This is a genomic window from Agromyces sp. NDB4Y10 (assembly GCF_001620055.1).
GTDB classification, from domain to species: domain Bacteria; phylum Actinomycetota; class Actinomycetes; order Actinomycetales; family Microbacteriaceae; genus Agromyces; species Agromyces indicus.
Genome location: NZ_LQGY01000025.1, coordinates 113,893 through 154,586 on the forward strand (window position 1 = coordinate 113,893; position 40,694 = coordinate 154,586).

Consider the following 40,694-nt stretch of genomic DNA (forward strand, 5'->3'; position numbering starts at 1 on the left):
GGTCGCATCCGCGGCCAGCGCTCGTGGACCGTCGACACCGAGCTCGACATGTCCCTCGGCGACCTCGTCGACTCGGTCGTGCAGCACGCCTACGGCGACGACATCCGGCCGCCGTCCGAGGTCGTCGTGCCGGCTCTGCCGGAGGACGCCGAGGCGCTCGCCACGTGGCTGAGCAGCCTCGGGGGCCGCAAGGTGCGCCTGCGCGCCGCGCAGCGGGGCGACAAGGCGGCCCTGCTCGAGACCGCGACGCAGAACGCCCGGCAGACGCTCATGCTCTACAAGACGCGGCGCAGCGCCGACTTCACCGCGCGTTCGCGCGCCCTCGAGGACATCCAGGAGGCGCTCGGCATGGCCGACGCGCCCCTGCGCATCGAGTGCTTCGACGTGTCGCACCTCAGCGGCACGAACATCGTGGCCTCGATGGTGGTCTTCGAGGACGGCCTGCCCCGCAAGGACGAGTACCGCCGCTTCACCATCCCGAACTCGAGCGACGACACCGACTCCATCCACCAGGTGCTGACCCGGCGCCTCGCGTACCTCGCCGGCCGCGACGGCGACGGGGGAGCAGGCGACGGCGCGACCGGGCCGGGCGACGGTGAGGGCGACGCGGGCGACGCGACGACGGATGCCGCGGCATCCGGTCGCCGCAAGAAGTTCGCCTATCGCCCCAACCTGCTCGTCGTCGACGGCGGTCAGCCGCAGGTCGCCGCCGCCGAGCGGGCCCTGCGCGAATCGGGCGTGGAGGGGATCGCCCTCTGCGGCATCGCGAAGCGCCTCGAGGAGATCTGGACCCCGGACTCGGACTTCCCGGTCATCCTGCCGCGGAACAGCGACGCCCTGTTCCTGTTCCAGCGGATCCGGGACGAAGCGCACCGGTTCGCGATCAGCCACCAGCGGCAGCGGCGCAAGCGCGACATCTCCACCGTCCTGTCGGAGGTGCCGGGGCTCGGGCCCGCCCGCGTCAAGGCACTCCTCACGCACTTCGGTTCCGTCGCCCGCCTGCGCGGCGCCGACGAGGCCGCGATCGCCGAGGTCCCCGGCATCGGACCGGCCCTCGCGGCGAACGTGCGCGCGCGGCTCCGGGGCGACGGCCCCGATCCGGCCGACTAGGCTGGTGGTTCGGGGGAACGACGCACGGAAGGGAACGCGACGCGCATGACCGACGGCGAACGGCAGGAGATGCTCATCGTCACCGGGATGTCCGGAGCCGGACGTTCCACCGTCGCCGACGCGTTGGAGGACCTGGGCTGGTACGTCGTCGACAACCTCCCGCCCCAGATGCTCCGCCCGCTCGTCGATCTCGCCGAGCGCGCCGGAACGTCGCTGCCGCGGATCGCCGCGGTCGTCGACATCCGCGGCGGGGGATTCTTCTCCGAGCTGCGCGACATCGTGCACGCGCTGCGTTCGCACACCAACGTGCGCGTGATGTTCCTCGACGCCAACGACGCGGTGCTCGTGCGCCGCTTCGAGTCGGTCCGCCGCCCGCACCCGCTGCAGGGCGACGGCACGCTGCTCGACGGCATCACCGCGGAGCGGGCGCGCCTCGCGGAGGTGCGCGAGTCCAGCGACATCCTCGTCGACACCTCCGAGTTGAACATCCACCAGCTCGCGAACCTCGTCACCGACACGTTCGCCGAGGCGGGTCGCGCCGGTCTCCGGGTCACCGTGCAGAGCTTCGGCTTCAAGTACGGGCTGCCCGCCGACGCCGACCTCGTGGCCGATGCCCGCTTCCTCCCGAACCCGTTCTGGGACGAGCGCCTCCGCCACCTGACCGGCGAGGACGGCGCGGTGAGCGACTACGTGCTCGAGCAGGACGGTGCTCGCGAGTTCCTCGACTCGTACGTCGCCGCGCTCGAACCGGTGCTCGCCGGCTACCAGCGCGAGAACAAGCCGCACGCCACGATCGCGATCGGATGCACCGGCGGGAAGCACCGGTCGGTCGCGATGGCGCGGGAACTCGCAGCGCGCCTCCGAGCCATCCCCGGCCTCGCGGTCAGCGTCAAGCACCGCGACCTCGGGCGAGAATGACCCGGCGCCCCGCGCGCCCACGAACCACAGAGAGGACGACCACGTGGCCCTGACCGCAGAGGTGAAAGAGGAGCTGGCCAGGACCGAGGTGACCAAGACCCCGGTCCGCGCCGCGGAACTCGCCTCGGTGCTCCGCTTCGCCGGAGGCCTGCACATCATCTCCGGGCGCATCGCGATCGAGGCCGAGCTGGACTCGCCCGCGATCGCCCGACGCGTGACCCGTGACCTGGGGGAGCTCTACGGCGTGCGGCCCGACGTCTCCGTGATCAACGCGGCCGGGCTCCGTCGCACGAACCAGTACCTCGTGCGCGTCCTCGACGGTGGCGAGACGCTCGCGCGGCAGACGGGCCTCCTCGACGCGCGGCGCCGACCGGTCCGCGGGCTCCCGAACAAGCTCACGACCGGGTCGCGCGACGACGTCGCGGCCGTCTGGCGCGGGGCCTTCCTGGCCCGCGGCAGCCTCACCGACCCGGGTCGCTCTGCAGCGCTCGAGGTCACCTGCCCCGGCAGCGAGACCGCCATGGCGCTGGTCGGCGCGGCCGGTCGCCTCGGCATCTCGGCGAAGGCCCGGGAGGTCCGCGGCGTGCACCGCGTGGTCATCCGCGACGGCGAGGCCATCAGCAGCATGCTCGCCCTCATGGGGGCGACCGAGACCGTCCGCAACTGGGAGGAGCTCCGCCAGCGGCGCGAGGTGCGCGCGACCGCGAACCGGCTCGTGAACTTCGATGACGCCAACCTCCGGCGCTCCGCCCAGGCCGCCGTGGCCGCGTGCGCCCGGGTCGAACGCGCGATGGAGATCCTCGGCGACGAGATCCCCGAGCACCTGCGCTACGCGGGCGAGCTGCGGCTGGCACATCGCGACGCGAGCCTGGACGAGCTCGGCCACCACGCCGACCCGCCGCTGACGAAGGACGCCGTCGCCGGCCGCATCCGCCGTCTGCTCGCGATGGCCGACAAGCGCGCCATCGAGCTCGGCGTTCCGGGTACCGAGGCGAACCTGCCGGCCGACCTCGACGTCGACTGAGCGACCGTATCGCGCAGGGCGAACGGACGGCCGGTGTCGCACACCGTCAACCCCATCGCCCGCGCCGGTCGCGGGCATAGGATCGAGGAAGCCGCGGTCCGCCGGGCAGAGGTCCGGTTCACCCGGCTGCTGACAAGGAGAAGCAATGGCTGACTACACCCTCCCCGAACTCGCCTACGACTACGGCGCGCTCGAGCCGTCGATCAGCGGCACCATCATGGAGCTGCACCACTCGAAGCACCACCAGACGTACGTGACCGGGGCGAACACCGCGCTGCAGCAGCTCGCGGAGGCGCGCGACACCGACAACCTCGCGAACGTCAACAAGCTCGAGAAGGACCTGGCCTTCAACCTCGGCGGCCACGTCAACCACTCGATCTTCTGGACCAACATGTCGCCGGACGGGGGCGACAAGCCGACCGGCGAGCTCGCCTCGGCCATCGACGACCACTTCGGCTCCTTCGACAAGTTCCGCGCGCACTTCACGGCCACCGCCCTCGGCGTGCAGGGCTCGGGATGGGCCGTCGTCGCGTGGGACTCCATCGGCCAGCGCCTGGTCATCGTGCAGTTCTTCGACCAGCAGGCGAACTTCCCGGCGAGCATCGTCCCGCTGCTCATGCTCGACGTCTGGGAGCACGCGTACTACCTCGACTACAAGAACGTCCGCGCCGATTACGTCAAGGCGTTCTGGAACATCGTGGACTGGGAGAACGTCCAGCAGCGCCTCCAGACGGCGACTGAGAAGACCTCAGGGCTGCTGCTACTGTCGTAACGCGGATGGTGTCCCCGGGCACCGTCCGGGGACACCGCCGTCCGGTCAGATCCATCTCGAAGGCGCGCCGCGCCCATCACAACAGGGGAGATACCTGTGTCCGTCAAGATCGGCATCAACGGCTTCGGCCGCATCGGCCGCAACTACTTCCGCGCCGCCCTCGCCCAGGGCGCCGCCCTCGCCCAGGGCGCCGACCTCGAGATCGTCGCAGTCAACGACCTCACCGACAACAAGACCCTCGCGCACCTCCTGAAGTACGACTCGATCACCGGTCGCCTCGACGCCACCGTCGACTACGACGACGAGCACCTGATCGTGAACGGCACGCCCATCAAGGCGTTCGCGGAGCGCGACCCCGCCAACCTGCCGTGGGGCGAGCTCGGCGTCGACATCGTCATCGAGTCGACGGGCTTCTTCACCAAGGCGGCCGATGCGCGCAAGCACCTCGACGCCGGGGCCAAGAAGGTGCTCATCTCCGCGCCCGCGACCGACGAGGACGCGACGTTCGTGATGGGCGTCAACGAGGACTCGTACGACCCCGCCAGCCACCACATCATCTCGAACGCCTCGTGCACGACGAACTGCCTCGCGCCCCTGGCGAAGGTGTTCAACGACGAGTTCGGCATCGAGCGCGGCCTCATGACCACCGTCCACGCGTACACGGCCGACCAGAACCTGCAGGACGGCCCGCACAAGGACCTCCGTCGCGCCCGCGCGGCCGCCGTCAACATCGTGCCGACCTCCACGGGCGCCGCGAAGGCGATCGGCCTGGTGCTGCCCGAGCTGCGCGGCAAGCTCGACGGGTTCGCGCTGCGCGTCCCGGTCCCGACCGGGTCGATCACCGACCTCACGGTGACCGCCTCGCGTCCCGTCACGGTCGACGAGGTCAAGGCGGCGTACCGGACGGCCGCCGAGGGCCCGCTGAAGGGCATCCTCAAGTACACCGAGGACGACATCGTCTCGAGCGACATCACGACCGACCCGCACTCGGCGATCTTCGACGCCGGGCTCACGCGCGTGCTCGGCGACCAGGTGAAGCTGTCGGCGTGGTACGACAACGAGTGGGGCTACTCGAACCGCCTCGTCGACCTCACCGAGTACGTGGCCGAGCGGCTCTGAGGCGCGACGACGTGACCCTCCGAACCATCGATTCCCTGGGTCCGCTCGCCGGCACGCGCGTCGTCGTCCGCTGCGACCTCAACGTCCCACTGAAGGACGGGGTCATCACGGACGACGGCCGCGTGCGCGCGTCGGTCCCCACCATCACCGCGCTCGTCGACCAGGGCGCGAAGGTGATCGTCATCTCGCACCTCGGTCGTCCCGAGGGCGCGCCGGATCCGAAGTACAGCCTCGCGCGCGTGGCCGCCCGGCTCGACGAGCTCCTCGAGGTCCCCGTGGCGTTCGCCGCCGACACCGTCGGCGAGGACGCGGCGGCCAAGGTCGCCGCCCTCGGCGACGGTGAGGTGCTCGTGCTCGAGAACCTCCGGTTCAACCCGGGCGAGACCAGCAAGAACGAGGCCGAGCGGACCGCCTTCGCGGGGCAGATCGCCGAGTTCGCCGACGCGGTCGTCTCCGACGGCTTCGGCGTCGTGCACCGCAAGCAGGCCAGCGTCTACGAGCTCGAGCAGCTCCGCCCGAGCGCGGCCGGCCTGCTGATCGCGAACGAGCTCGACGTGCTCGACCGCCTGACCGAGAACCCCGAGCGCCCGTACGTCGTCGTGCTCGGCGGGTCGAAGGTGTCCGACAAGCTCGGCGTGATCGAGCACCTGCTCCCGCGGGTCGACGCCCTGCTCATCGGGGGCGGCATGCTGTTCACGTTCCTGGCGGCCCAGGGCCACAAGGTCGGGTCGAGCCTGCTCGAGGCGGACCAGATCGACACCGTGAAGGGCTACCTCGCGGATGCCGCGGAAGGCGGCGTCGACATCGTCCTGCCGACCGACGTCGTGGTCGCCGAATCCTTCTCGGCCGATGCGGCCCACGAGGTGACGGCGGCCGACGGGATCGAGGAGACCGCGTTCGGCGCGTCCGGCCTGGGACTCGACATCGGACCGGACACCGCAGCGGCCTTCGCCGAGCGGATCCGCGGCGCCAAGACGGTGTTCTGGAACGGGCCGATGGGCGTGTTCGAACTCGCGCCCTTCGCCGCCGGCACGCGCGCGGTGGCGTCCGCCCTCACCGAGGTCGACGGCCTCAGCGTCGTCGGCGGCGGCGACTCGGCCGCCGCGGTTCGCCAGCTCGGCTTCGACGACGATGCATTCGGACACATCTCGACGGGCGGAGGCGCGAGCCTCGAGTTCCTCGAGGGAAAGAAGCTCCCCGGACTGGAGGTCCTCGGATGGCAGTGAGCCGCACCCCGTTCATCGCGGGCAACTGGAAGATGAACCTCGACCACCTGCAGGCGATCGCCTTCGTGCAGAAGCTCGCGTGGTCGCTGGCCGACGCGAAGCACGACTTCGCCGATGCCGAGGTGGCCGTGTTCCCGCCCTTCACCGACATCCGCTCGGTGCAGACCCTCGTGTCGGCCGACGACCTCCCGATCGCCTACGGCGGCCAGGACCTGTCGCAGCACGATTCGGGCGCGTACACCGGCGAGGTGTCGGGCGCGTTCCTGGCCAAGCTCGACTGCCGGTACGTCATCATCGGCCACTCCGAGCGGCGGACGCTGCACGGCGAGTCCGACGCCGACGTGAACGCGAAGGTCAAGGCTGCGCACCGTCACGGGCTGATCCCCGTGCTCTGCGTGGGCGAGACGGCCGACGACCTCGAGCAGCACGGCGCGAGCGCGGTGCCCGTCGCCCAGCTGCGTGCCGCCCTCGACGGCGTCGATGCGGGCAAGGGCCTCGTGGTCGCCTACGAGCCGGTCTGGGCCATCGGATCGGGCAAGGCCGCGACCCCGGAGCAGGCCCAGCAGGTGGCCGCGGCGCTCCGCGCCGTCCTCGGCGAGATCGCCGGCGACGAGGTCGCGGCGTCCACGCGCATCCTCTACGGCGGTTCGGTCAAGGCCGCGAACATCGCGTCGTTCCTGCGCGAGCCGGATGTCGACGGTGCCCTCGTGGGTGGCGCGAGCCTCGACCTCGACGAGTTCTCGAGCATCGTCCGCTTCAAGAAGCACGTCGGGGCCTGACCGGCCGACATCCGCGCCGCTCCGCGTCGCCCGGCCCGCCTCACGGCGCGGGCCGGGCGACGCGGACGGCTATACTCGACTGGCGGCATTCGACACTTGGTCATGCCCCGGAAAGGTTTCACCGTGGAGATTCTCCAGGTCGTCCTGCAGGTGCTGCTCGGCCTCACGAGCATCCTGCTCACGCTCCTGATCCTGCTGCACAAGGGCCGTGGTGGCGGGCTGTCCGACATGTTCGGCGGCGGCGTCACCTCGAACCTCGGTGCCTCCGGGGTCGCGGAGCGCAACCTGAACCGCATCACGATCATCCTCGGCCTCGTGTGGGTCACGTGCATCGTGGTGCTCGGACTCATCACGAAGTTCGACGCCGGTATCTGACGGAGGTCACCGTGGCATCAGGAAACAGCGCGATCCGAGGTTCGCGAGTCGGCTCCGGCCCCATGGGCGAGCAGGACCGCGGCTTCCACGCCGACCGCATCGCGGTCAGCTACTGGGACGCCCAGGGCAACGAGACGGTGCGGTACTTCGCCGCGAACCTGCCCGAGGAGGAGATCCCCGACGTCATCGACAGCCCGTCCACCGGCCTTCCGGCCGGGCGAGACAAGGACAACCCGCCCGCGGTGGCGAAGCTCGAGCCGTACAAGACCCACCTGGCGTACGTGAAGGAGCGGCGCACCGAGGAAGAGGCGGAGGCGCTCCTCGAGGAGGCGCTCCAGCAGCTGCGACAGCGTCGCGGCACCCAGTCCAAGGACTGACCGCCCGCGCGCTGCGCCCGCCGCGAGACGAACACGAAGGCCGCCCCGGAATCCGGGGCGGCCTTCGTCGTGCGGTCGGGTCGCGGCTCAGTACTCCCGAGCGATGAGCGAGTCGGGGACCTCCGCCGCGGCATCCTGGTCGATGAAGAAGACCGTGCGGCGCCGCCCCTTGATGCCGGCCACCGGCACCTCGTCGCGGCTGGCGCCCGCGAGTGCCAGCCCGAGCGCCGACGCCTTGTCGGCCCCGGCGAGCACGAGCCAGACGCGCTGGGCGGCGTTGATCACCGGGCGCGTGAGGCTGAGCCGCTCGGGCGGCGGCTTCGGCGACTCGCGGACCGCGATCACCGGTCGGTCGACCACCTGGATGCCGGAGCGGTGCGGGAATAGCGACGCGACGTGGCCGTCCGGACCGACGCCGAGGAACACGATGTCGAACACGGGGTGCGGATACCCGGCGGCGCCGAACCGACCGAGCTCGGCAGCGTACGCCTCGGCGGCCTCGTCGAGCGACATCCCGGAATCCGAGGCGGGGAAGGGGTGCAGGTTGCCTTCCGGCAGGTCGAGGGAGTCGAGCAGCGCCTCGCGCGACTGGCGGTCGTTGCGATCCTCGTGGCCCGTGGGGACCCATCGCTCGTCACCCCACCAGAAGTGGACGCGCGCCCAGTCCACCGACTTGTGGGCGGAGGAGTCGCGGACCGCTTCGAGCATCGCGGCGCCCATGCTGCCGCCCGTGAGCACCACGTGCACCACGTCCTGGTCGTCGAGCAGGTCCAGCACCTTCGTGATGAACCGGGCGGCGACCGCACCCGCCAGGGTGTCCTTGTCGGGGTGGACGAGCACGCGGCGCTCGTTCGTCATGCGGTGACTCCTTCGTCGTCGGTGTCCCGGCCCGTGGCGATGAGCGACAGGCCGCTCGTGATCACCTCACCGTACAACTCATCGGGGTCGAGACGGCGCAGCTCGTCGGCAAGGCAGTCGCGGAGGCTCCGGCGGGGGAGCGCCACGTCGTGCACGGGCTGACCGGGCTGGCGCAGCGTCGCCACCCCGGGCTGGTCGCGCACGAGTTCGATGGTCCCCGTCGAGCGGACGAGGTGCACGCCGCGGATGCCGTGCGAGCCGTGCTCGAGCCCGACCAGCGAGCAGTCGGTGCTCGCGCCGAGCTGCATGGACAGCCAGGCCGCGAGCAGGGTCGTGGACGGGCTGTCGATCGATCCGCGCACGTGGACCGCCGTGACCGGCTCGTAGGGCGGCTGGTCGAGCACCGCCGCGAGCTGGGCACGCCACAGCGTCAGGCGCGTCCACGCGAAGTCGGCGTCGCCGGGCTGGTAGCTGTCGGCGAGCGCGTGCAGCGCCGCCTGCGGGTCGGGCTGGGTCGACGCGTCCGTGATCCGACGCTGCGCGATGCGGCCGAGCGGAGAGTCGCCCGGCACGGCGGGCGCGGCGCCGGGCCACCAGGTGACCACTGGGGCGTCGGGCAGGAGCAGGCCCATCACGAGGCTCTGCTCGTCCTGCGCCGCGTCGCCCCGGGCACGGAGGATGATGACCTCGCTCGCGCCCGCATCCCCGCCGACGCGGATCTCCGCGTCGAGGCGGCTGTCATCCGTGGCGGGATCGCCGTCGTCGGGCTCGCGGGATACCACGATGACGCGCATCGGGTGCTCGCGCGACGCGTCGTTGGCGGCCTCGATGGCCTCCTCCTCGCCCTCCTGGGTCGTCGCGATGACCAGGGTGAGCACGCGGCCGAGGGCGACGACGCCGCCCTCCTCGCGGATCTTGACGAGGGTCTTCGAGACCTGGCTGGTGGTGGTCTCGGGCAGTTCGACGATCATGGGCGCCTCCAGGTGCGTCCGTCACGGGCGAGGAGCTCGTCCGCGGAGTCCGGGCCCCACGACCCGGGCTTGTACTGCTCGGGCCGACCCTGCGTGGCCCAGAACTCCTCGATCGGGTCGAGGATCTTCCACGAGAGCTCGACCTCCTCCTGTCGGGGGAAGAGGGGCGGGTCGCCGAGCAGCACGTCGAGGATGAGCCGCTCGTAGGCCTCGGGGCTCGCCTCGGTGAAGGCGTGCCCGTAGCCGAAGTCCATCGTGACGTCGCGGACCTGCATCCCGGCGCCCGGGACCTTCGATCCGAACCGGATGGTGACGCCCTCGTCGGGCTGCACGCGGATCACGAGCGCGTTCTGCCCGAGTTGGGAGGTCTGGCTGTCGGCGAAGACCTGCTGCGGCGCGCGCTTGAACACGACGGCGATCTCGGTCACGCGGCGCCCGAGCCGCTTGCCGGCCCGCAGGTAGAAGGGCACGCCGGCCCACCGTCGCGTGCCGATGAGCAGCTTCATGGCCGCGTAGGTCTCGGTCGTCGAGTCGGGGTTCATCCCGTCCTCGTCGAGGAACCCGACGACCTTCTCGCCGCCCTGCCATCCGCCCGAGTACTGGCCGCGCGCGGTGGCGGTCGCGAGGTCGGCCGGCAGGCGCACCGCGCGGAGGATCTTCTCCTTCTCGGCGCGCAGGTCGGCGGCGTCGAACGAGATCGGCTCCTCCATGGCGGTCAGCGCGAGCAGTTGGAGCAGGTGGTTCTGGATCACGTCGCGCGCCGCGCCGATGCCGTCGTAGTAGCCGGCCCGGCCGCCCACGCCGATGTCCTCGGCCATGGTGATCTGCACGTGGTCGACGAAGTTGGCGTTCCAGATCGGCTCGTACAGCTGGTTCGCGAACCGGAGCGCGAGGATGTTCTGGACCGTCTCCTTGCCGAGGTAGTGGTCGATGCGGAACACCGAGTCGGGCGGGAAGACCGACGCGACGACGTCATTCAGCTCGATCGCCGACTTGAGGTCCGAGCCGAACGGCTTCTCGATGACGACCCGCCGCCACTGGCCGTCCTTCTGCTCCGTGAGCCCCGACCGCTTGAGCTGCTCGGTGACCACCGGGAACGACTTCGGCGGGATCGAGAGGTAGAACGCGTGGTTGCCCATGGTGCCGCGTTCACGGTCCAGTTCGTCCACCGTCCGACGCAGGCGCTCGAACGCCTCGTCGTCGTCGAATGCGCCCGGCACGAAGCGGATGCCGCGGGCGAGCTGCTGCCACACGTCCTCACGGAACTCGGTGCGTGCGTACTGCTGCACCGAGTCGTGCACGACCTGCTCGAAGTCCTGGTCCTCCCAGTCCCGGCGGGCGAACCCGACGAGCGCGAAGCCGGGCGGCAGGAGTCCGCGGTTGGCGAGGTCGTACACCGCGGGCATGAGCTTCTTGCGGGAGAGGTCGCCCGTGACGCCGAAGATGATGAGGCTCGACGGTCCGGCGATCCGGTTCAGGCGGTAGTCCTTGGGCGAACGCAGCGGGTTGTGCGTCGCCGTGATCTCGACCGGCTGCATGCGCGTGCCCGACTCAGCCGATCGCGGCGCGCAACGCCTGGACGTCGCGGCTCGGATCGGTGAGCGTCAGCGTCAGGACCGGGCGGCCGTGCTCGGCGAGCACCGACGCGTCGCCCGAGGCCTGCGCGGCGATGAGCTCGCCGAACGTGAAGGGACGTTCCGGGATCGCGAGGTCCTCCACCGGGCGCTGCACGAGCTGGAGGAAGACCCCGTGAGCCGGGCCGCCCTTGTGGTACTGGCCGGTGGAGTGCAGGAAGCGCGGCCCCCAACCGAACGTGACGGGTCGGCCGGTGCGCGCGGCGAGCACGTCGCGGAGCTCCTCGACCTCGGGGTGCGCGACCCGGTCGACGTACGCCTGGACCGAGAGGTAGCCGTCGGCGGGCAGCTCCTCGAGGAGCACCTCGATCGCCGAGGACAGGTCGCTCGCGGCGCCGATCACGTCGGGAGTGCCGCGGACCTCGATGCCGTCGGTGACGAAGGCGGCCGGAGCGGGCTCCGGCCGGGCGTCGAGCAGCCCGCGGGCGGCGATCTTCGCCGACTCGACGTCGGGCTGGTCGAACGGGTTGATGCCGAGGATGCGCCCGGCGACCGCCGTCGCGTACTCCCAGACGAGCAGCTGCGCGCCGAGCGTACCGGACACGCGGATCTCGCCGTCGGTGTCGTCGACGAACACCTCCGTGCCCGCGTCGTCGACGAGGCGCACGACCTGGACGTCGGCGGCGACGGAGGCGAGTTCCGGCGCGTCGGCACCGAGCACGACGGGCAGGATGCCGGTGCCCTGCTTGCCCGTGGACTCGGCGATGAGCTGCTCGGCCCAGTCGGCGAATCCGACGATGTGCGTGCCGTCGGCGACGATGGCGAGCTTGTCCCGGCGCGGTTCGGTCGCGGCGATGGCGGCACCGAGGATGAGGCCGGGGTTCTCCTCGGCGTCGACCGCGAGCGCGAGCTCGATGGCCTGCGTCTCGGCGAGCAGTTCGTCGAGGTCGACGCCGGCGAGGCCGGAGGGCACGAGGCCGAAGGCGGTGAGCGCCGAGTACCGCCCGCCCACGGTCGCATCCGCGGTGAACACCCGGTAGCCCGCGGCGCGCGCGGACTCCTCGAGCGGGGAACCGGGGTCGGTTACGACGATGATGCGCGAGGCGGGGTCGACGCCGGCGTCGCGGAAGGCCTGCTCGTAGGCGCGTCGCTGGGAGTCGGTCTCGACGGTCGAACCCGACTTCGAGGACACCACGAGCGCCGTGCGGCCGATCCGGTCGGCGAGGGCGGCGCGCACCTGGCCGGGCTCGGTGGAGTCGAGGACGGTGAGCTTCGCGCCCGCGGTGCGCGTGATGACCTCGGGTGCGAGCGACGACCCGCCCATGCCCGCCAGCACGATGTGCTCGACGCCCTGGGCGCGCAGTTCGTCCCGGAGGGCGGCGATGTCGCCGAGGAGCGGACGGGAGACGGCGACGGCCTCGGTCCAGCCGAGGCGCTTCGACGCCTCGTCCTCGGCCTCGGGTCCCCAGAGCGTGGCGTCGAGCGCTGTGATGCGGGAGGCGACGCGGTCGGCCACGAGCTCGGGTACGACGCGCCGGACGGCGTCGGCGGCGGCGCCGCTGACGGAGATGCGGAAGCTCATCGCGCGGCCTCCAGGGCGGCGCGCACGGTGTCGAGCAGCTCGTGCCACGACACGATGAACTTGTCGACGCCCTCGCGCTCGAGCAGCTCGGTGACGTCGTCGTAGTCGACGCCGACGCCCGCGAGGGCGTCGAGCACCCGGCCGGCCTCGGCGTAGGCGCCGGTCACCGTGTCGCCCTCGACGACGCCGTGGTCGTAGGTGGCCTCGAGGGTCTTCTCGGGCATCGTGTTGACGACGCCCCGGGCGACGAGCTCGGTCACGTACAGGGTGTCGGGCAGCGCCGGGTCCTTGACGCCGGTCGAGGCCCACAGCGGGCGCTGGCGGTTGGCACCCGACTCGAGCAGCGCGGTCGCCCGCTCGGTCGCGAACTGCTGCTGGTACAGCTCGTACGCGAGGCGGGCGTTGGCGACACCCGCGCGCCCCTTGAGCGCGAGCGCCTCCGGGGTGCCGATGGCGTCGAGCCGCTTGTCGATCTCGGTGTCGACGCGCGAGACGAAGAAGGACGCGACCGAGTGGATGGTCGACAGGTCGATGCCCGCCGCCTTGGCCTGCTCGAGCCCCGCGAGGTAGGCGTCGATGACGTCGCGGTACCGGTCGAGGCTGAAGATGAGCGTGACGTTGACGCTGATGCCGGCGCCGATCGCGGCGGTGATCGCCGGCAGGCCCGCCTTGGTGGCGGGGATCTTGATCATCACGTTCGGCCGGTCGACCTTCTCCCACAGGCGGTGGGCCTCGGCGATTGTCGCGTCGGTGTCGTTGGCGAGGTCGGGGGAGACCTCGATCGAGACGCGACCGTCGTAGCCGTCGGTGCGGTCGTACACGGGCCGGAACGCGTCGGCGGCGTCACGGACGTCGTCGGTCGTCGTCTCGAAGACCGCCCGGTCGACGTCGGCGCCGTCGGCGGCGAGCGCGCGCAGCTGCTGGTCGTACGCCTCGCCCTTGGCGAGCGCCGCGGCGAAGATCGTCGGGTTGGTGGTGACGCCGACGACGTCGCGCTCGGCGATGAGCCGCTCGAGGCCGCCGGAGGTGATGCGCTCGCGCGAGAGGTCGTCGAGCCAGATGCTGACGCCGGCCTCCGAGAGGGCGGCGGTGGGGGTGTTGGTGCTCATGCGGATGGTCTCCTTCATGCTCGTCCTCACGCGGAGGCGAGCGATTCCTTCGCGGCGGCGACGACGGCCTCGGCCGTGATCCCGAACTCGCGGAACAGGGTCTTGTAGTCGGCGGAGGCGCCGAAGTGCTCGATGGACACGGCGCGGCCGCGCGAGCCGAGGTAGCGGTGCCAGGTGAGCGCGAGGCCCGCCTCGACCGAGACGCGAGCCGTGACGGATGCCGGGAGCACCGACTCGCGGTACTCGGCGTCCTGCTCCTCGAACCACTCAAGGCTCGGCACCGACACGACGCGGGCCTGGGTGCCCTCGGCCGCGAGCTGGTCGCGCGCGGCGAGGGCGACCTGCACCTCGGAGCCCGTGGCGAGGATGATCACGTCGGGCTCGCCGGACGCGGCCTCGGCCAGGACGTAGGCGCCTCGGGCGACGTTCGCGGCCGAGGCGAGGGTGTCGCCGGATGCCGCGCCCTCGCCACGCTCGAACACGGGGATGTTCTGCCGGGTGAGGGCGATGCCCGCGGGCCCGCCGCGCCGCTTGAGGATCTCGAGCCACGCGTACGCCGTCTCGTTCGCGTCGGCGGGCCGGACCACGGACAGGCCGGGGATGGCTCGCAGGCTCGAGAGCTGCTCGATGGGCTGGTGCGTCGGGCCGTCCTCGCCGAGGGCGACCGAGTCGTGCGTCCAGACGTAGATCGACGGCACGCCCATGAGCGCCGCAAGTCGCACGGCGGGACGCATGTAGTCGCTGAAGATGAGGAAGGTGCCGCCGAACGCGCGCGTCTTGCCGTGCAGCACGATGCCGTTCACGATCGCCGCCATGGCGTGCTCGCGGATGCCGAAGTGCAGGACCCGGCCGAAGGGGTCGCCGCTGAACTCGTGGGTCGAGTGCTCGGTCGGGATGAACGACGGCGCGTCGTTGATCGTGGTGAGGTTCGACTCGGCGAGGTCGGCGGAGCCGCCCCAGAGCTCGGGCAGTCGCGCCGCGAGCGCGTTGATGACCTTGCCCGATGCGGCGCGCGTGGAGACGTCCTTCCCGGGCTCGAACACGGGCAGGACCTCCTCGAGGCCCTCCGGCAGCTCGCCGGCCTCGAGGCGGTCGAGCAGCGCCTTGCGCTCGGGGTTCGCCTCGGCCCACGCGTCGAAGGCCTGCTGCCACCCGCGCTTGGCCTCGGACGCCCGGTCGCGGGCGTTCCCGCGCGTGTGCCCGATGACCTCGTCGGCGACGACGAAGTGCTGCTCGGGGTCGAAGCCGAGCACCTCCTTCGTCGCGGCGAGCTCGTCCGCCCCGAGGGCGGAACCGTGGATCTTGCCGGTGTTCTGCTTGTTCGGCGCCGGCCAGCCGATGATCGTCTTCAGGATGATGATCGACGGCTTGCCGGTCTCGGCCTTCGCGGCCTCGACGGCGTCGTTGAGCTCGGCGACGTCCTCGACGTACTGGCCGGACTTCTTCCAGTCGACCGTCTGGACGTGCCATCCGTACGCCTCGTAGCGCTTGGCGACGTCTTCCGTGAAGGCGATGTCGGTGTCGTCCTCGATGGAGATCTGGTTCGAGTCGTAGATGACGACCAGGTTGCCGAGCTGCTGGTGGCCCGCGAGGGAGGAGGCCTCGGCCGTCACGCCCTCCTGGAGGTCGCCGTCGCTCGCGATGACGTACACGTGGTGGTCGAACGGGCTCTCGCCCGCGGGCGCCTCGGGGTCGAAGAGCCCGCGCTCGTAGCGGGCCGCGTAGGCGAAGCCGACCGCGGACGCGAGGCCCTGGCCGAGCGGGCCGGTGGTGATCTCGACGCCGTCGGTGTGCCCGTACTCGGGGTGCCCCGGGGTCTTCGAGCCCCAGGTCCGCAGCGCCTGCAGGTCCTCGAGCTCGAGGCCGTCGCCCGCGAGGTAGAGCTGCACGTACTGGGTCAGGGAGCTGTGCCCGGCGGACAGGATGAAGCGGTCCCGCCCGAGCCAGCCGTGATCGGCGGGGTCGCGGCGCATGACCTTCTGGTAGAGCAGGTAGGCGACGGGAGCGAGGCTCATCGCCGTGCCGGGGTGGCCGTTGCCGACCTTCTCCACGGCGTCGGCGGCGAGCACGCGCGCCGTGTCGACCGCGCGATCGTCGATGGGGTCCCAGTGCAGAGTTGCCACGGGTTGGGGTTCCTTCCGGTCGTGACGGCGTCGGGGAGCCTCTCCATTCGGCTCCCGGACCCGCCGGGGAAACGCGACGGCGCGGTGGAGCCCGGTGACCGATCCGGTCATGCGTCAGGTGGAGTTGCACGGCGAATCCGCGCCCCGGGCGCGCTGACCTCAGTATATGGAGTCGGCCATGCTCTGTGACGGGGCTTGACGCGTCGCCCGGGACCCCGCGGTACGCCACGCGCCGGGCTCGCCGGGGGCGCCGATGGCCTAGACTCGAACGGAATGCGCGCGCCTCATGCCCAGTCTCGCGCGCCCGGAAGAGGAAGTTCATGCAGGCCGCACCGACCATGCCCGACGCTCGACGGACGACCACGAGCCTGCGACGCAAGGTCGCCGCGTACGTCGCCCTGACGAAGCCGAGGGTGATCGAGCTGCTGCTCGTGGTCACCGCCCCCACGATGATCCTCGCCGCCGGCGGCCTGCCGGACCTGTGGCTGGTGTTCGCCACGCTCATCGGCGGCGCCATGAGCGCGGGCTCCGCCGGGGCGTTCAACTGCTACATCGACCGGGACATCGATCGCGTCATGCGGCGCACCAAGGGCCGGCCCCTCGTCACCGGCGAGCTCACCGATCGCGAGGCGCTCGTCTTCGCGTACGCACTCGGTGCGGCGTCCATCGTCTGGCTCTGGGTGTTCACCAACTGGCTCGCCGCCGCGCTGTCGCTCGGCGCGATCCTGCTCTACGTCGTCTTCTACAGCCTCATCCTGAAGCGCCGCACCGCGCAGAACATCGTCTGGGGCGGGGTCGCCGGGTGCATGCCCGTGCTGATCGGCTGGGCCGCGGTGACCGGCAGCCTCGACTGGGCGCCGTTCATCCTGTTCCTGATCATCTTCCTCTGGACCCCACCGCACTACTGGCCGCTGTCCATGAAGTACAAGGACGACTACGCCGCCGCGGGCGTGCCGATGCTGGCCGTCGTCCGCGGACGCGCCCAGGTCGGCCTGCAGGTGATCCTCTACGCGTGGGCGACGGTCGCCGCGACGCTGCTGCTGGTGCCGATCGCCGGCATGGGCGTCCTCTACACGGCCGTGGCGCTCGCGACCGGCGGCTGGTTCATCTACGAGACCCACCGCCTGTACGGCCTCGCCATCCGCGGCGAGGAGGTGTCGCCGATGCGGGTCTTCCACGGCTCGATCGTCTACCTGTCGCTGCTGTTCCTCGCGGTGGGCATCGACCCGCTGCTGCCCTTCTAGCGGCCGCGAGGCTCGCCGGCGATCAGCGGGCGGATGCCGCGAGCTCGGCGTCCGTCGCCGCGGCGTCCAGGGGCGCCGGCTCCGTCATGCGCAGCAGGAAGGCGGTCATGGTCGCGGCCATGAGCGCCGCGAGCACCATGTGGATGCCGACCAGCAGCGGCGGGAGGCCGTTGCGCGCCTGGTAGAGGCCCACGGCGATCTGGACGAGCTCGACCGCGAGGAGCACCATCGACCACCCGAGCACGGGCAGGCCCCGTCGGCGCGCCGCGATGACGAGCGCGACCGTGAGGACCAGGAGCGCGTAGCCCGGCCAGGCGTGGATGTGCTCGAGGAGCTCGGCGTTGTACCCGGTCCGGCCGGCGTTGACGTCGCCCGAGTGCGGGCCCGACGCCGTGGTCAGCACGCCGAAGACGATGGAGACGGCCAGCACGACAGTGGAGGCGTAGGCGAGCCGCGCGTACCAGAGCGGCACCGCGAGGACGCGAGGACCCGGCACCGTGCGGAGCCGGACGAGGTAGGCCGCGGTCACGCACACGAGCAGGAGCGACGCGACGTAGTGGAAGCCGACGATGAACGGGTTCAGTCCCGTCCAGACCGTGATGCCGCCGACGACGGCCTGCGCGACGATGCCGAGGACCACGACGAGGGCGAGCCGCCACAGGTCGCGCCGCTCGCGTCGGAGGCGCCAGATCGACAGGAGGACGAGCAGCGCGACGATGCCGACGACGCCGGTCATCAACCGGTTGCCGAACTCGATCACGCCGTGGATGCCCATCTCGGGCGTGGAGACGAGCGAGTCCTCGGTGCACAGGGGCCAGGTGGGGCAGCCGAGGCCGGACCCGGTCAGCCGGACGGCGCCGCCGGTCGCGATGATGATGGTCTGCGCCAGGAAGGACAGCCACGCGGCCACGCGCACGCGGCGGTCGATGCGGTCGGGGAGCCACGCGATGAAGCGGTTCACGCTCGTCGTTCCTGATCCGGGCCGCGGTGGGAGGGCGCTGGGAGTCGGACCTCCGGGACCTTCGACCCTATAGACTTGATTGGTTGGCAGGGGCCGTGCGACGCGTGAGCGCGTGGGCGGACCCAACAGCCATTGTAGGTACGCGACGAAGCCACCCGCACATCACCCCATGACGGCAGCGGCACCTCGACCGGGCCGCGGGGGTGGGCCGGACTGATAGCCGGTGCGCGGGAGGAGAAGAGGGAGAGCATGACGGACGTACTCATCGACCGCCCCGAGTTGGAGGGGCTCGGCACGTACGAGTTCGGCTGGTCCGACTCCGACGTGGCCGGGGCATCCGCTCGACGCGGCCTGTCGCCCGAGGTGGTGGCCGACATCTCCCGCCTCAAGGGGGAGCCGGAGTGGATGCTGCAGCGACGCATGCGCGCGCTCCAGCTCTTCGACCGCAAGCCCATGCCGTCGTGGGGTGCGGACCTCTCGGACATCGACTTCGAGAACATCAAGTACTTCGTCCGCTCCACCGAGAAGCAGGCCCAGACCTGGGAGGACCTGCCCGAGGACATCCGCAACACCTACGAGCGCCTCGGCATCCCCGAGGCGGAGCGCCAGCGCCTCGTCGCGGGCGTCGCCGCGCAGTACGAGTCGGAGGTCGTCTACCACCAGATCCGCGAGGACCTGGAGGAGCAGGGCGTCATCTTCCTCGACACCGACACGGCGCTGAAGGAGCACCCCGAGATCTTCGAGGAGTACTTCGGCACGGTGATCCCCGCCGGCGACAACAAGTTCGCGGCGCTGAACACCGCGGTGTGGTCGGGCGGCTCGTTCGTCTACGTGCCGAAGGGCGTCCACGTCGAGATCCCGCTGCAGGCCTACTTCCGGATCAACACCGAGAACATGGGCCAGTTCGAGCGCACGCTGATCATCGCCGACGAGGACAGCTACGTGCACTACATCGAGGGCTGCACCGCCCCGATCTACAAGTCGGACTCGCTGCACTCGGCCGTCGTCGAGATCATCGTGAAGAAGAACGCCCGCGTGCGCTACACGACGATCCAGAACTGGTCGAACAACGTCTACAACCTCGTCACCAAGCGCGCCGTCGCCCACGAGGGCGCCACCATGGAGTGGATCGACGGCAACATCGGCTCCAAGGTGACGATGAAGTACCCGTCGATCTTCCTCATGGGCGAGCACGCCAAGGGCGAGACCCTCTCCGTCGCCTTCGCCGGCCCGGGACAGCACCAGGACGCCGGCGCGAAGATGATCCACATGGCGCCGTACACGCAGTCCTCGATCGTGTCGAAGTCGATCGCACGCGGCGGCGGTCGTGCGGGATACCGCGGCGAGGTGCGGGTCGACGCGAACGCGCACCACTCGGCCAACACGGTGCGCTGCGACGCGCTGCTCGTCGACACGATCTCGCGCTCGGACACCTACCCGGCGATCGACATCCGGGTCGACGACGTGCAGCTCGGCCACGAGGCCACCGTCTCGAAGGTCAGCGAGGAGCAGCTGTTCTACCTGATGTCGCGCGGCATCGAGGAGGACGAGGCCATGGCCATGATCGTGCGCGGCTTCATCGAGCCGATCGCGCGCGAGCTGCCCATGGAGTACGCGATGGAACTCAACAAGCTCATCGAGATGGGCATGGAAGGATCGGTCGGCTAGGGATGACCGTCGCAACGCAGAGCACCGCTATGCCCACCGCCGAGCAGCACGGCTTCCGACCGCATTCCGACGGTCCGATCGTGCCCGTGCAGACCCGCTCGGAGCGCTTCCGCTCCACCGCGGTCGCCGACTTCGCCCCCGTCACCGGCCGCGAGCACGAGTGGAAGTACTCGCCCGTCGCGGCGTTCGCCGACCTGACGTCGGGCGAGCTCGACGGCGCTCGCCTCGAGGTGACGTCGACGGATGCCGCGGGCGTCGCGCTCTCGTGGATCCCGCGCGAGGACGAGCGCATCGGCACGGCCGGCCTCCCCGAGGATCGCGCCGCGGCCAACGCCTGGTCGACCTTCGGCGAGGCGCTCCTCGTCGCGGTCACGGGTGAGGATGCGAAGACCGTCACCGTCACGCGCTCGGGCCTCGGGTCCGCCCCGCGGGCCGCGCACACGGTCATCGAGGCGGCGCCGAACAGCCGCGCGCTCGTCGTGCTGCGCGGCACCGGCGACGCCCGCCTCGCCGAGAACGTCGAGATCGTCGTCGGCGAGGGCGCGAACCTCACCGTCGTCTCGCTCCAGGAGTGGACCGACGAGTCGGTGCACCTGGCCAGCCACTTCGCGCGCATCGCCCGCGACGCCAAGCTCAAGCACATCGTCGTCTCGCTCGGCGGCAAGGTCGTCCGGGTCAACCCGTCGACGCACCTCGCCGAGCAGGGCGGCGACGTCGAGGCGCTCGGGCTGTACTTCTCCGACGCCGGCCAGCACCTCGAGCAGCAGGTGTTCGTGCACCACGACGCGCCGCACACCCGATCGCGCGTGACCTACAAGGGCGCGCTGCAGGGCGAGGGCGCGCGCAGCGTCTGGATCGGCGACGTCCTCATCGGCAACGCCGCGACGGGCACCGACAGCTACGAGCAGAACCGCAACCTCGTCCTCACGGACGGCACGCGTGCCGACTCGGTCCCGAACCTCGAGATCGAGACCGGCGACATCGAGGGCGCGGGTCACGCGTCCGCGACCGGCCGGTTCGACGACGAGCAGCTGTTCTACCTCCAGGCCCGCGGGATCCCGGAGGACGAGGCACGCCGTCTGGTCGTCCGCGGCTTCCTGGCCGAGGTCGTGCAGCAGATCGGCGACGCCGAACTCGAGGAGCGCCTGATGTCGGCGCTCGAGGCCGAACTGCAGGGGAGCTGACGTGGCATCCGTTCGCGTGTGCGGGGTCGACGACCTCGCCGTCAATGAGGCCCAGCGCTTCGTCGTCGAGGGCGTTCCGATCGCGGTCGTGAAGGACGCCGCCGGCGACATCTTCGCCATCGGCGACACCTGCACGCACGGCGACATCTCCCTCTCCGAGGGGTTCGTCGAGGATGACACGCTCGAGTGCTGGGCCCACGGCTCCAAGTTCTCGCTGCTGACCGGCAAGCCGCTCACGCTGCCCGCGTACGAGCCGGTTCCCGTCTTCAAGGTCGAGATCACCGATGGGGGCGTCCACATCGACCCCGAGGTGAAGCTCCCCGTCTGACCGTCCCGACTCCCACCGACTTCCGGCCCCAGGGCCGACACCAACGAAAGAGACCACCGAATCACCATGTCCGTGCTCGAGATCAAGAACCTCCACGTCAACGTCGAGACCGACCAGGGGACCCGCGAGATCCTCCGCGGCGTCGACCTCACCATCAACGAGGGCGAGATCCACGCCGTCATGGGGCCGAACGGCTCCGGCAAGTCGACGCTCGCCTACACGATCGCCGGCCACCCGAAGTACACCGTCGTCGAGGGCGAGATCCTGCTCGACGGCGAGAACGTGCTCGAGATGTCGGTCGACGAGCGTGCGCGCGCCGGCCTGTTCCTCGCGATGCAGTACCCGGTCGAGATCCCCGGCGTGACCGTCACCAACTTCCTCCGCACCGCCAAGACCGCGATCGACGGCCAGGCGCCGTCGATCCGCAGCTGGGTGAAGGACGTGCGCGAGTCCATGGGCAACCTGCGCATGGACACCGCGTTCGCCGAGCGCAACGTCAACGAGGGCTTCTCCGGCGGTGAGAAGAAGCGCAACGAGATCCTCCAGCTCGAGCTGCTGAAGCCGCGCTTCGCCGTCCTGGACGAGACCGACTCGGGGCTCGACGTCGACGCGCTCAAGGTCGTCTCCGAGGGCGTGAACCGGGCCAAGGCGAACACCGGCCTCGGCATCCTGCTGATCACGCACTACACGCGCATCCTCCGCTACATCAAGCCGGACTTCGTGCACGTGTTCGTGGCGGGCCGGATCGCCGAGCAGGGCGGTCCCGAGCTCGCCGACCGCCTCGAGGAAGAGGGCTACGACCGCTACCACGTGGCCGAGCCCGCCGCCCAGTAGGCGCCGGTAGAATCGACCCATGGTCACCTCACTCGCCCCCGAGCGCTACGACCAGATCAGCGAGGCGCTGAAGGATGTCGTCGACCCCGAGCTCGGCGTCAACATCGTCGACCTCGGTCTCATCTACGACCTCAGCTGGGATGACGAGCACGACGCCCTCGTCATCCACATGACCCTGACCAGCGCCGGCTGCCCGCTCACCGACGTCATCGAGGAGCAGACCGCCGAGTCCCTCGACGGCGTCGTCGAGCGCTTCCGCATCAACTGGGTGTGGATGCCGCCGTGGGGTCCCGAGCGGATCACCGACGACGGCCGCGACATGATGCGCGCCCTCGGCTTCGCGATCTGACCCAGTCCGAACATCGCGAACGGCCCGCCCCCTCAGGGGCGGGCCGTTCGTCATGCACGGTGGTTCAGGGCGCGCTCACCAGTCGTCCTCATCGCCGCCGTCGGGCAGGGCGCCGGTCGTCACGATCGTGCCGTCGTCGAGTTCGGCGATCGGACGCCCCTCGAGCCAGGTGAGGGTCCAATGACGGCCCTCGCCCGAGGCGACGCGCGACTCCGCCGTGGCGATGAGCGGCCGCAGTTCCTCGGGCACGGAGGCCGGCGGCTCCGCGCCGAACTCCCACCGCGTGCCGAGGCGCATCAGAGGTCCATCTCGAACGCGATGGCCGGATTGCGCCGGGCCACCTCGTCGGACACGCGGATCCCGTCCTGGTCGGCCGGGTCGGCCGTCCAGCTCACGCGCGTGGCGTGGAGCTCGCCGGCTCGCTCGCGCACCCGCGCGAGCAGCTGCCGGGCCACGCCGTTGCCGCGGTGCGCGTCATCGACGTAGAGGTCGTCGACGACGAGGCCGACGCTCGCGTCGATCGTGCGCGGTTCCGGGTGGTAGTGCACGAGTCCCACCGGCGCGCCCTCGTCGTCGACCGCCACGATGCCGCGGAGGGCGCTCCGCGGATCCTGGATCCAGCTCCACACGATGAGCGCCTTGGTGTCGTCGAGCGCCGCACCGCGGGCCCGGCAGTACGCGTCGAACAACGGCAGCCACCCGAAGAAGTCGCCGTCTCGGACGTCGCGGATCGTCACGCTCATGCGCTGGCCTCCTCTGCCGGGATCTCGAGCACGACCTCGCGCACCTCGAGCGCCTCCGCCGTGTCGAAGCGGAGCTCGGCGATCCGGCCGACGGCGCGCAGGTCGCCCTCGGCGGACGCGAGCAGGGTCGCCGCCGGCTCCGGTGCCGCGATCACGGCCCGGGCGACGGGGGTCTTCTGCGACGCCTTGGCGTCCGTCTTCGCCCGCCGGATGCCCGTGAGCGCGAGGCTCGCGAGTTCGAGCAGCTCGACGCCGGCCTCACCGCGCGCCGCGAGCTCGTCGACGGTCGGCCAGGCGGCGACGTGGACGGACCCCTCGTTCGACCAGCTCCACGCCTCCTCGGCGGCGAACGGGATGACGGGGGCGAACAGGCGCAGGAGCACGCGCAGCGCGGTCTTGAGGGCCGCGACCGCGGAGGCCTGCTCCGGGCTCGGCTCGCCGTAGGCCCGCTCCTTGACCAGCTCGAGGTAGTCGTCGCAGAACGTCCAGAAGAACGTCTCGGTCACCTCGAGGGCGCGGGCGTGGTCGTAGGACTCGAGCGCTCGGGTCGCCTGCTCGACCACGGTCGCGAGGCCCGCGAGCATGCTGCGGTCGACGGGCACCGTCACCGCGGCATCCGCTGCGCCCTCGAAGCCGAGGATGAACTTCGCAGCGTTCAGCACCTTGATCGCGAGGCGTCGGCCGATCTTCACCTGCGTGGGGTTCTGCGGGTCGAACGCCGCGTCGGTGCCCAGGCGCGAGGATGCCGCCCAGTAGCGGACGGCGTCGGAACCGTGCTGCTCGAGCAGTCCCGCAGGGGTGACCACGTTGCCCTTCGACTTCGACATCTTCTTGCGGTCGGGGTCGACGATGAACCCGGAGATCGCGGCGTTCGCCCAGGGGGCGACGCCGTGCTCGAGCTCGGCGCGCAGCGCCGTCGAGAACAGCCACGTGCGGATGATGTCCTGCCCCTGCGGACGCAGCGAGTAGGGGAAGACCAGGTCGAACAGCTCCGGGTCGCGCTCCCAGCCGGCCGCGAGCTGCGGCGTCAGGGACGAGGTGGCCCAGGTGTCCATGATGTCGTGCTCGCCGACGAAGCCGCCGGGCGCGCCGCGCTGCGACTCCTCGAAGCCGGGGGCGGGGGTCGACGACGGGTCGACGGGCAGCATCTCGCGGGTCGCCACGATCGGCTCGTCGTAGACGGGATCGCCGTTGCCGTCGAGCGGGTACCAGACCGGGATCGGCACGCCGAAGAAGCGCTGGCGCGAGATGAGCCAGTCGCCGGCGAGGCCGCCGACCCAATTCTCGTAGCGCACGCGCATGAAGTCGGGGTGCCAGTCGATCTCGCGGCCGCGGTCGGCGAGGCGCTGGCGGAGCGGTTCGTCGCGCGCGCCGTTGACGATGTACCACTGTCGCGTCGACACGATCTCGAGCGGGCGGTCGCCCTTCTCGTAGAACTTCACCGGGTGCGTGATCGCCTTGGGGTCGGCGAGCAGGTCACCCGATTCGCGCAGCATCTCGACGACGGCCTGCTTGGCCGAGAAGGTCGTCTTCCCGGCGAGCTTCGCGTAGGCCTCGCGGCCCGCGTCGGAGGCGATGGCGTCGGGCGCGTCGGCGATCACGCGGCCGTCGAAGCCGATGATGGCGCGGTTGGGCAGGCCGAGCTCGCGCCACCAGACGACGTCGGTGACGTCGCCGAAGGTGCAGATCATGGCGATGCCCGTGCCCTTGTCCTTCTGGGCGAGGTGGTGCGCCACGACGGGCACCTCGACGCCGAACACGGGTGTGGTGACGGTCGTGCCGAAGAGCGGCTGGTATCGCTCGTCGTCGGGGTGGGCGACGAGCGCCACGCACGCGGGGATCAGCTCGGGGCGGCTCGTCTCGATCTCGACGTGACCGCCACCGGGCTTGTGGAAGGCGACGCGGTGGTAGTGACCGGGCTGCTCCCGGTCCTCGAGCTCGGCCTGCGCGACGGCCGTGCGGAACGTGACGTCCCACAGCGTGGGGGCGAGCGCCTGGTACGCCTCGCCGCGCTCGACGTTGCGGATGAAGGCCAGCTGCGAGGTGAACAGCGCCTCGTCGGCGATGGTGCGGTAGGTCTGCGTCCAGTCGACGGAGAGCCCCAGCGTGCGCCACAGCGCCTCGAACTGCTGCTCGTCCTCCGCCGTGAGCCGCTCGCACAGCTCGATGAAGTTGCGGCGGCTGATCGGCACCTGGTCGGCGGGCTTGATCGTCTTGCCCTCGGTGCCCTCGAACGGCGGGGTGAAGTCCGGGTCGTAGGGGAGCGACGGGTCGCAGCGGACGCCGTAGTAGTTCTGGACGCGGCGCTCGGTCGGCAGGCCGTTGTCGTCCCAGCCCATCGGGTAGAAGACGCACTTGCCCCGCATGCGCTGGAAGCGGGCCATGACGTCGGTGTGGGTGTACGAGAAGACGTGGCCGATGTGCAGCGAGCCCGACGCGGTGGGCGGAGGGGTGTCGATCGAGTACATCGCCTCGCGCGTGGCGCCGGAGCGGTCGAACCGGTACGTGCCGTCGGACTCCCAGACACCGCCCCACTTGGCTTCGAGGCCCTCGAGAGCGGGCTTGTCGGGGATGCGCGCGGTGTCGGTCATGATGCTCCGGTTCGGTATGTGCGGCACCGAGTCCGTGGGGGTGCCTGAATGTGCGACGCTCCAGCTTACCGGAGGGGTGCTGCGCGCTCGAAGCCGGGGGTTCCTCAGGCGGCCAGGCGCGGGGCGTCCGCGACGAGCTGCGCCGTGTATGGATGCTGCGGGGAGCCGAACACGTCGTCCGAGCTCCCGGTCTCGACGATGCGCCCCGAACGCATGACGGCGACCCGGTCGCTCATGTGGCGGACCACTCCGAGGTCGTGCGAGATGAACAGGAGCGCGAGTCCGTCCCGGCGCTGCAGGTCCTCGAGCAGGTCGAGGATCTGCGCCTGGATCGTGACGTCCAGTGCCGACACCGGCTCGTCGCAGATCAGCACGTCCGGTGCGGCGGCGAGGGCGCGGGCGATCGCGACGCGCTGCCGCTGGCCGCCCGAGAGGGTGAGCGGTCGGCGTGCGCCGACGGGTGCCGCGAGGCCGACCTGGTCGAGCAGCTGGGTGACCCGCCGGTCCCGCTCGCGGCGTCCGGCTCGGGGCAGGACGGTGCCGAGGGCGTCGTCGAGGATGCCGCGGACGCTCCAACGCGGGTCGAACGAGCTCAGCGCGTCCTGGTAGACGGCGCCGATGCGACGGCGCATCGGCCGGCGCTCGCGCTCGGGGAGGCTCGACCACGGCCGGCCGTCGAGGAGCACCTCGCCCGCATCCGGCGCGGTGAGGGCGAGGGCCAGGCGCGCCACGGTCGTCTTGCCCGATCCGGACTCGCCGACGAGCCCGAGGGTCTCTCCTCGGCGCACGTCGAGGGACACGTCGTCGACCGCGGCGAGGCGCCCGCCGGGCACGGGGAAGGTCTTCGTCACGCCGTCGAGGCGGAGCACGGGTCGCTCTCCGACCGCGGTCCGCGCGGGCGGCGCGGGGCGATCGCCGGTCCGGACCGCGTCGTCGGAGCCGCCATCGCCGGTGACCGGGGCGGACGACACGCTCAGGCGCTCGCCTCGGGCGCGGTCGGTGGGCACGGCGGCGATGAGCGCCCGCGTGTACGCGTGGCGGGGCGTGCGGAGCACCTGCTCGGCGGGACCCTCCTCGACGAGGCGGCCGCCCCGCATGACGAGGATGCGGTCGGCGAGGCCGCCGACGACGGCGAGGTCGTGGCTGATCAGGAGGATCCCCGTGCCGCGCGAGCGGATCTCGCCGAGCAGCGCGAGGATGCGCGCCTGCACGGTGACGTCGAGCGCCGTCGTCGGTTCGTCGGCGATGAGGAGCGGTGGGTCGAGGGCGAGCGCGGCGGCGATGAGCGCGCGCTGCCGCAGCCCGCCGGACAGTTCGCCGGAGCGGCGGCCGGCGGCCGCGGCGGGGTCGGGCATGCCCACCCGGTCGAGCAGGTCGACCACCCGCGTCCGCCGCTCGGCGGGCGGCATCCGTTCGTGGATGCGCAGCGCGTCGTCGATCTCGCGACCGATCGGCCGGAGCGGGTCGAGCGACACGAGCGCGTCCTGCAGGATCAGGCCGATGCTGCGGCCGCGGACGCCGCGCCATTCGCGTTCACCGGCTCGGGCGAGGTCGCGGCCGAGTACCTCGAGCCGTTCGGCCGTGGTGGTCGAGCCCGGACCGGCGAGACCCAGGAGCGATCGCGCCGTGACGCTCTTGCCGGAGCCGGACTCGCCGACGATCGCGACGCACTCGCCGGGCATGATCCGCAGCGACAGGCCGTGCACGACCTCGCGGCCGTCGAACGCGACGCGCAGCCCCTCGACGTCGAGGAGGGGGGCCGCGGCGGCGGCATCCGCTCGGGCGGTCATCGCACCTCCTGGTCGCGTCGGGTGAGCGCCCGGCCGAGGACCGTCGTCGCCACGGTCGTGCCGACGATCATGAGCCCGGGGAACACCGTCATCCACCACGCGGTGCCGAGGTAGGTGCGGCCCGCCGCGAGCATCGCGCCCCACTCGGCGGCCGGGGGCTGCGCTCCGAGGCCGAGGTAGCTGAGCGCCGACGCCCACACGATCGCCTGGCCGATGCCCAGCGTGGCGAGCACGAGGAGCGGCACGAGTGCGTTCGGCAGGATGTGCCGCGCGAGGATGCGTCCGGGCGCGTGTCCGAGGACCCGCGCCGACTCGACGAAGGGCGCGCTGCGGATCGCGACGAGCTGCCCGCGGATGATGCGCGCGTACCCGGGCGCGGTCGAGAGCCCCACGGCGATCGTGGCCGTCACGGGCCCCGGTCCCGCGATGACGATGACGAGCAGCGCGAGGAGCAGCCCGGGGAAGGCGAACAGCACCTCGACGAGCCGGCTGACGCCGAAGTCGACCGCGCGGCCGCCGAAGCTCGCGAGCACGCCGAGCACGGCGCCCAGCAGGAGCCCGATGAACGTCGCCGTGACGCCGATGAGGAGGGAGGTCCCGGTCCCGGCGACGACGCGGCTGTAGACGTCGCGGCCCGATTCATCGGTGCCGAACCAGTGCGCGAACGACGGCGCCTGGAACGCCTCGGCGGCGGAGATAGCGTTCGGCGGATGCGTCTGCACCAGCCCCGGCGCGAACGCGGCGACGGCGAGGAAGGCCACGAAGGCGAACGCGAGCAGCGTCCCGATGCGCGGCATCCGCCGTGCGGGGCGCGGCGCCTCGTGCTCGGCCGCCGACACGACGGTCGTCTGCCGCAGTTCGAGCTCGCTCACCGGGCTCCCTCCTGCCGGAGGCGCGGGTCGGCGACGCGGGCGACGAGGTCCGTGACCACGGTCATGACCACGTAGACGAGGGCGACGAACAGCACCACGCCGACGACGACCGGGATGTCGCGGAGCGTGACCGCCTGCAGGAGCGTGCGGCCGAGCCCGGGCATCGCGAAGATCGTCTCGACGACGACGGCGCCCGAGAGCAGCCAGCCGAGCGCCCACCCCGACAGGCTGATGCCCGGCAGCGCGGCATGGCGGATGGTGTGACGGAGCCGGACCCCGGCGGTGCTCTCACCGCGGGCCCGCGCCGAGACGACGAACGGCTGCTCGAGCGCGTCGAGCAGGCTCTCGCGCATCACCTGGGCGAGGAAGCCCGCGAGCGGGACGGCGAGGGTCACGACCGGTAGCACGAGACCGGCGGGCGTGCCCGTCGCGACCGGCGGGAGCCAGCCCAGGCCCGAGCTGAAGACGGCGATGAGGACGCCGGCCAGCCAGAAGTGGGGGAGCGCTGCGGCGGTGAGCTCGACGCCCTCGCCGACGGCCGCCGCGATGCGACCCCGCCCCGTCGACCAGAGCGCGAGACCGAGCGCGAGCATCCAGGCGAGTGCGAGCGAGAGCACCGCGAGCAGGAGCGTGCCGCCGACCTGCGCGGCGAGGAGGTCGGCGACGGGGACGCGGAGGGCGTAGGACGAGCCGAGGTCGCCGGTGAGCAGCCGGCCGAGCATCGCGAGGTACTGCACGACCAGCGGCTGGTCGAGGCCGTACTCCTCGCGCACGAGGTCGAGCGCCTCCTGGGACGCCTGCGATCCGGGGCCGCCGAGGATCGCCTGGGCGGGATCCCCGGGGATCAGCCGGATGGCGAAGAAGGTGAGCGTGGCGACGGCCCACATGACGAAGACGGCGCCGCCGACGAGCACCGCCGCGTGACGGGCGGTGCTGCGGCGGCGCCGGACCGGCTCAGTCGGCGAGCCAGGCGTCATGGAAGCTCGGCGTGGACACCGTCGGCATGGCGCGCGCGCCGCGCACCGACGGGTCGAGCAGGAAGCTGTTCTGCTGGTCGTACAGCGGAAGGAGGTAGTACCCGCCGAGGATGCGCTGCTGCGCCTGCTCGTACAGGTCGGCGCGGGCGTCGGCGTCGCTCTCGGCGGCGGCCTCGGTCAGCAGCGCGTCGACCTCGGGGTCGTCCAGCTGGGCGAGGTTCGCGAAGTAGCCGCTCGGCGCGGGCGTGATGCTGTCGGAGTGGTACAGGATCCGCAGCACGTCGGGGCCGACCTTGGTGTACGGCGCGCTCACGATCTCGTACTCGTTCGCGAACAGGCGCCCATACCAGCTGGACAGGTCGAGCAGGTCGATGACGACGTCGAAGCCGGCCTCCTTCGCGGTGGCCTGCACCTGCTCGAACAGCGACTGCTCGGCGGGGATCGACTGGTTGGTGCTCACCGGGAAGCGCAGCGTCAGGGGCTGCCCGTCCTTCAGGCGCGTGCCGTCGGCGTCGCGCTCGGTCCACCCGGCCTCGTCGAGCAGCTCGTTCGCGCGCTCGAGATCGGGCTCGAACCGCGCCGCGTCGGAGTACGCGAGCGCCTCGACCGAGGAGAGGGCCGAGTACGACCGCTCGGCGGTGCCGAAGAACAGCGCGTCGATGCCCTCGTCGACCTGGACGGCGCGGATGAACGCCTCGCGCACGCGCTCGTCGTCGAAGGGCGCCTGCCCCGAGTTCAGCTCGATGCGGTTCGAGGCGCCCGGACGCGGCGCGTCGAGCCACGTGAGGTTCCCGGACTCCTCGGCGGCGGCAATGGTGTCGGGCTGCGGGTTGTCGATCACGTCGACCTGGCCGCCCTGCAGCGCGGCGTACCGGGATGCGGCATCCGGCACGAAGCGCCACTCGATCGCCTCGAGGTAGGCGGGACCCTCGTGCCCGGCGTCGGCGGGCGGCGAGGAGTACTCGTCGTTGCGCACCAGCATCACGCGGTCCTGCTTCACCCACTCGTCGACGACGAACGGCCCGGTGCCGATCGGCGCCTCGCAGTTCTCCTCCAGGCCGCGGGCGATGCCGGCGGGGGACTGGATGGCGGTCCACGGCTGGCTCAGCGACTCGAGCAGTGCACTGTCGGGCGTGGTGAGGACGAAACGCGCCGTGAGGTCGTCGACGACCTCGACACGCTCGACCTTGCCCATCGCGAGGTAGCCGGTGGACGACTGCGTCGCCGGATCCCGCAGGTGCTCGACGTTGACCTTCACTGCCTCGGCGTCCAGCGGCGTGCCGTCGGTGAACGTCACCCCGTCCCGCAGCGTGAACTCCCACGCGAGGCCGTCCTCCGACGCCTCCCACGACTCGGCGAGCCAGGGAATGATCTCGCCGGAGTCGTCGCGGGAGACGAGCGACTCGAGGAACTGCCCCGCGATGAGCGCCTGCGGGTAATTGCCGCCGACGTGCGGGTCCAGGCACGTCGGCTCCGCGTCGCCGCTCGCGTAGACGAGCGTGCCGCCCTCCACGGGCTCGTCGGAGGCCTGCGGCTCGTCGGCCTGGCAACCGGCGAGCGCGAGGGCCGACACCAGGCCGGCGGCGATCAGGGCGGAACGGCCGAGGGGCCGTCGGTTCACGGGTGCAGCGCGCATCGAAGTCCTTGCGACAGGGGGAGAGGGTGGGCCGCACGTCGTCGGGGCCGGGATCATCCTGACACCGGCGACGATCGCTCACAAGCGAGTTGTGCGCATAAAGATAGAACAATACGCTTCACGGCGTGCTGATCCGCGTCGACCCCAGCGACCCGCTGCCGCTCCACGAGCAGCTCGCGCGCGGCATCCGCGCCTCGATCATCGACGGCCGGCTCGCCGGCGGCGAGCGCCTGCCGGCGGCCCGCGACCTCGCGGCATCCGTCGGCGTCAACATGCACACCGTCCTGCACGCCTACCGCCGACTCCGCGACGAGGGGCTCATCGAACTCCACCGCGGGCGGGGCGCCGTCGTCCTCGTCCGCCTCGGCGGGCACGGCGCGCTCGCGGGCGCCATCCACGACCTCGTCGACGAGGCCAAGGCGCGCGACATCGGCGAGCCCGCCCTGCTCGCGCTGATCAGCGAGGCGTATCGCTGGGCCCCGGGGGCACCGCCCACCGGCGTGCGCCGTCCCCCGACGACCCGGTAGTCTGGAGGGACCGACATCGATCCGGCCATCACCGGGGAGTCTTCGGAAGAACCGCCCGCAGCACGACCGCGGGCCCAGTAGAACCGAACGGGGCAGGCCCGTCACAGCCGCAGCACGAGAGGTCCGGCGCTCCGCCGCCGGGCAAGCGGGGTGGTACCGCGCAGGCGTCCGAACGGGCGCCGGCGTCCTCGCGGTAGGTGATCCGTCCCGCAAGGAGCGCGCGTGTACCCCCGCAACGACGACCAGCCCGTGGCCCCGTCGCCCGACTTCCCCGCCATCGAGCGCGACGTCCTCGCGCACTGGAAGGCCGACGGCACGTTCCAGGCGTCCATCGACCAGCGCGACGGCGCCGAGGAGTGGGTCTTCTACGACGGCCCGCCCTTCGCCAACGGCCTGCCGCATTACGGGCACCTGCTCACCGGCTACGCCAAGGACCTCTTCCCGCGCTTCCAGACCATGCGCGGCAAGCAGGTGCACCGCCGCTTCGGCTGGGACACCCACGGCCTCCCCGCCGAACTCGAGGCGGAGCGGCAGCTCGGCATCACCGACAAGGCCGAGATCGAGCGCATGGGCATCGCCGCGTTCAACCAGGCCGCGCGCGACGCCGTCCTCCGCTACACGAAGGAGTGGGAGGAGTACGTCACCCGCCAGGCGCGCTGGGTCGACTTCGAGCACGACTACAAGACGCTCGACGTCACCTTCATGGAGTCGGTCATCTGGGCCTTCAAGCAGCTCCACGAGAAGGGCCTCGCGTACGAGGGCCACCGCGTGCTGCCGTACTGCTGGCGCGACCAGACGCCGCTGTCCAACCACGAGCTGCGCATGGACGACGACGTCTACAAGAACGTGCAGGACCAGACCGTCACCGTCACCTTCCCCCTCACGGGCGCGAAGGCGGAGTCGCTCGGCCTCACCGCGGTGCGCGCCCTCGCCTGGACCACCACGCCCTGGACGCTCCCGACCAACTTCGCACTCGCCGTCGGACCCGACATCGAGTACGCGGTCGTGCCCGCGGGGCCGAACGGCACCCCGGATGCCACCGTCCTCCGCGAGCGCGCCGGCGGCGCGGCATCCGACACCGAGGTGCTCGGCGCCGAGTACCTCATCGCGATCGACCTCGTCGGCAACTACGCGAAGGAACTCGGCTACGAGTCGGCCGACGACGCCCGCGCCGCGGTCTCGCGGACGGTCCGCGGGGCTGAGCTCGAGGGCATCACGTACGACCGCCTCTTCGACTACTACGCCGACGTCGAACGCTGGGGCCTCCAGAACGCGTGGACCATCCTCGTCGCCGACTACGTCACGACCGAGGACGGCACGGGCATCGTGCACCAGGCCCCCGCCTACGGCGAGGAGGACCAGAAGGCGTGCGAGGCCGCGGGCATCCCGGTCGTGCTCTCGCTCGACGACGGCGGCAAGTTCCTCCCCGAGGTGACGGATGTCGCGGGGCTCCTCTGGAGCGACGCGAACAAGCCGCTCACGCAGCTGCTGAAGGCTGAGGGGCGCCTGCTCCGCCAGGCCAGCTACGAGCACTCGTACCCGCACTGCTGGCGGTGCCGCAACCCGCTCATCTACCGGGCGGTGTCGAGCTGGTTCGTGCGCGTGCCGGAGTTCCGCGACCGCATGGAGGAGCTCAACCAGGAGGTGAACTGGGTCCCGGCGAACGTCAAGGACGGCCAGTTCGGCAAGTGGCTCTCGGGTGCGCGCGACTGGTCGATCAGCCGCAACCGCTACTGGGGCTCGCCGATCCCGGTCTGGAAGAGCGACGACCCCGCCCACCCGCGCATCGACGTGTACGGCTCGCTCGAAGAGCTCGAGCGCGACTTCGGCCGCCTGCCGGTGAACCAGCACGGCGAACCCGACCTGCACCGCCCGTACATCGACGAGCTGACCCGGCCGAACCCCGACGACCCGACCGGCCGGTCGACCATGCGCCGCATCCCCGACGTGCTCGACGTCTGGTTCGACTCCGGGTCGATGCCCTTCGCGCAGGTGCACTACCCGTTCGAGAACCGCGAGTGGTTCGATACCCACAATCCGGCCGACTTCATCGTCGAGTACATCGGGCAGACGCGCGGCTGGTTCTACACCCTCCACGTGCTCTCGACCGCGCTGTTCGACCGGCCGGCGTTCGAGAACGTCGTGAGCCACGGCATCGTCCTCGGCAACGACGGGCAGAAGATGTCGAAGTCGCTGCGCAACTACCCGGACGTCAACGAGGTGTTCGACCGCGACGGCTCCGACGCGATGCGCTGGTTCCTCATGTCGAGCTCGGTGCTGCGCGGCGGCAACCTGATCGTGACCGAGGAGGGCATCCGCGAGGGCGTCCGCCAGCTCATGCTGCCGCTGTGGAGCACCTGGTACTTCTTCTCGCTCTACGCCAACACCGCGCGCGAGGGCGGATACGAGGCATCCCGCCGCACCGACTCGACCGACGTGCTCGACCGGTACCTGCTCGCCAAGCTCCGCGACCTCGTCGACGCCGTCACCGCCGACCTCGAGGACTTCGACTCGCCGCTCGCGGCGCAGAAGCTGCGCGACTTCGGCGACGTGCTCACGAACTGGTACGTGCGCCGCTCGCGCGACCGGTTCTGGGGCGGCGTCACCGAGGACGGCACCGGCAGCGAGGCCTTCGACACCCTGTACACGGTGCTCGAGACGCTGACGCGCCTGGCCGCACCGCTGCTGCCGCTCGTGACCGAGCAGGTGTGGCGCGGGCTCACCGGCGGACGGAGCGTGCACCTGACGGACTGGCCCGTGGCCGACGAGTTCCCCGCCGACCCCGAGCTCGTCGCCGCCATGGATGGCGTGCGCGAGGTCACGGGCGCCGTGCTCGCACTGCGCAAGCAGGCCGGCCGGCGCGTGCGGCTGCCGCTCGCGGCGCTCACGGTCGTGACGACGGATGCCGCGGCGCTCGCGCCGTTCGAGGGCATCCTCCGCGACGAGCTCAACGTCAAGCGCGTCGACCTCGTCGAGCTCGACGAGACGAGCGCCGCCACGTACGGCGTCACCAAGCGACTGACCGTCAACGCCCGCGCGGCCGGTCCCCGGCTCGGCAAGCAGGTGCAGCAGGCGATCCAGGCAGCCCGGTCGGGCGACTGGACCCTCGACGGCGACACGGTGGTCGCCGGCGGCATCCCGCTGGAGTCGGGGGAGTACGACCTGGTGCTCGAGGCCGGCGCGGCGGGCGACGGCCAGGCGCTGGGCCTCCTCGCCGACGGCGGCTTCGTCATCCTCGACACGGTGACGACGCCCGAGCTCGAGGCGGAGGGCCTCGCGCGCGACGTGGTCCGCGCCGTGCAGGACGCCCGCAAGGCGGCCGGCCTCGAGGTCGGCGACCGGATCCGGCTCTCGCTCACGCTCGACGCAGCGGGCGTCGCCGCCGCCGAGGCGCACCGCGACCTCATCGGCCGCGAGACGCTCGCTCCGGAGGTGGTGATCGCCGAGGGGTCGCCGAACGGCGACGAGGCGCGCTCGGTCGGCGACGGCTCGAAGCTCGCGGTGCGGGTCGAGAAGCTCGCGGAGGTGCCCGCCCGATGAGCACCGTGACGCCCGAGTCCACGCCCGAGGAGCGCGACGCCGCCGACGCCGTATACGCCGCGCTGCTCGCGCGCGTCGGCGAGGCCCAGCCGCAGCCGCGGCTCGATGCCACGCGCCGAGCCGTCGAACTGCTCGGCGACCCGCACCGCGCTGCGCCCGTGATCCACCTGACCGGGACCAACGGCAAGACCTCGACGAGCCGGATGATCGAGAGCATCCTGCGCGCGCAGGGCCTCCGCACGGGGCTCATGACGAGCCCGCACCTCGTGCGGTTCACCGAGCGCATCCGCATCGACGGCGAGCCCATCGCCGATGAGGCGGTCGCCCGCATCTGGGAGGAGATCCTCCCGGTGCTCGGCCTCGTCGACGCGGAGCTCGAAGGGCGCGGGGAGGTGCCGCTGACGTACTTCGAGGCGCTCACCGTGCTCGCCTTCGCCGCCTTCGCCGACGCGCCCGTCGACGTGGTGGTGCTGGAGGTCGGCATGGGCGGCGAGTGGGACTCCACCAACGTCGCCGACGGCCAGGTGGCCGTCATCACGCCCATCGCCATCGACCACGCCGAGCGCCTCGGCCGGACGATCGCGGAGATCGCCCGCACCAAGTCCGGCATCATCAAGCCGGGCGCGGCCGTCGTGACGGCCTTCCAGGCGCCCGAGGCGCTCGAGGTGCTGCACGAGGTCGCCGCGGCGCGCGAGGCGAGCGTCGCGGTCGAGGGCGGCGCGTTTGCGGTGCTCGACTCGCGCGTGGCCGTGGGCGGCCAGCTCGTCTCGGTGCGCGGGCTCGCGGGCGAGTACCGCGATCTCGCGCTCCCGCTCTACGGGCGCTACCAGTCGGAGAACGCGGCCCTGGCCATCGCGGCGGTCGAGGCGTTCCTCGGCGGCAACGTCCGACTGGCCGACGACGTGCTCGAGGCCGGGCTCGGCGCGGCGACCTCGCCGGGCCGCCTGCACCCGGTGTCGGTCGACCCGACCGTCCTCGTCGACGCGGCGCACAACCCGCACGGCGCCGCCGCCCTCGTCGAGGCGCTCGGCGAGTACTTCGACTTCGACGAGCTCGTCGTCGTCCTCGGCGTGCTGGGCGACAAGGATGCCACGGGGATCGTCCGGGCGCTGGAGCCGACCGGGGCGCGCTTCCTCGCCACGCAGTCCGAGTCCGACCGGGCCATCCCGGCCGGCGAGCTCGCGGCATCCGTGGCAGCGGTGGTCGGCCCCGACCGCGTCGACATGGTCGAGCGCCTCGACGATGCGCTCGACGACGCCCGCGACTGGGCGGCGCGCGGCGAGAAGCGCGGCGTCCTCGTCACCGGGTCGATCACCCTCGTCGGCGACGCCATCGCGATCGCCGACGACCGCGGCTGGAGCGACCGGTGACCACGGCCGAGCCCGCCGCTCCGATCCCGGGCGGCCCGCGGTCGGTGCGCCGCACCCTCGCGAGCATCGTGCTCGCGTTCGAGGTCGTCGTCGTGTTCCTCGCCGCGCTCGTGATCTGGGGGCTGTCGCGCGAGGAGGGCGGCATCCTGGGCCTGCCCGAGTGGGCACCGCTCGCCGGTGGCGGCGTGGTGATCCTCGGGCTCGTGCTCACCCTCGGCCTGCTCCGCCACGAGTGGGCCTACGGCCTCGGCTGGGCGCTGCAGGCCGTCATCTTCGCGTCGGGTCTGCTCAACCCGGCGATGTTCGTCGTGGGTGCCCTGTTCGGCGGCATGTGGGCGTACTGCATGATCGTCGGCGGGCGCATCGACCGTGATCGGGCGGCGTCCGCCGCCCCAGGAAGGGAACCCCAATGACCACCGCCATCGAAGAGACCCTCGTGCTCGTGAAGCCCGACGGGGTCGCGCGCAACCTCACCGGCGAGATCCTCCGCCGCATCGAGGCGAAGGGCTACTCGCTCGTCGACATCCGCATGGTGCAGCCCGACCGCGAGCTGCTCGCGAAGCACTACGCCGAGCACGAGGGCAAGCCCTTCTACGAGCCGCTCGTGGAGTTCATGGAGTCCGGTCCGGTCGTCGCGATGCGCGTCGCCGGCAACCGGGTCATCGAGGGCTTCCGCGTGCTCGCCGGCACCACCGACCCGACGACCGCCGCGCCGGGCACCATCCGCGGCGACTTCGGCCGCGACTGGGGCCTGAAGGTGCAGCAGAACCTCGTGCACGGCTCCGACTCGGTGGAGTCGGCCGAGCGCGAGCTCGCGCTCTGGTTCGACTGAGCCGTCCGCTCGACCGCGCGGCGGCGGTGTCCGGCGACGGATGCCGCCGCCGTTCCGCGTGCGCCGATCAGAACAGGTTCTGCAGGTCGATGATCACGCGCGGGATGGCGTTCATCTGCGCCTGCGCGAGCAGGATGACGACGGCGTAGCAGGCGATCGTGATGACGACCACCCATCCCATGAGCGTGTCCGCGACGCGCCGTACGGCGGGCGAGGCGGGGATCGCCCCCTCGCGGAGGTTCCGGAGCGTGACGACCAGGAAGACGGGGATCGTGACCGCCCACGTGAGCATGCACCACGGGCAGAGCACGTCGAGCACGTAGATGCTCTGCGCGATGAGCCAGATCACGAAGGCCAGCGCACCCGTGACGCCCACGTTCAGCCCGATCCAGTACCAGCGCGCGAAGCGGGCACCGGCGAGCAGGGCCACCCCAGTCGTGATGACCACCGGCCAGGCCATGAGCCCGATCAGCGGATTGGGGAACCCGAACAGCGCGCCCTGGTCCGACCCGAGGTTCACGCTGCACCCGACGAGCACGCCCACGTTGCACGCCGGCACGTAGTCGGGATTCGACAGCGTGAGGATCTTCTCGAGCGTCAGCTCGAACGCCGCGAGCAGGCCCAGCGCCCCCGCGACGACGAGGAACACGGCGAGCGCGACCGGCCGTGCCGGGCGGGGGGAGTCGGGCATGCCCGGTATTCTGGCACGCCGATTCCGCGCAGCGCTGGGAGACCGTGCGATAATCGTTGCAGTCGCCCGAGCCGCGCTCGGTGCGACGCCAACGAGGGCTTTGAGGATGCACCGCATCCGCATCCGCGGACGAACCGCGAGATTTGGCGTCACCGGCACCCGCCGGGCGCAGCAGAGAAGGATTGGCGGTCCGGCGCACGGCGCGGGACCGCTCCGAGGAGTACGGGGTGAGGTGGCGCGGCCACCGCTCCCGGCGTAGGAGTGCACCAGAGATGGTGGAAGACAACGGAACACCGACGAACGCAACGTCAGGCGAGTCGCCCCGGCGCAAGGTGGGGCTCTTCGGGGCCCGCCGCACGGGCCGCCGTGCGACCCAGGTCGTGCCGCGCAGCGAGCACGAGACCGCGGATGCCGCCGCGCCGGCCGCCCTCGAGACCCCCACGGGTCCGAGCGCACCGGTGACGGAGGAGTCCGCCGCGCCGGTCCTCACGCACGGCGACGCGCAGGAGCGCCAGGCCGAAGCGGCCGCGGAGCCGGTCGAGGCGGCCGCGGAGCCGGTGGCGGACGCTCCGGCCGACGCCGCGGCATCCGATGCCGCGCAGGTCGGCGAGGCGGCGGCTGAGGAGACTCCGGCCGATGCCGGGGCCGAGGCCGCCGGATCCGACGCGGGGGCCGAGCCGGCGTCGCCGATCCCCGCGGTGCTGACGACCACCTCGCTGATCTTCCACGCCCCGCCCGTGTTCGAACCGCCGGCCGCCGACCGGTCCGACCGGTCCGACCGCGGCGATCGGGACCGCGACCGCGAGCGCGACGCCCAGGGTGAGGGTTCGAGCGTCCGCCGCCGGTCCCGCCGCCGCAGCGGCGAGGAGTCGCGCAACGCCGGCGACGAGCCCGAGAACACGGTCGTCAAGGTCCGCAAGCCCCGCGAGCCGGAGCTGATCACCGAGCCGCAGAAGGTCAAGGGCTCCACGCGCCTCGAGGCGAAGAAGCAGCGTCGCCGCGACGGTCGTGACGCCGGGCGCCGCCGAGCCGTGATCACCGAGGCGGAGTTCCTCGCGCGCCGCGAGTCGGTCGACCGCCAGATGGTCGTGCGCCAGAAGGGCGGCCGCATCCAGATCGGCGTCATGGAGGACGGCGTGCTCGTCGAGCACTACGTCGCGCGCAACCAGGACGCCTCGCTCATCGGCAACGTGTACCTCGGCCGCGTGCAGAACGTGCTGCCGAGCATGGAGGCCGCGTTCGTCGACATCGGCCGCGGGCGCAACGCCGTGCTGTACTCCGGCGAGGTCGACTGGGATGCCGCCGCCGAGAACGGCGAGAAGAACCAGCCCCGACGCATCGAGCTCGCGCTGAAGCCGGGCGACCGGGTGCTCGTCCAGGTCACGAAGGACCCGGTGGGCCACAAGGGCGCACGCCTGACCAGCCAGATCTCGCTGCCCGGCCGCTACCTCGTGTACGTGCCGAACGGCTCCATGAACGGCATCAGCCGCAAGCTCCCCGACACGGAGCGCGCGCGCCTGAAGAAGATCCTGAAGGAGGTGCTCCCCGAGAACCAGGGCGTCATCGTGCGCACCGCGGCCGAGGGCGCCACCGAGGAGCAGCTCACGCGCGACGTCAACCGGCTCATCAGCCAGTGGGCCGACATCTCGCAGACCATCGAGAAGGTCCAGGCGCCGGCGCTCCTGCACTCCGAGCCCGACCTGCTCATCAAGATCGTCCGCGACGTCTTCAACGAGGACTTCCAGAAGATGATCATCGCCGGCGACGAGGCGCGCCGCACGATCGAGAAGTACCTCGGCCAGGTCGCGCCGGACCTGCTCGAGCGCGTCGAGGCCTACGAGGGCGAGCGCGACGCGTTCGACGAGTTCCGCATCACCGAGCAGATCGAGAAGGCGCTCGAGCGCAAGGTGTGGCTGCCGTCCGGCGGTTCGCTGATCATCGACCGCACCGAGGCGATGACCGTCATCGACGTCAACACGGGCAAGTTCGTCGGCTCCGGCGGCAACCTCGAGGAGACGGTCACCAAGAACAACCTCGAGGCGGCGGAGGAGATCGTCCGCCAGCTGCGACTCCGCGACATCGGCGGCATCATCGTCGTCGACTTCATCGACATGGTGCTCGAGTCCAACCGCGACCTCGTGCTGCGTCGACTCGTCGAGTGCCTCTCGCGCGACCGCACGAAGCACCAGGTCGCCGAGGTCACCTCCCTCGGCCTCGTGCAGATGACCCGCAAGAAGCTCGGGCTCGGCCTGCTCGAGTCGTTCTCCGAGTCGTGCGAGGTCTGCGCCGGACGCGGCATCATCGTCCACCACGAGCCGATCGCGAAGCACCGCGCGCCGCAGCAGCAGGTCGAGCGCCGCCGGAACCGCGGCGGCGCCAACGGGAACAACGGCGGGTCGTCGCAGGCCCCCGCGGCCGACAAGGCGCACCAGGGCACGCACGCGATCACCGAGGACGTGAAGCACGCGCTTGCGCAGATCGCCGCGTCGACCGTCGCGCACGCCGAGCAGAAGGCGCCGACGGATGCCGCATCCGAGCCGTCGTCGGCGGTCGCCGACGCCACGCCGGGCGCCGAGGCGCCGGCCGAGGGCGGCGGGCGCCGGCGTGGTCGTCGTCGCGCGTCGCGGGGCTCGGGCGGCG

Annotated in this window: 36 protein-coding genes (1 of these 36 running past the window's edge); 21 read left to right on the top strand and 15 right to left on the bottom strand. The window is 71.6% G+C overall.

Annotated elements, in window-relative coordinates; genetic code table 11:
• The 9 genes from uvrC to AVP42_RS06710 all read left to right on the top strand — a co-directional run.
• Window positions 1-1,110 carry the 3' portion of an excinuclease ABC subunit UvrC gene (gene uvrC / locus AVP42_RS06670; RefSeq protein WP_067947337.1) on the top strand. 834 nt of this gene lie to the left of the window's left edge, so 1,110 of the gene's 1,944 nt are visible here — the last part of the coding sequence; the start codon falls outside the window, past its left edge; its stop codon occupies window positions 1,108-1,110.
• Window positions 1,111-1,155: 45 nt separating this feature from the next.
• The gene (gene rapZ / locus AVP42_RS06675; protein WP_067947339.1) at window positions 1,156-2,028 is read left to right on the top strand and encodes an RNase adapter RapZ; all 873 of its coding nucleotides are present in this window, start codon (window positions 1,156-1,158) and stop codon (window positions 2,026-2,028) included.
• Window positions 2,029-2,071: 43 nt separating this feature from the next.
• Window positions 2,072-3,052, top strand: coding sequence for a DNA-binding protein WhiA (gene whiA, locus AVP42_RS06680; RefSeq protein ID WP_067947340.1), 981 nt, complete (start codon window positions 2,072-2,074; stop codon window positions 3,050-3,052).
• A 145-nt stretch (window positions 3,053-3,197) separates the two neighbouring features.
• Window positions 3,198-3,824 (top strand): superoxide dismutase, encoded by a 627-nt coding sequence (locus AVP42_RS06685; RefSeq protein ID WP_067947342.1) that lies wholly within the window; start codon window positions 3,198-3,200, stop codon window positions 3,822-3,824.
• Between the two features lie 96 nt (window positions 3,825-3,920).
• On the top strand, window positions 3,921-4,943 hold the full coding sequence (gene gap / locus AVP42_RS06690; RefSeq protein WP_067947344.1) for a type I glyceraldehyde-3-phosphate dehydrogenase: 1,023 nt from the start codon (window positions 3,921-3,923) through the stop codon (window positions 4,941-4,943).
• 11 nt (window positions 4,944-4,954) lie between these two features.
• Entirely contained in the window at window positions 4,955-6,169 is a 1,215-nt protein-coding gene (pgk, locus tag AVP42_RS06695; protein ID WP_067947346.1) for a phosphoglycerate kinase, read from the top strand.
• Window positions 6,160-6,948, top strand: coding sequence for a triose-phosphate isomerase (tpiA, locus tag AVP42_RS06700; protein WP_067947348.1), 789 nt, complete (start codon window positions 6,160-6,162; stop codon window positions 6,946-6,948). The genes pgk and tpiA overlap by 10 nt, the downstream gene beginning before the upstream one ends.
• A gap of 123 nt (window positions 6,949-7,071) precedes the next feature.
• Window positions 7,072-7,323 carry a preprotein translocase subunit SecG gene (gene secG / locus AVP42_RS06705; RefSeq protein ID WP_067947350.1) on the top strand — a complete coding sequence of 84 codons (252 nt, stop codon included), beginning with the start codon at window positions 7,072-7,074 and terminating at the stop codon, window positions 7,321-7,323.
• Window positions 7,324-7,334: 11 nt separating this feature from the next.
• Window positions 7,335-7,700, top strand: coding sequence for an RNA polymerase-binding protein RbpA (locus tag AVP42_RS06710; protein ID WP_067947352.1), 366 nt, complete (start codon window positions 7,335-7,337; stop codon window positions 7,698-7,700).
• Between the two features lie 87 nt (window positions 7,701-7,787).
• Here AVP42_RS06710 and pgl read toward each other — a convergent pair whose 3' ends face one another.
• The 6 genes from pgl to tkt are packed head-to-tail and all read right to left on the bottom strand — an operon-like array spanning window position 7,788 to window position 15,917.
• Complete coding sequence (gene pgl / locus AVP42_RS06715) at window positions 7,788-8,558, bottom strand: 6-phosphogluconolactonase (protein ID WP_067947354.1); 771 nt, start codon at window positions 8,556-8,558, stop codon at window positions 7,788-7,790.
• The gene (locus AVP42_RS06720; protein ID WP_067947356.1) at window positions 8,555-9,529 is read right to left on the bottom strand and encodes a glucose-6-phosphate dehydrogenase assembly protein OpcA; all 975 of its coding nucleotides are present in this window, start codon (window positions 9,527-9,529) and stop codon (window positions 8,555-8,557) included. The genes pgl and AVP42_RS06720 overlap by 4 nt, the downstream gene beginning before the upstream one ends.
• Window positions 9,526-11,067, bottom strand: a complete 1,542-nt coding sequence (gene zwf, locus AVP42_RS06725; protein ID WP_067947357.1) for a glucose-6-phosphate dehydrogenase — start codon at window positions 11,065-11,067, stop codon at window positions 9,526-9,528. The genes AVP42_RS06720 and zwf overlap by 4 nt, the downstream gene beginning before the upstream one ends.
• Window positions 11,068-11,080: 13 nt before the next feature.
• Window positions 11,081-12,685, bottom strand: coding sequence for a glucose-6-phosphate isomerase (locus AVP42_RS06730; protein WP_067947360.1), 1,605 nt, complete (start codon window positions 12,683-12,685; stop codon window positions 11,081-11,083).
• Complete coding sequence (gene tal / locus AVP42_RS06735; protein ID WP_067947428.1) at window positions 12,682-13,794, bottom strand: transaldolase; 1,113 nt, start codon at window positions 13,792-13,794, stop codon at window positions 12,682-12,684. Before tal ends, AVP42_RS06730 begins: the two co-directional genes overlap by 4 nt.
• 26 nt (window positions 13,795-13,820) lie before the next feature.
• Window positions 13,821-15,917 carry a transketolase gene (gene tkt, locus AVP42_RS06740; RefSeq protein WP_067947362.1) on the bottom strand — a complete coding sequence of 699 codons (2,097 nt, stop codon included), beginning with the start codon at window positions 15,915-15,917 and terminating at the stop codon, window positions 13,821-13,823.
• A gap of 338 nt (window positions 15,918-16,255) precedes the next feature.
• Between tkt and AVP42_RS06745 the strand changes: the two genes are divergently transcribed.
• The gene (locus AVP42_RS06745; RefSeq protein WP_157356751.1) at window positions 16,256-17,161 is read left to right on the top strand and encodes a heme o synthase; all 906 of its coding nucleotides are present in this window, start codon (window positions 16,256-16,258) and stop codon (window positions 17,159-17,161) included.
• Between the two features lie 22 nt (window positions 17,162-17,183).
• Here AVP42_RS06745 and AVP42_RS06750 read toward each other — a convergent pair whose 3' ends face one another.
• Window positions 17,184-18,122 carry a heme A synthase gene (locus tag AVP42_RS06750; RefSeq protein ID WP_067947366.1) on the bottom strand — a complete coding sequence of 313 codons (939 nt, stop codon included), beginning with the start codon at window positions 18,120-18,122 and terminating at the stop codon, window positions 17,184-17,186.
• A 249-nt stretch (window positions 18,123-18,371) separates the two neighbouring features.
• On the opposite strand from AVP42_RS06750, the gene sufB reads away from it, so the two are divergent.
• The 5 genes from sufB (at window position 18,372) to AVP42_RS06775 (ending at window position 22,485) form a co-directional block, all read left to right on the top strand.
• The gene (sufB, locus tag AVP42_RS06755) at window positions 18,372-19,790 is read left to right on the top strand and encodes a Fe-S cluster assembly protein SufB (protein ID WP_067947368.1); all 1,419 of its coding nucleotides are present in this window, start codon (window positions 18,372-18,374) and stop codon (window positions 19,788-19,790) included.
• A gap of 2 nt (window positions 19,791-19,792) precedes the next feature.
• Entirely contained in the window at window positions 19,793-20,974 is a 1,182-nt protein-coding gene (sufD, locus tag AVP42_RS06760) for a Fe-S cluster assembly protein SufD (protein ID WP_082847053.1), read from the top strand.
• 1 nt (window position 20,975) lies between these two features.
• Window positions 20,976-21,302: a non-heme iron oxygenase ferredoxin subunit gene (locus tag AVP42_RS06765; protein ID WP_067947370.1), complete on the top strand. Its 327-nt coding sequence runs from the start codon at window positions 20,976-20,978 to the stop codon at window positions 21,300-21,302.
• A gap of 66 nt (window positions 21,303-21,368) precedes the next feature.
• On the top strand, window positions 21,369-22,136 hold the full coding sequence (sufC, locus tag AVP42_RS06770; protein ID WP_067947372.1) for a Fe-S cluster assembly ATPase SufC: 768 nt from the start codon (window positions 21,369-21,371) through the stop codon (window positions 22,134-22,136).
• A gap of 19 nt (window positions 22,137-22,155) precedes the next feature.
• Window positions 22,156-22,485, top strand: a complete 330-nt coding sequence (locus AVP42_RS06775) for a metal-sulfur cluster assembly factor (protein WP_067947374.1) — start codon at window positions 22,156-22,158, stop codon at window positions 22,483-22,485.
• 75 nt (window positions 22,486-22,560) lie between these two features.
• Here the strand turns inward: AVP42_RS06775 and AVP42_RS06780 are convergent, their stop codons facing one another.
• The 7 genes from AVP42_RS06780 to AVP42_RS06810 all read right to left on the bottom strand — a co-directional run bounded on the left by AVP42_RS06780 (window position 22,561) and on the right by AVP42_RS06810 (window position 31,094).
• Window positions 22,561-22,782: a hypothetical protein gene (locus tag AVP42_RS06780; protein WP_067947376.1), complete on the bottom strand. Its 222-nt coding sequence runs from the start codon at window positions 22,780-22,782 to the stop codon at window positions 22,561-22,563.
• Window positions 22,782-23,228: a GNAT family N-acetyltransferase gene (locus AVP42_RS06785; RefSeq protein WP_067947378.1), complete on the bottom strand. Its 447-nt coding sequence runs from the start codon at window positions 23,226-23,228 to the stop codon at window positions 22,782-22,784. The genes AVP42_RS06780 and AVP42_RS06785 overlap by 1 nt, the downstream gene beginning before the upstream one ends.
• Window positions 23,225-25,819, bottom strand: coding sequence for a valine--tRNA ligase (gene valS, locus AVP42_RS06790; protein ID WP_067947380.1), 2,595 nt, complete (start codon window positions 25,817-25,819; stop codon window positions 23,225-23,227). Before valS ends, AVP42_RS06785 begins: the two co-directional genes overlap by 4 nt.
• Before the next feature lie 104 nt (window positions 25,820-25,923).
• Window positions 25,924-27,609, bottom strand: a complete 1,686-nt coding sequence (locus tag AVP42_RS06795) for an ABC transporter ATP-binding protein (protein WP_067947382.1) — start codon at window positions 27,607-27,609, stop codon at window positions 25,924-25,926.
• A complete protein-coding gene (locus AVP42_RS06800; RefSeq protein WP_067947384.1) occupies window positions 27,606-28,481 on the bottom strand; it encodes an ABC transporter permease in 876 nt (291 codons plus the stop codon). The genes AVP42_RS06795 and AVP42_RS06800 overlap by 4 nt, the downstream gene beginning before the upstream one ends.
• Window positions 28,478-29,458, bottom strand: a complete 981-nt coding sequence (locus AVP42_RS06805; RefSeq protein WP_067947386.1) for an ABC transporter permease — start codon at window positions 29,456-29,458, stop codon at window positions 28,478-28,480. The genes AVP42_RS06800 and AVP42_RS06805 overlap by 4 nt, the downstream gene beginning before the upstream one ends.
• Window positions 29,436-31,094 carry an ABC transporter substrate-binding protein gene (locus AVP42_RS06810; RefSeq protein ID WP_067947388.1) on the bottom strand — a complete coding sequence of 553 codons (1,659 nt, stop codon included), beginning with the start codon at window positions 31,092-31,094 and terminating at the stop codon, window positions 29,436-29,438. Before AVP42_RS06810 ends, AVP42_RS06805 begins: the two co-directional genes overlap by 23 nt.
• A 125-nt stretch (window positions 31,095-31,219) precedes the next feature.
• Here AVP42_RS06810 and AVP42_RS06815 point away from each other — a divergent pair, with 125 nt between their 5' ends.
• The 5 genes from AVP42_RS06815 (at window position 31,220) to ndk (ending at window position 37,363) form a co-directional block, all read left to right on the top strand.
• Complete coding sequence (locus tag AVP42_RS06815) at window positions 31,220-31,621, top strand: GntR family transcriptional regulator (protein WP_067947390.1); 402 nt, start codon at window positions 31,220-31,222, stop codon at window positions 31,619-31,621.
• 222 nt (window positions 31,622-31,843) lie between these two features.
• A complete protein-coding gene (ileS, locus tag AVP42_RS06820; RefSeq protein WP_067947391.1) occupies window positions 31,844-35,161 on the top strand; it encodes an isoleucine--tRNA ligase in 3,318 nt (1,105 codons plus the stop codon).
• Entirely contained in the window at window positions 35,158-36,531 is a 1,374-nt protein-coding gene (locus AVP42_RS06825) for a folylpolyglutamate synthase/dihydrofolate synthase family protein (RefSeq protein ID WP_067947393.1), read from the top strand. Before ileS ends, AVP42_RS06825 begins: the two co-directional genes overlap by 4 nt.
• Window positions 36,528-36,944 carry a DUF4233 domain-containing protein gene (locus tag AVP42_RS06830; RefSeq protein WP_067947395.1) on the top strand — a complete coding sequence of 139 codons (417 nt, stop codon included), beginning with the start codon at window positions 36,528-36,530 and terminating at the stop codon, window positions 36,942-36,944. Before AVP42_RS06825 ends, AVP42_RS06830 begins: the two co-directional genes overlap by 4 nt.
• Entirely contained in the window at window positions 36,941-37,363 is a 423-nt protein-coding gene (ndk, locus tag AVP42_RS06835; protein WP_067947397.1) for a nucleoside-diphosphate kinase, read from the top strand. Before AVP42_RS06830 ends, ndk begins: the two co-directional genes overlap by 4 nt.
• Before the next feature lie 67 nt (window positions 37,364-37,430).
• Here ndk and AVP42_RS06840 read toward each other — a convergent pair whose 3' ends face one another.
• Window positions 37,431-38,054, bottom strand: a complete 624-nt coding sequence (locus AVP42_RS06840) for a vitamin K epoxide reductase family protein (RefSeq protein ID WP_067947399.1) — start codon at window positions 38,052-38,054, stop codon at window positions 37,431-37,433.
• Between the two features lie 272 nt (window positions 38,055-38,326).
• On the opposite strand from AVP42_RS06840, the gene AVP42_RS06845 reads away from it, so the two are divergent.
• Window positions 38,327-40,694: Rne/Rng family ribonuclease (locus AVP42_RS06845; RefSeq protein WP_082847057.1), on the top strand; the 2,368-nt coding region annotated here is incomplete at its 3' end.

Coding starts and splice junctions, on each gene's coding strand:
- rapZ (WP_067947339.1), top strand. CDS start 1,156: ATGACCGACGGCGAACGGCAGGAGATGCTCATCGTCACCGGGATGTCC.
- AVP42_RS06685 (WP_067947342.1), top strand. CDS start 3,198: ATGGCTGACTACACCCTCCCCGAACTCGCCTACGACTACGGCGCGCTC.
- tpiA (WP_067947348.1), top strand. CDS start 6,160: ATGGCAGTGAGCCGCACCCCGTTCATCGCGGGCAACTGGAAGATGAAC.
- pgl (WP_067947354.1), bottom strand. CDS start 8,558: ATGACGAACGAGCGCCGCGTGCTCGTCCACCCCGACAAGGACACCCTG.
- AVP42_RS06720 (WP_067947356.1), bottom strand. CDS start 9,529: ATGATCGTCGAACTGCCCGAGACCACCACCAGCCAGGTCTCGAAGACC.
- zwf (WP_067947357.1), bottom strand. CDS start 11,067: ATGCAGCCGGTCGAGATCACGGCGACGCACAACCCGCTGCGTTCGCCC.
- AVP42_RS06730 (WP_067947360.1), bottom strand. CDS start 12,685: ATGAGCTTCCGCATCTCCGTCAGCGGCGCCGCCGCCGACGCCGTCCGG.
- tal (WP_067947428.1), bottom strand. CDS start 13,794: ATGAGCACCAACACCCCCACCGCCGCCCTCTCGGAGGCCGGCGTCAGC.
- AVP42_RS06745 (WP_157356751.1), top strand. CDS start 16,256: ATGCCCGACGCTCGACGGACGACCACGAGCCTGCGACGCAAGGTCGCC.
- sufB (WP_067947368.1), top strand. CDS start 18,372: ATGACGGACGTACTCATCGACCGCCCCGAGTTGGAGGGGCTCGGCACG.
- sufD (WP_082847053.1), top strand. CDS start 19,793: ATGACCGTCGCAACGCAGAGCACCGCTATGCCCACCGCCGAGCAGCAC.
- sufC (WP_067947372.1), top strand. CDS start 21,369: ATGTCCGTGCTCGAGATCAAGAACCTCCACGTCAACGTCGAGACCGAC.
- AVP42_RS06775 (WP_067947374.1), top strand. CDS start 22,156: ATGGTCACCTCACTCGCCCCCGAGCGCTACGACCAGATCAGCGAGGCG.
- AVP42_RS06780 (WP_067947376.1), bottom strand. CDS start 22,782: ATGCGCCTCGGCACGCGGTGGGAGTTCGGCGCGGAGCCGCCGGCCTCC.
- AVP42_RS06785 (WP_067947378.1), bottom strand. CDS start 23,228: ATGAGCGTGACGATCCGCGACGTCCGAGACGGCGACTTCTTCGGGTGG.
- valS (WP_067947380.1), bottom strand. CDS start 25,819: ATGACCGACACCGCGCGCATCCCCGACAAGCCCGCTCTCGAGGGCCTC.
- AVP42_RS06795 (WP_067947382.1), bottom strand. CDS start 27,609: ATGACCGCCCGAGCGGATGCCGCCGCCGCGGCCCCCCTCCTCGACGTC.
- AVP42_RS06805 (WP_067947386.1), bottom strand. CDS start 29,458: ATGACGCCTGGCTCGCCGACTGAGCCGGTCCGGCGCCGCCGCAGCACC.
- AVP42_RS06810 (WP_067947388.1), bottom strand. CDS start 31,094: ATGCGCGCTGCACCCGTGAACCGACGGCCCCTCGGCCGTTCCGCCCTG.
- AVP42_RS06825 (WP_067947393.1), top strand. CDS start 35,158: ATGAGCACCGTGACGCCCGAGTCCACGCCCGAGGAGCGCGACGCCGCC.
- ndk (WP_067947397.1), top strand. CDS start 36,941: ATGACCACCGCCATCGAAGAGACCCTCGTGCTCGTGAAGCCCGACGGG.
- AVP42_RS06840 (WP_067947399.1), bottom strand. CDS start 38,054: ATGCCCGACTCCCCCCGCCCGGCACGGCCGGTCGCGCTCGCCGTGTTC.